The following is a 57,671-nucleotide window of genomic DNA, read 5'->3' on the forward strand; positions in this document are numbered from 1 at the left end:
CAAACCGTACGGCTGGGCTGTGATGGGGAGGGAAAATTATAGTACCGAAGGTCATGATCTCCGGCTGCCAAGAAAAGCCTCTAGCCAGGCGAAGGTGCCCGTACCGCAAACCGACACAGGTAGGCGAGCAGAGCATGCTAAGGCGCGCGGAGTAACTCTCGTTAAGGAACTCGGCAACATGACCCCGTAACTTCGGGAGAAGGGGTGCCTCGGTAGGGTGAATAGCCCGAGGGGGCCGCAGTGAAAAGGCCCAAGCGACTGTTTAGCAAAAACACAGGTCTGTGCGAAGCCGTAAGGCGAAGTATACGGGCTGACGCCTGCCCGGTGCTGGAAGGTTAAGGGGAGCGGTTAGGGGCAACCCGAAGCTGTGAACCGAAGCCCCAGTAAACGGCGGCCGTAACTATAACGGTCCTAAGGTAGCGAAATTCCTTGTCAGGTAAATTCTGACCCGCACGAATGGCGTAACGACTTGGGCGCTGTCTCAACGAGAGATCCGGTGAAATTTTACTACCTGTGAAGATGCAGGTTACCCGCGACAAGACGGAAAGACCCCATGGAGCTTTACTGCAGCTTGATATTGGACTTTGGTACGATCTGTACAGGATAGGTGGGAGCCTAGGAATCCGGAGCGCCAGCTTCGGAGGAGGCGCCGTTGGGATACCACCCTGATCGTATCGGAGTTCTAACCTGGCACCGTGAAACCGGTGCAGGGACCGTGTCAGGCGGGCAGTTTGACTGGGGCGGTCGCCTCCTAAAATGTAACGGAGGCGCCCAAAGGTTCCCTCAGAATGGTTGGAAATCATTCGCAGCGTGCAAAGGCATAAGGGAGCTTGACTGCGAGACCTACAAGTCGAGCAGGGACGAAAGTCGGGCTTAGTGATCCGGTGGTACCGAATGGAAGGGCCATCGCTCAACGGATAAAAGCTACCCTGGGGATAACAGGCTTATCTCCCCCAAGAGTCCACATCGACGGGGAGGTTTGGCACCTCGATGTCGGCTCATCGCATCCTGGGGCTGAAGTAGGTCCCAAGGGTTGGGCTGTTCGCCCATTAAAGCGGTACGCGAGCTGGGTTCAGAACGTCGTGAGACAGTTCGGTCCCTATCTGTCGTGGGCGCAGGAAATTTGAGAGGAGCTGTCCTTAGTACGAGAGGACCGGGATGGACGTACCGCTGGTGTACCAGTTGTTCCGCCAGGAGCACCGCTGGGTAGCTACGTACGGACGGGATAAGCGCTGAAAGCATCTAAGCGCGAAGCCCCCCTCAAGATGAGATTTCCCAGTATGTAAGACCCCTGGTAGACGACCAGGTTGATAGGCTCGAGGTGGAAGCGCGGCAACGTGTGCAGCTGACGAGTACTAATCGGTCGAGGGCTTATCCTATTCAAGCAAGACACAGCCGGTCAGCACGGCATTTCGTTCGATCCAGTTTTCAGGGCGCAAGCCTACGCCTTGAGCACGCATGACGTTTGGTGGCGATGGCGGAAGGGAACCACGCGTACCCATCCCGAACACGACCGTTAAGCCTTCCAGCGCCGATGGTACTTGGACCGCAGGGTCCTGGGAGAGTAGGACGTCGCCAAGCATGTGCATAGGAGCCGCCGCATCTTTGGATGCGGCGGCTTTTTGCTTTGCTCGGCTTCATCGGCTCCTCTTCAGGTTATATAAAGAAAGACCAGGCTCTTGACCTGGTCTAGCGATGATAATAAGAGAAGAACGGCTCCTCGAAGGGGAGCTTGATGACGCCGTCACGCTTTTCCTTATGAAGGCGGAGGATGGCATAAAGGAGCGGTGCGAGCAGCCACAGGTGCAGCAGCAAGTAGGCGGCGAGCAGCCACTGCGGCAGCCAGGGATAGAAAGCGCCGATGACGCAGGCTCCGATCCATAGCTTGTGGAGCTGAAGCCGCTGAAATACGGATAGCTCCATCGGCAGCGCGGGCATATAGCCGGGAAAGGGGAACTTCCATCTCCACTGCCAGCGACGGGAAGTCGATTCGAGCGAGCGTCTCCGAAGGAGAGCCATGCGGATAATGACGGCATGCAAGAAGGGGACCAGGATGGAGCCTGTCGCGAGGCCGACCAATGCGGGCCAAAGATCGACAAGCAGTAGCGCCAGCGCGAGAGTCGCGCCAGACACGATATAGAACCTTTGGAAGCCCGGCTCAAAGGCTAGCTTGCGGACAAGCTTATATTGATAGATGGTCGCTTCCTTTTGCTCGGATAGAGGCTGGAACATGGAATCCTCCTTGATAGGCAGCGCTTCTTCTCCATCTGCGCAGCCGTGACCGGGTGCTTCAATCACCCCTGGCGAGTTGCGGCATATCCTGTATAGACGCGATTGGGCTATGGCAGCTCTTGATTATTATATCGGAGCCCAGGTATGAATTGCTAGAATGGTGGGCATAATGCTACTATCATTGCATGGAAGAGAAAGGCGGATGGGTGATGCATGAGGAAGCCCTGTGCACCTGCATCGTATGCGGCGAGCTGAAACCCCATGACCAAGGACTGCGAATCGTGACTGAATTCATATGCGGCAGCTGCGAGAAAGAAATGGTGCAAACGGATGTACTGGATGAAAAATATCCATTCTATGTCCATCAGATGAGACAGATATGGATCCATAAAAATGCCTGAGCTTCCGCCTTGAACGGCGGGAGCTTTTTTTTGGACGGGCAGACCGCTACAATGAAGGAAAAGGACGTTGGAGCGGGAAAGGAAGCCGTTTTCTTTGACAAATCACGTAGGGCCAATCGTAGACATACTGCAGCGTCATGCCGCTGCACGGCCAAGGTCTTTTCATGTGCCGGGCCACAAGGGAATCGAGCCGCCTCAGGCGGCAGGAGCGGCTTCAAAGAGGGGGAGCGTCGACGGAGCACCGTCATTCGTATCGGCTCTGGGCGGATTGCTGCCGATGGATGTGACGGAATTGAGCGATACGGATGATCTTCATGATCCATCCGGCGCCATCCAGCAGGCTCAGCAGCTCGCCGCCTGCCGATTCGGAGCGGATGAAACGGCATTTCTTGTTGGAGGAAGCACGGCTGGCAATCTGGCGCTGCTTCTCGGATGCCTGCAGCCAGGGGACATCGCGCTGATTCAGCGCAATGTCCATAAATCCGTCTTGAACGGGCTCCGGCTGAGCGGCGCGAAAGCCGTCTTCCTGGAACCGCGAATCGAGCCGTCGAGCGGCCTATCGGAATTGCCTGCGCTCGAGGCCGTCGAGCAGGCGCTTCGCAGCTGGCCTCAGGCCAAAGCTCTCGTATTGAGCAACCCAAGCTACTACGGCTGGTCTCGCGATCTTCAGCCGTATGCCGAGCTCGTTCATCGGACGGAATGCCTCCTTCTTGTCGATGAGGCGCATGGTGCTCATTACGGCCTGCATCCGGATTTGCCGTCAGGAGCGCTTCAGGCTGGAGCGGATGCCGTCGTGCAGTCGACCCACAAGACGCTCCATGCGATGACGATGGGGGCCATGCTCCATATGCAGGGTGAAAGGCTGGATCGGCAAAAGGTGAAGGCGATGCTTGCCGCGCTGCAAAGCTCTTCGCCATCCTATCCGATCATGGCTTCGCTCGATTTGGCACGCGGGCTGCTTGACGAGCATGGACCGGATTGGTTCGGCCCGGGCCTGCATGCGGCCGCATCGATCCGCAGCCGACTCCGCCTGAGCGAGCGTTGGGGGCTGGCGGAAGACCTTGTGCAGGATGAGGGCATACGCACCGATCCGCTGCGCATCGTCCTCTATGACCGGCTGGGCGATTGGAAAGGCTTCGACCTGCTCCGTCAGCTCGAACGGCGGGGCATCTGGGCCGAGATGGCAGATGAGACCTACGTCGTGCTGCTGGTAGGAGCACGGACCGGCATGGAGGAGGCGGCGGAGTTGTTGGCCGCACTCGCAGAGCTGGAACAACTCGGACGGGAGTTGGCATCGGAGGAGGGCTCGGCAACCGAAGCCGGGAAGCGCATCGCAGCTTGTCCGGAGATCATCCCTGCGCGCGGTGCGGAGACGCGTACGGACAAGGCAAAGGCGCGCGGTGTTGAGACGCGTACGGACAAGGCAAAGACGCGCGTTGCTGAAGCGGCTTCCGGAGATCAAGCCGGCGGCGCTTCGCGCGAGCCTGCTTTCCTTTTCTCCGAGCCGACCCGGTTGGAGCGTTTCCCGCCCAGCGAGCGGGAAACCGAGCTCGTACCGCTGATGGAAGCGGCGGGCCGCGTCAGCGCCGAAGCGATCATCCCATATCCGCCGGGAATTCCGCTTGTGCTGGAGGGAGAGGCCATTACGGCAAGGCTGATTGACTCGATGCAGCGGCTGGATGGAGCGAGATTTCAGGGCAAGAGCGTGTCTGAACGAGGCTCGATTCGGGTAAGACGACGATAAGCCGATTGGATCGGCCGGCGCGGCATCGCTGCCGATGTATGCTATGATAGAAGGAAACCAGATGCAGGGAGCATGAACGTGCCGAAAGGACTATTCATTACCATAGAGGGCGGGGAGGGAGCAGGCAAGACGACGCTGATCCGCTCTCTCGCGAAGGAGCTGCAAGCAAGAGGACGCTCCGTCTTGACGACCCGGGAGCCGGGTGGAATCCCGATCGCCGAGAAGATCCGGTCGGTCATTCTCGACAAGACCCATACGAGCATGGATGCTCGGACGGAAGCGCTGCTGTACGCGGCCGCGCGCCGACAGCATCTCGTGGAGAAGGTCGTGCCCGCGCTCGAAGCCGGGCAGTGGGTCATCTGCGATCGCTTCATCGACAGCAGCCTCGCTTATCAGGGCTATGCCCGAGGACTGGGCATCGAGGACGTGTGGAGCATCAACCGGTATGCGATCGGCGAGTGGATGCCTGACGCGACGCTATGGCTCGACGTGCCGCCCGAGCTCGGACTGGCGCGGATCGCCGCTTCGAGCGAGCGGGAGGTCAACCGGCTCGATCTGGAGACGGAGGCGTTTCACCGCCGCGTCCAAGAGGGGTATCGGTTGCTGCACGAGCAAGAGCCCCGGCGCATATTCCGGCTGGACGCTTCCTTAGCGCCTGACTCCATCCAGGAACAGGCCATGCGGGTCCTCTGGCCCCTGCAGCAGGAATCGATCTGAAGCATGTCGAATTTCAATGGAAACGATACAGGAGGGATGAGGATGAAGCTCGTCATCGCCGTTGTACAGGACAAAGACAGCAACCGCCTTTCCAATGCTTTGGTTAGCGCAGGCTTCCGAGCGACCAAGCTCGCCAGCACAGGAGGCTTTCTCAAGGCCGGCAACACGACGTTCATGATCGGGATCGAGGATGAACGGGTGCATGAGGTGCTTCACTGCATCCGCTCCAACTGCAAGGTTCGCGATCAGCTCGTGACGCCGGTGTCGCCGATGGGCGGCACGACGGATTCCTATATTCCTTTTCCCGTGGAGGTCCAAGTGGGAGGCGCGGCAGTATTCGTGCTTCCGGTCGAGCGCTTCGAACATTTCTGACAGGAGAGGGTTGGCATGAAAATCGATCCAGGATACCGGCCGCTCGGCCAGGACCGCGTATCGGGCAGCGGAAGCGGCCGGGCGGTGCAGCCCAAATCGTTCGCCGACGTCATGCAGCAGCAGAACGGCAGCCGCACGCGGGAAGAGCTGCAGCAAAAGCTGCAGGACATTCAGGCGCAGGGCGACCGGCTCGCCCGCTCCATGACGGTGCGCGAGCTGCAGACGTACAAGGCGATGGTCAAGCAGTTCCTCGAGCTGACCGTGCGCCGAGGCGTCGGCATCAAGGACGTGCGCAGCATGGACCGCAGAGGGCGCATCAAGCGGCACAAGCTGCTCGATGAGGTCGACGAGAGCCTGCTCGCGATGGCGGAGGAGCTGCTCCAGACGGAGCAGGGGCGCATGCAGCTGCTGCAAAGCGTAGGCGACATCCGCGGCCTGCTCATCAATCTGCTTTTTTAATAGAAAGGATTCGATCCGTGAAACTTTCCGATATCCCTGGCCAGGGCAAGGCCAAGCAGATCCTCCAGCATGCGCTGCGCACCGGCAAGGTGTCCCATGCCTACTTGTTTGCCGGACCGAGCGGAACCGGCAAGCTGCAGACGGCGCTTGCGTTCGCGCAGGCGCTTTTTTGCCGTTCGGGGGACGATGACGCTTGCGGAGAATGCCTCGAATGCCGCAAGTTCGAGCATGGCAATCAGCCGGATCTGCATCGCATCGCGCCGGACGGACAGTCGGTCAAGCTCGGCCAGATTCAGGAGCTCCAGCGGGACATGGCCTATCGGACGGCCGATGCCGGCAGCCGCAAGGTCTACCTCATCGAAAAGGCCGATGCCATGACGCCGCAGGCCGCCAACAGCCTGCTGAAGGTTCTGGAAGAGCCGGTCTCGCCGACGGTGGCGATCCTGCTCGCGACGCATCAAGGCGCGGTGCTTCCGACGATCGCTTCGCGCAGCCAGCCGGTGCCGTTCCTCCCCTACTCGGCAGAGGAGATGCTGGAGCAGCTCGTCGCGGAAGGAGAGCCTCCGCTGCTGGCCCGAGCAGCGGTTCATCTAGCCTCCGGCAAGGAGGCTTCAAAGGCTTTGACGGCGCAAGTTGGGTTTGCAGAAATCCGAAATGTAGTGATACAATTAGGCAAGGAGAGCTTGTCTCGATTCACTGCGGCTCTGGTCACCGTCCAGCAGCGCCTGTCCAAGACAGAGCTGGGTGCCGATCCGCAGCTGCTTTTGTCCTTATTGGTGTTATGGTACAGAGACATGATTCATTTTCAGGCCGGTCGGTCTGACAAGATGGTTTTCATAGATCAGTTGGATTGGATAAGCGCTCATGCCTTCACGAAGCCTGCAGCTTACTGGGTGTCGTGCATGGAGCATACGATGGGGGCAGCGGGGAGGATCAAGGCAAACGTCGCTCCCCAGCTTGCCCTCGAGCAATTAATGGTACGTCTACAGGAGGGTTAATCCTTGTATAATGTCGTCGGGGTCCGCTTCAAAAAAGCGGGCAAGATCTATTACTTTGATCCCGTCGATCATCCCGTAGGCACGGACCATCATGTCATTGTGGAAACGGCCCGGGGTGTGGAGTACGGCAAAGTCGTAGTCGGACAGAAACAAGTAGACGAATCAGACGTAGTTCTCCCGCTTAAAAAAGTCATTCGCATCGCCAGCGAGCAGGACGCCAAAGTCGTCGAGGAGAACCGGAGCGCAGCCCAGAACGCCTTTGCGACTTGCTTGGACAAGATCCGCGCGCACGGCCTCAAGATGAAGCTGGTCGATGTCGAGTTTACGTTCGATCGCAACAAGATCATTTTTTACTTTACGGCCGAAGGCCGGATCGACTTCCGCGAGCTCGTCAAGGACCTGGCCAGCGTGTTCCGTACTCGGATCGAGCTGAGGCAGATCGGGGTGCGCGACGAAGCCAAGATGCTGGGAGGCATCGGTCCTTGCGGCCGCGTGCTCTGCTGCTCGTCCTGGCTGGGCGACTTCGATCCGGTGTCCATCAAGATGGCCAAGGATCAGAGCCTATCGCTCAATCCGACCAAGATCTCCGGATTGTGCGGCAGGCTGATGTGCTGCTTGAAATTTGAGCATGATAACTACGAGAGCATCCGGGAAGAAATGCCTTCTGTCGGCAAGACGGTCGTCACTTCGCACGGGGAGGGACGCGTCACCGGCATCAATGCCTCGTCCAAGAAGGTGTTCGTCCAGCTCTTCGATCAAGGCGGACGGCCGAAGGAAATGCCGATCGACGAGGTTGTAGTCAAGTAAGGCCGGCACCAGCCGGGCTTGAATGATTTGCAGCAAAGCTCTGGGGTGTGAGTTCTTGGACAATAAGGATCTTTTTCTGCATGTGGAGGAGCTTGAAGCAAAGGCCGACGCCTTCCATCGCGAGCTGGGGGAGCTGAAGCTCAGCGTCAAGCAGTTGCTTGAAGCGAATCAGCAGCTGACGATCGAGAATCGCCAGCTGCGCAAGGTGCTCAAAATAGAGACGAATCCGCACGGCGAGCGGCGCAAGGCCGGATCAGCCGGAGCGGGGCAAGCTACTTCGGCAGCGGCTGTCCTGACGGACGACGCGGACAGAGAGGATGCGCCGGCAGTCGGGGAAGGGCATGACAACTTAGCCCGCCTCTATCATGAGGGATTCCACATCTGCAACGTGAACTACGGTCATCTGCGCACGGAAGGAGATTGCTTGTTCTGCCTCTCCTTCCTGAACAAATAACCTTCTCAGGACCCGCATGCGGGTCCTGTTTGTCGTCATGGGACGGTCATTCAACTCAACGAGGAAGGAGAAGCTATGCATCATGGAGCTTGATTTGCAGCCCAGCGAGAGGCTGGATGATCTTCTGACGCACCAGCTTCGCATCATTCAAAGTCGAGAGGTGTTCAGCTTCTCGATGGATGCGGTGCTGCTGGCCCGCTTCGCCGGCGTGCCGAAGCGCGGCCGCATCGTCGATTTATGCACCGGCAACGGCGTCGTGCCGCTGCTGCTTTCGACCCGCTCCGAGGCCGGCATCGACGCGGTCGAAATCCAGCCGCGTCTGGCGGACATGGCCCGGCGCAGCGTCGCCCTCAATGGGCTCGAAGGACGAATCCGGATTATGGAAGGCGATCTGCGTCTGCTGGCCAAGCAGCTCGGCTATGGCAGCTACGATGCGGTGACCGTCAATCCGCCCTACTTGCCTCCTGCGAGCGGCGATCGGAACGAGAACCCGCATGTGGCGGCGGCCCGCCATGAGATGAACGGCACGCTGGAAGAGATCGTCGAGCAATGCGCGCGGCTGCTCCGCACCGGAGGCCGCTTGTCGATGGTTCATCGTCCGGGAAGGCTGATCGAGATCGTCTCGGCCATGAGCCGCCACAACCTGGAGCCGAAGCGGATCCGTTTCGTCCATCCCTATGTCGGCGCTGAAGCCAACATGGTGCTCATCGAGGCGGTCCGCGGCGGACGCCCGTCCGTTCGCCTGCTTCCGCCGCTGATCGTGTACCAGGAGGACGGGCAGTACAGCGACGAGATCATGGACATTTATTTTCACCAAGGAAGGGGGAAGCCGGATGCAGCTGCAGAAGAGCTTCGAACCGACGGATAAAGGAACGCTGTACCTGGTGGCGACGCCGATCGGCAATCTGGAGGACATGACGATGCGGGCGATCCGCATCCTGAAGGAAGTCTCCATGATCGCAGCGGAGGATACGCGGCAGACGCGCAAGCTGCTCAGCCGCTTCGAGATCGATAACCGGCTGGTCAGCTATCACGAGCACAACAAGGCGAGCAGCGGTCCGGAGCTGCTGCGGCTGCTGGAGGAAGGCAGCAGCATCGCGCTCGTAAGCGATGCCGGCATGCCGGCGATTTCCGATCCGGGAGCGGATCTGGCGCGCGATGCGGCCGCACGAGGCATTCCGGTCGTGCCGGTGCCGGGGGCGAACGCCGCTTTGTCGGCGCTCGTCATGTCGGGATTGCCGACGGAGCGCTTTACCTTTGCCGGATTTCCGCCGCGGGACAAAAAGGCGCTGGACAAATGGCTCGAGCCGCTGAAGGCGCTGCCCGGCACGCTGCTGCTGTACGAGTCTCCGCATCGCATCCGCAAGACGCTGCCTGCGCTACTCGAGCGTCTGGGCGATCGGGAGGCGGCGATGGTCCGCGAGCTGACCAAGCGCCATGAGGAAGCGGCGCGGGGAAGGCTGTCCGAGCTGATCGCGCATCTGGAGGAGCATGAGCCGCTGGGCGAGTATTGCCTCGTCATCGCGGAAGGGGAAGCGGAGGCGGCGCAGACCGGAGCGGAGTGGTGGCAGTCTCTGGAGCTGGAGCAACATGTGGAGCACTACGAGCGTCTGGGCCGGGATCGCAAGGATGCGGTCAAGCTGGCGGCCGCCGATCGCGGCCTGTCCAAGCGAGATGTCTATAATGAAGTCATGCGTAAATAAAAAAAGACCTTCCTGAACCGCGGACGGTTCAGGAAGGCAAGTAAGGAGTATAAAAAGGTTAGAAATACCTTGGGTTAAGTTGCTAAAACCTAGTATACCTGATTTATTCTATTTTGTCACAGGGGAAGGCATTTCGGAAAGACAGGAATTGCAGACGATCTTTCCTTTGAAGTAGGCGACGTTTTCCGCATTTCCGCAGAAGATGCAGGCAGGCTCATACTTCTTGAGCATGATGCGTTCTCCGTCCACATAAATTTCCAGGGCGTCCTTCTCTCCGATGCCGAGGGTGCGGCGCAGCTCGATCGGGATGACGACGCGTCCGAGCTCATCGACTTTACGTACAATTCCAGTAGATTTCATCATAGGGCAACTTAACCCCTTTCATAGGTTCATGTATCGTCATGATTCGACAAAAAGCTACTTTTTATGATCCTTATCATACCAACCATTCCCAAATCAGTCAACCAGACATTTCATGCGCATTTCGCGTAAAAATACGGATTAACAGGCTTTGTAAGGGATTGGAACCTAGATTATCTTACACTATGCTTCATTCAATTGGAAATAAAAATACGACAGTATTCGACATCAGTCTATGGTTTTTGTCGAAAATATGAACGGAAAGCTAGGTGGATGGCGTGACGAGGCTGGAGGAAGAGAAAGTATTCAAGGATCCTGTCCACAAGTATATCTACGTGCAAGATCAACTGATCTGGGATCTGATCGATACGCCGGAATTCCAGCGGCTGCGGAGAATCCGCCAGCTCGGCACGACCTATCTGGTCTTTCACGGGGCGGAGCATAGCCGGTTCAGCCATTCTCTGGGCGTATATGAGATCACTCGCCGCATCATATCGCAATTCGAGCGGAGCGAGTATCCGGACTGGCCGAGGGAGGAGAAGCTGCTCTGCCTATGCGCGGCTCTGCTTCACGACCTGGGGCATGGTCCGTTCTCCCACTCCATCGAGGAAGTCATGGAGTTCGACCATGAGGAATGGAGCTGCCATATAATAGAGGGAAAGACGGAAGTGAACCGGCTTCTGCGGACGGTGGATCCCGATTTTCCGCGCAAGGTGGCATCGGTAATCCGCAAGAACTACGAGAAGCCGATCGTCGTCAATCTCGTCTCGAGCCAGATGGATGCGGATCGGATGGATTATCTGCTGCGGGACGCCTATTTTACGGGCGCGAACTACGGCACGTTCGATCTCGACCGGATCCTGCGCGTGCTGCGGCCCCATCAGGGGCGGATCGTCGTCAAAGGAAGCGGGATGCATGCGGTGGAGGATTATCTCATGAGCCGCTACCAGATGTACTGGCAGGTGTACTTCCATCCGGTCACCCGCAGCTCGGAGATCATCCTTCGCAAGATTCTGCTCCGTGCGCAAGAGCTGTGCCGGTCGGGGTATGCCTTCGCGTGGATACCGGACCCGATCCTCAAGCTGTTCCGCGGCGAGCTTGACGTCGCCTCGTACCTCAAGCTCGACGAGGCGCTCGTACAGACGGCCTTCGCGGCATGGACGGAGGAGGAGGACAAGCTGCTGTCCCAGCTGTGCGGCAGGTTCCTACATCGCCGATTGTACAAGTATATAACCTTCGAAAAAGAGCACGAATCAGAAGCGCAGCTATGCTTCGAGGAATTGGCAGCCGCCGGGATGGACCCGGGCTATGAGCTTGAAATTGATTTCCCGTACGATCTTCCTTATCATGTGTATCGTTCGGCCGCCGAGGGCTTGACCGAGGGCGGGAGAGGCAAGCCGCCGATCCTGCTCCTCGAGCCGAGCGGAGCGGTGACTGAAATCTCGCGGCGCTCCGATGTCGTTCCCTCGATTACAGGCATGCACCGAGGCCAATACCGCCTTTACTATGATGAAGAAGCGGCCGGACGGATCCGGCGGAAGCTGAAGCCGCGCACTCTGGCCCGGCTGGGCTTGGAGCCGAGCGGCGACGCATGAAAGGAGTCGAACCATGAAAGGAATCATCGACACGCACACCCATATGGACTCGCCTAAATTCGACAACGACCGTGCCGAAGCGATCCAGCGCGCGCGGGAAGCCGGCGTAGAGCTGATGTTCAATGTCGGCTTCAATCGGGAAACGATCCCGACGACGCTGAAGCTTGCCGAAACGCATCCGTTCATCTACGCCATCGTCGGCTGGCATCCGACCGATACGGTGGATCTGCGCGAGGGAGACCTGGCTTGGATCGAATCGCTGATGAGCCATCCGAAGGTCGCCGCGATCGGCGAGATCGGTCTGGATTATTACTGGGATACTTCTCCCAAGGAAGTCCAGCAGCAGGCGTTCCGCGACCAGATCGCCATCGCCAAGCGCTGCCGCAAGCCGATCGTCATCCATAACCGCGACGCCCACGAGGATGTCGTCCGCATCCTCCGGGAGGAGAAGGCGGACGAGGTGGGAGGCATCATGCACTGCTTCTCCGGCAGCTGGGAAACGGCAAAGAAATGCCTCGACATGAACTTCTACATCTCGTTCGGCGGACCGGTCACCTTCAAAAATGCAAGGGTCCCCAAAGAGGTGCTCGCGCAAGTGCCGCTGGACCGACTGCTGCTGGAAACGGACTCCCCTTATCTCGCTCCGCACCCTCATCGGGGCAAGCGGAACGAGTCCTCGTTCGTCACTCTTGTAGCGGAAACAGCGGCGGAAATAAAAGGTAAATCTGTAGAAGAAATCGTTTCCATCACTTCGGCAAATGCAAGAAAATGTTTCCAAATTTCTTAAAATGGCGTGATATCGGTTGAAAAAAGGCTTGTAGACGAGAAAAATTGGCCTTTCCTTAGCCAAATCATCCGCCATCGTCCGAAAACCCTCGATTTTGAATCTCAGAGGATTTTATCGTGTCTTTACAATCGCTTGAAGGAAACGGTATGATTCAACACAGAGCTTTGAGTGATGCAGAATGTTCATCATACGCTTAATCTCCCTGATCGGGGAGAACGGGGGAACCAATGCAGCCGAAAAGGAGCAAGCGGCACATCGCGTTAGGATGTCGCTTGATGCCGGACAAGCTGTACTTTTCCAGGGGTGAATTCGCCGGGACCATGAGCAGGGTCCGGCCGCGATAGGGCAGCTCTCTTGCCCGAACCCGTCAGCTAACCTCGTAAGCGCATATAAGAGAGATCAACCTCGTGCTCCACTTCCACCTGATCGTGACCACCCGGGAAGCCACGAAACAGATCCTCTGTCGACGGCTTCTTTTTGTTTGAATAATGAATTATACGTCGACATAGGGTTAACGGTGGAGGTGAGGCGAGGCTGCCAGCGGCGTGCTGCTCGGCACGTACAAAACCTAATAGTCGCGTCTTGAATTATCATGTGGTACACGAGGCGGCGGGGCTATGTAAGGAGGACCGAAGAAGTGGGCGCTATCCCCTTAAAGGAAACCCATGTACAACGATCATCCAGCAAGTCTTTCCAATGGCGATGGAAGCATGACAACCTGCGTTTGATTATCCTTAGCTTAACGATCTCACTCGCAATGACTTTCATGTTTTTGGTGTTGCTGAAAGGGACGTCGGAAAAAAGCGTCTCTCTGGTGTTGAACGGGCAGGAAAAAATCGTAAGCACGAGCCATTCCTCGCTCCAGCAGCTGCTGGAGGAGCAGGCGATCGCGGTCGGACCGCATGACGAGATGTCGACTCCGCTCGGGGCCGCGCTCCAGGAAGGCGACCGCATCGTGATCGACCAGGCGGTGCCGGTGACGATTCTTGCCGACGGCAAGACCCTGCAGGTAAAGACCACCAAAAAGACCGTGGAAGCGGCGATCGGAGAATCCCATATCGACGTTCGGGAGCAGGATAAAATATTCCCAAGCTCCGAAACCAAGCTGAAAGCCAATATGACGATCCGCGTCATGAGGATCGACAAGCATCAAATGAAGACCACGCACGACATTCCGTTCACCGTCGTCCGCAAGGAGGACGCTACCCTGGAAAAGGGGCAGCTCAAGATGGTGAAGTCCGGCCAGAACGGCCAACTCGTCAAAACCTTCGAAAAGGTGTACCAGGACGGCAAACTGGTCACGAAGACTCTGCTCGCCAAATCCATGGAGAAACAAGCCGTCAGCAAGGTCGTGGCGGTGGGAACCAAGGAAAAGCCTAAACCGAAACCAGCGGTCCTGACCGCGGCATCCTCATCTCCGACTGCAGCTCAGACCAAATCCGGTCTCAATCTCAAAGCGAAGAAAGTTCTTACGAACGTTACCCTGACCGCGTATACCGCCGGATTCGCCTCTACAGGCAAATCCAAGGGCGATCCCGGTTACGGCATCACCGCCTCGGGAGCAAAAGTTTCCGAAGGGCGCACCATTGCAGTCGACCCGGACGTCATCCCGCTGGGATGGTGGGTGTATATAGAAGGAATCGGCTTCCGCCGCGCCGAAGACACGGGCGGAGCGATCAACGGCAAGAAAATCGACGTGTTTTACGAAAGTGAATCCTACGTGAAGAAATTCGGCAAGAAGCGCGGCTTTACGGTCTATGTCCTTGGACCGACCAAGCCGAAGCTGAGCTGATCGTTTGCGAGCGGGCCCGCTGTTTTTCAGCGGCCCGTTTTTGGGCGTTTATAAGGAAAATGCGGGGAGTAAGGGATTGCAAAAGGGTTAAAGCTAGTCGTGATCTTATACCCGGTCGCAAGCAAGCGGAATCAAAGGAGACAAGCCAGTGATCAAGGAAATCATCGTGGTGGAGGGCAAGGACGATACGACGGCGATCAAGCGGGCGGTCGAGGCGGATACGATCGAAACGAACGGCTCGGCCATCGGCGAGGAGGTGCTCCGCCGGATCGAGCTGGCGATGGAGCGGCGCGGCGTCATCATCTTCACGGACCCCGACCACGCCGGCGAACGCATCCGCAAGATCGTCTCGCAGCGCATCCCGGGCTGCAAGCATGCGTTCCTGCCTCAGGAGGATGCCCTCTATCGCGGGGATATCGGCGTCGAGAACGCCTCGCCGGAAGCCGTGCGCCGCGCGCTTGCGACCGTGCGGACGGAAGGCTCGGAGGGCGAGCCGGAACTCACCCATGCTGATCTGATGGAGGCAGGCTTGCTCGTGCATCCCGATGCCGCTCGGCGGAGGCTGCTCATGGGCAACCGGCTGGGCATCGGCTATTGCAACGGCAAGCAGTTCATGAAGCGCTGCACGAGCTTTCGGATCACCCGAAGGGAATTCCGCGAGGCGCTGGAGCAGATGGAAGGGGAAATCGGATCATGAGCGATGTAGCGACACCGAGAAGGACAAAGGAAATCATCGAGCGGCATGGATTTTCCTTCAAAAAGAGCCTGGGCCAGAACTTTCTGATCGATCCGAATATCCTGAACAAGATCGTGTCGGCCGCCGGACTGGACAAGACGAAAGGCGCGCTGGAGATCGGACCCGGCATCGGCGCGCTGACGGAGCAGCTGGCCCGGCAGGCGAAGGCGGTCGCCGCGGTCGAGATCGACCAGCGGCTCATTCCGATCCTGCAGGAGGTGCTCGGAGCGGAGGAGCATGTGTCGGTCGTGCATGCCGACGTGCTGGACCTGGACCTGCACCAGCTGTTCCGCGACAAGTTCGCGGGGACTAGCGCGGTCAGCGTCGTAGCCAATCTCCCGTATTATGTGACCACGCCGATCCTGATGAAGCTGCTTGAGCAGCGGCTGCCGCTGGAGAATATCGTGGTCATGATCCAAAAGGAGGTCGCCGAGCGGATGGCGGCGAAGCCGGGCACCAAAGCTTATGGCAGCCTCAGCGTGGCCGTGCAGTATTATGCGGTGCCGGAGCTGGTCTGCATCGTGCCGCATACGGTGTTCATCCCGCAGCCGAACGTCGATTCGGCGGTCATCAAGCTCGCGATGCGGGACAAGCCTGCGGTGGAGGTCGCCGACGAGGACTTCTTCTTCCGCACCGTGCAAGCCTGCTTCGCGCAGCGGCGCAAGACGATCCACAACAACCTCTCGTCCTGGATCGGCAAGAGCCGCCGCGAGGAGCTGACCCGCGTGCTTCAGGAGACGGGCATCGACCCGGTGCGCCGCGGCGAGACGCTCTCGCTGCAAGAATACGCCGCGCTAGCCGCCGCTCTCGAACGGGAAGGGTTGAAGCAAGCCTGACCGTCGTTATTGAAACCCCCGGTTTCCCATCCGGCTGTCACCATTCTTCCTCCTTGCCCATAGGCTGAGGCTAGAGGTGATGGCACAGTGGAAACTGGGGATTTTGTCGTTCGGCGATCCTATGGAGGAGACGTGCTTTTCCGGGTGGAGGCGATCTATGGGGAAACCGCCATACTTAAAGGGTCGGACTACCGACTGCTCGCCGACGCGCCGATCGGCGACCTGGAGAAGGTGGCCAACCCGGAGGAGCTGGGCGTCACGAAATCACTGAGGAGCAAGGTGAAGGCTTCGAATCAGCGCATGAGCGAGGAGCTCATCGATCATGCCTTCGCCAGCGAGCTCGATTATCGTCCTGAAGAGAAGCACTCGTACTTCGATCTACCGGGCAAGGTGCTGCATCTCGACGGAGATGCGAACTACATGCGCAAGAGCATGCAGCTGTACAACCAGATGAACGTGCCGGCTCAAGGGCTGCATGTGGCGGAGAGCCAGATGGCGGACCTGCTGTACCGGCTGCTGCCGCAGGTCAAGCCGGACATCGTCGTCATCACGGGCCATGACGGCCTGCTCAAAACGCCGGGCCGCAGCGAGCTGTACAGCATCGGCAGCTACAAGAACTCGCAGAACTTCGTGAATGCCGTGCACGTCGCCCGCGAGTACGACAAGAACCGCGACAACCTCGTCGTGGTGGCCGGCGCTTGCCAGTCCTACTACGAGGCGCTGCTGCAGTCGGGCGCGAACTTCGCCAGCTCGCCCGGCCGCATCCTGATCCATGCGCTCGATCCGGTCTACATCGCGATCAAGGCGAGCTACACCTCGATCCGCGAATGCGTGAACCTGCCGGATGTCATTCACGGCACGATCTCGGGCATCGAGGGCGTCGGCGGCATCGAGACGATGGGACGGTATCGGGTCGGCCTGCCGAAGCCGGTCGAGGTCAAGCAAGTCAAGCCAAATCCTTATTATATGGTTTAGAAAAAGCTCTATTCTTCGCTTCCAGAAAGTCGAAAAATATTCATTGACACAAAACTTAATGCAATGATATAATTTTCGTTTATTTGACATTACCACCCTTCCTGGGCTATAATGGACAAGGAAAGAGGTGGTAGTGCCAATGGCTAGAAATGCTTTGTCGGAGATCAAGCGCAGCATGGAAGCTCATATTGGAGCCAAGATCATGCTGCGGGCCAATGGAGGCCGGCGCAAGACGGTTGAACGTTCTGGTGTTTTGGAAGAAACCTACCCATCTGTTTTCATCGTGAAGCTGGACCAGGATCAGCACGCTTTCAAGCGGGTATCCTACAGTTATGCGGATATTTTGACGGACTCGGTCGAGGTCACCGTCTGCAACGACGAAGGTCAGGTGCGGATCAACCCGCTGCACTGACCGAATAGATCAGGTTTCACGGGGAAACCTTCGCGCGCGGCCTCTGCCAGCGCGTTTTTTTTGGCTGTTTTTCCTTCGCATACTCGGCTTGCCGATCCCTCATACTACGAAAGGCGACAGCATCAAGCTCGTCGTCCGTACCCGAGAGCGAAAGGGAGGCATGAAGCATGAGCCGCAGAAGGCGCAGCACGATGTCGGAGCAGCTGAAGGTGGAGCTGGCCAAGGATCTGGGCTTTTACGATACGGTCCAGCAGGAAGGCTGGGGCGGCATCAAGGCGAAGGATGCCGGCAACATGGTGAAGCGGGCCATCCAGATGGCGGAGCAGGCCGCTTCGCGCCAGCAGCGATAGGAGCAACGAGGCGGTTCCGGACGCGTCCAGCGGCGGGCCGCCTTTTCGCTTTTCTCCCGGTCGGATGCTATAATAGAGGCAGTTTATCTAACGAACGGGTGGATCGGACGACATGAAAATCTACGAGAAGGCGCCGGCCAAGATCAATCTGCTGCTGGACGTTCTGCGCAAGCGCGAGGACGGCTTCCATGAGGTAGAGATGATCATGACGATGGTGGACCTATCCGATCGGCTCGAGATGGAAGAGCTGCAGCGGGATGCCATCATCATCTCCAGCCAAGCCGGCTACATACCGCTGGACGAAAAGAACCTGGCCTTTCAGGCGGCTAGGCTGATCAAGGAACGTTACGACGTCAAGAAGGGCGTCTACATCCATCTGGATAAGAAGATTCCGGTCGCGGCCGGCCTGGCCGGGGGAAGCAGCGATGCGGCGGCTGCGCTGCGCGGGCTGAACCGGCTGTGGCAGCTCGGCATTCCGGAGGAGGAGCTGAGCCTGCTGGGCGCGGAGCTCGGCTCGGACGTGCCGTTCTGCGTGACGGGCGGAACGGCGCTGGCGACGGGCCGCGGCGAGAAGCTGGAGCCGATCGAGAACCCGCCGTCATGCTGGGTCGTGCTGGCCAAGCCGCCGATCAATGTCTCGACGGCCGATGTGTACGGCCGCTTCCGGGCCGGCGCCATCGAGCAGCATCCTTCGCTGCCGCGCATGTTGGATGCGATCCGCGCCGGGTCGTTCACAGGCGTCTGCGAGGAGCTCGGCAACGTGCTGGAGGACGTGACGCTGCGCTTGTACCCCGAGGTTCGCATGCTCAAGGAAAGCATGCTGCGGCTCGGAGCGGACGGCGTGCTCATGTCGGGCAGCGGTCCGACCGTATTCGGCCTCGTCTCCAAGGAAGCCAAGCTGGCCCGCATCTACAACGGGCTGCGAGGGTTCTGCAAGGAAGTATACGTGGTAAGAATGCTTACATCTCCTGGAGTCCAATCTTGATTAAATCCGGATAAAGGTGATATATTGGCTTTACAATATTCGGATTTAGCCAGGGGGACCCCAAGGTGAAGAAGCTCAAGCGCAGTGCCCGGTTGGTCGAGATGACCCAATATTTGCTCAATCGTCCCCATACCTTGATCTCTTTGACCGCATTCGCGGACCGTTATCAATCGGCCAAGTCCTCGATCAGCGAGGATCTGGCCATCATCAAGGAAGTATTCGAAGAAGAAGGCATCGGCCAGCTGCAGACGCTCGCCGGAGCGGCGGGAGGCGTCAAGTTCATTCCCCGGATGGCGTCCGAGGCGTCGCTGGCCATCATCCAGCGGGTGTGCCGAGAGCTCGAGCAGCCGGAGCGGGTGCTCCCGGGCGGCTATCTGTACATGACGGACATGCTCGGACAGCCGAATCTGCTGAATGACGTGGGGCGCATTTTTGCGACCGCTTTCGCGGATCGCCAGATCGACGTCATCATGACGGTGGAGACCAAGGGCATCCCGCTCGCCTACGCGACGGCCTCCTGCCTCAACCTGCCGGTCGTCATCGTGCGCCGCGACAACAAGGTGACCGAGGGGTCTGCCGTCAGCATCAACTACGTGTCAGGTTCCAACAAGCGCATCCAGACGATGTCGCTCGCCCGTCGGGCGCTCAAGGAACAGTCGCGCGTGCTCATCATCGACGACTTCATGAAAGCCGGCGGCACCGTGCAGGGCATGATGGACCTGCTGCATGAGTTCAACGCGACCGTCGCGGGCGTCGGCGTCTTCGTCGAGTCCGGCGAGGTCGGCACCGAGGACCGGCTGCTCGAGGATTACGTCTCGCTCGCCAAGCTGACGGCCGTCGACCTCAAGACGAAGCAGACGACGATCGTGCCGGGCAATTATTTCGATACCGAATAGGGGGCTGTTCTCGATGTCCAAGCTTGAACCGATTCTCGCCGCCGGCGCTCCGGCCGCGATCGGACCGTACTCCCATGCCGTGAAGCTCGGCGGCCTGCTGTTCACCTCCGGCCAGATCCCTCTGCTGCCGGACGGCACGCTGATCGAAGGCGGCATCGTGGAGCAGGCGCAGCAGGTGTTCCGCAACCTGGAGGCCGTGCTGGCCGCGGGAGGCTCCTCGCTCCAGCAGGTCGTCAAGGCGACCGTGTTCTTGAAGGATATGAACCAGTTCGCGGCGGTCAACGAAGTGTACGCATCTTTCTTCGGGGACCATAAGCCGGCTCGCTCGGCCGTGGAAGTGGCCCGTCTTCCCAAGGATGTCCTTGTCGAAATCGAGCTGATTGCCTCGACTTCTGTCGAATGACCTCGAAATTGGTTTATTTCCAAAATTTATTTTATAAACTAGCTGTGAATTGGCAGAATAAAGAAGGAATCTGATCTGCTTTGTGGAATAATACACCAAGTCTTCGATAGGCAAAGGTGGTGAACACAAGTGCAGATTACTGATGTCAGACTCCGCCGCGTTAATTCCGAAGGTCGTATGAAGGCTATCGCATCCATCACCATCGATAATGAATTTGTCGTTCATGACATTCGAGTCATCGACGGGAACAACGGGATGTTTGTCGCGATGCCGAGCAAGCGTACGCCTGACGGGGAATTCCGGGATATTGCCCACCCCATCTCTTCCACCACCCGGGAGAAAATTCAAGCCGCTGTGCTCGCCGAATACGAGCGCGCAGCCACGGAAGAGGAAGTTGCAATCGAAGAAGGCGCCTGATGGCATCAGGGCCGGAAAAGTTCAGCATGGTTGGGGAGCCCGAGGGCTCCCTTTCTTTTTTGCCCGGGATGGGATATATATATAGGAATGCGAGTCAAACGAGAACAACGGAAAATCAGGGAGGTCGGTCAGCTGTGAATCGGATGGCGGTCGTGCTTGCCGCAGGACAAGGCAAGCGCATGAAGTCGAAGCTGTACAAGGTGCTGCATCCCGTATGCGGGAAGCCGATGGTAGGGCATGTCGTCGATACGGTGGAAAAGGCGTCGTGCCAGGAGATCGTCGTCGTGACGGGACACGGAGCGGCCCAAGTGCAGAGCTATCTCGAGGGACGGGCCCGATTCGTCCTGCAGGAGCAGCAGCTGGGCACCGGACATGCCGTGCGTCAGGCGGAGACGCTGCTGGCCGGCAAGGAGGGCACGACGATCGTCATCTGCGGCGACACGCCGCTCGTCACGGCGGAGACGATCGAGGCGATGCTGGAGCTGCACGAGGCGAGCGGCGCTGCGTCGACGGTGCTGACGGCGGAATTCGCCGATCCGACCGGCTATGGCCGCGTCATCCGCGGCGACGACGGAGCGGTGACGCGCATCGTGGAGCAAAAGGATTGCTCCCCGGCAGAGGCGGCGGTCAAGGAGATCAATACCGGCACGTACTGCTTCGACAACCGCAAGCTGTTCGAGGCGCTCGCCCGCGTCACCAACGACAACGCCCAGGGCGAATACTACCTGACGGATGTCGTCGGCATCTTCGTCTCCGGAGGAGAGACGGTGCAGGCGTACTGCACCTCCGATCTGGCGGAGGCGATCGGCGTCAATGACCGGATCGCGCTCGGCGAGGCGGAGCGCCTCATGCAGGCGCGGATCGTGCGCCGCCACCAGGTGAACGGCGTGACGTTCATCGACACCGCGGCGGCCTACATCGAGGATGGCGTCGAAATCGGCGCGGATACCGTCATCTATCCGGGCACGGTGCTGCGCGGCCGCACGGTCATCGGCGAGGACTGCGTCGTCGGTCCGCAAGCGGACATCAAGGACTCGGTGCTCGGCAGCGGCGTCACGGTGCGCTACAGCACCGTCGACCAGTCCGAGGCGGGAGAGGGCAGCTCGATCGGTCCGTATGCGAACCTTCGTCCCGGCTCCAAGCTCGGCAAGGGGTGCAAGATCGGCGATTTCGTCGAGCTCAAGAACGCGGTCCTCGGGGACGAGAGCAAGGTGTCCCATCTGAGCTACGTCGGCGACGCGGAGGTCGGCAGCGGCGTGAACATCGGCTGCGGGGCGATCACGGTCAACTACGACGGGTTCAACAAGGCGAAGACGATCATCGGCGACGACGCGTTCATCGGCAGCAACGTCAACCTGATCGCGCCGGTCACGATCGGCGACGGCGCGTACGTCGTCGCCGGCTCCACCGTCACGCATGACGTGCCGGGGGGAGACCTGGCCATCGCGCGCGAGCGCCAGGTCAACAAGCCGGGCTATGCGGACAAGATCCGCGCCCGCGCCAAGGCGAAGAAGGAGCGCGGCGGCAGCTGACCGCCTCCCCCTTGGCGAGCGGCTTTGCGAATCGGACTGTAGAAGCGGAACCTGCCAAAAAGCCGTCCCGGCCGGGACGGCTTTTTGGGGTCGGTCCGAGGAGGCGCAGACTCATGCGCCGTCAGTCCTCAAAATGCAGATTGACGGGACCTGCGGGCAGCTCCGGAGCCGGCGGCTGTCCGGTCGTCGGCACGCTGGCGTCGACCTCCTCGAAGCGCAGGCTGTCGAGCCAGACGCGGCCCGGACCGTACAGGAGGACGCCCAACGAGATCACCGCGCTCTCCTCGGGCACGTCCAGCACGATGGAGTAGTGGTTCCAGTCGAGGTCGCCGGCCAGCGGCCGGTCGTTCATGTTGTCGAACTGCAGGACGTCCTCGGCCGCGTTGTCGACGCGCATCCAGAGGCCGCAGAAGCCGCTCGCTCCGCGCGTCCGGACGAATCCGGAGAGGCGCATGCGCTTGCCGCGGAACGTGTCGGCCCGGAACTGCTGCATGAGCGTCGCGAACCCGCCGGGGTCGGTCTCTCCGAGCGACTCGAGCTGTCCGGAGGAGCTTCCTTGGTGGATGGTCGAGCGGTCAAGCGAGATGCGGTACTGATGCGGATGGCTTCCGCTGAGGAACCACCCTTTCAAGGGACTGCTGGAAAGAGCTTCATTCGTGGACATGGTAGATTCCATCCTTTCGCGAGCGGATTGATGATGAAGGAACAGGCGGCGATACCGTCCCGGAGGCAGCCCGTACAGGCGCTTGAACGCCCGGGTGAACGCCTCCTGGCTCTCGAAGCCGCAGGAGAGGGCGAGGTCGAGGATGCCGCGCTCCTCCTCCAGCAGCCTTCGCGATGCCAGCGCCAAGCGGCGCATGCGCAAGTATTCGCCGACGTTACGGCCGGTGTGCTCGCGGAACAGACGGTGGAAATGATAGGCGGAGAACCCGGCTTCGGCGGCGATCCTCTCGAGAGGGAGCGGCTCGTGGAGCCGGGCTTCCATATAGGCGATCGCCTTTTGAATGCTCTGATGCTGCGTCATCGCGCCGCCTCCTTCAGATTCAGCATACCTAAGATGGGATGGACGATTTTGACCGTTTTTGCGGACTTTCCTCTTTACGGCCGTCTTCGCCGGGGGATGCGGCGAGAGGCTTTCTATAGCTTGGCGGCGTTTAGAAAAGGCTTCGGCGGGGTATAGTTAGGGAAAGCTGGACATCCTGTCCACAGGTGCAAGGACCTATAGAGGAGGAAGACAATCATGGCGATTACCATGCAAGCCGAAGCCCGCAGCAACGGATCGAAAGGCAGCCTTCGCAAGCTCAGGAGCGAGGGCAAGGTGCCCGCCGTCGTCTACGGCAAAAAGCTCGAATCTTCGTCGGTTATCTCCCTGGAGGAGAAGGAAGTGCTCCATCTGCTTCGCTCCCAGCCCAATGCCATCATCGAGCTGAAGATTCCGGATGCCGGCAAGCAGCCGGTCATGATTACGGACGTGCAGCGCGACGCGCTGTCGCGCCGGCTGATCCACGTCGATCTTCACCAGATCAACATGAACGAGGAGATCAAGGCATCGGTCCGCGTCGACCTGACCGGCGACTCGGCAGGCGTCCGCGAAGGCGGCGTGCTGTCGGTGACGCTGCACGAGGTCGAGGTCCAATGTCTCCCGAACGATATTCCCGATTCGCTCGAGGCGGACATCTCCGGCCTCGGCGTCGGCGAGAACCTGTCCGCAGGCGAGCTGAAGCTGCCGGACAAGGTGCAGCTCGTCACCGATCCCGAGCAGATCATCGCCGGGGTGCTGGCTCCGCAGAAGGAAGTTTCCGAGGAGGAAGCCGAGGAGTCGGCGAAGGAAGACGAGAAGGCCGCAGCCCGTTCCGAAGATGCGAACGCGGTCGACGAAGAATAGAGCACGACTGCAGGCGCGCCCGCACAGGGCGCGCTTTTTTGCGGCCGGACAAGCCGGCGGCATCGGCAGGCGGCGCGGGTCCGGCACGCGGCACCCGGCAGAGTGGGCGACGGGCCGCCTTTATGGTACAGTGGTTCGTAGACGAACGAACAGAAAGGTGCAGCGACAAATGAGATGGATCGTAGGGCTCGGCAACCCCGGGCCGCAATATGCGGATACCCGCCACAACATCGGATTCAAGGTGGTCGACGCGCTCGCCGAGCGATGGGACATCAAGGTGACGCAGGCCAAATGCCGCGCGCTGATCGGCGAGGGCCGGGTCGGCGGCGAGAAGGTATGGCTCATCAAGCCGATGACGTTCATGAACCTGTCCGGCGAGTCGATGAAGGCGTTCATGAAGTATTTTGACGCCAAGCTGGAGGACGTCATCGTCGTCTACGACGACATGGATACGGAGACGGGCAAGATCCGGCTCCGCTATCAGGGCGGTCCGGGCGGCCACAACGGCATCAAGTCGATCATCCAGCACATGGGCACGCAGAGCTTCAACCGCATCCGCATGGGCGTGTCGCGTCCGACGAACGGCATGGTCATCGCCGACTACGTGCTGTCGAACTTTCCCAAGAGCGAGCGCGAGGCGGTGCTGGCGATGACCGAGCGGGCCTGCGAAGCCGCGGAGCATGCGCTGACGCATCCGTTCGACGATACGATGGGCAAGTTCAACGGGTAGAGGGGCTGCGTTAAACGAGCCAGAAAGTGGGCATACTGGAGCCAAACCCTTGGACAGGAGGCCCCTTTCATGGCGATTCATTACGAGTGCCGGCATTGCCGGACGCCGCTCGGCACGATCTCCAGCCTGCACGGCATTCCGGAGAATCGGCTCGGCTTGCATTTCTTGACCCTTGAGGAGCGCAGCGATATAATAGCGTATAATCCGCAAGGCGACATGGTCGTCAAGCTCGTCTGCGACTATTGCAGCGAGGCGGCGCTGCGGCATCCGGAGCTGCTTCTCGTATCCAGCCCGTTGCAGTAGCAGGTTCGATTCTTTTCGACAACAAGTACACAAGTACGACAACATAGGCAAGAGCCTTGGCGGGTAGCTGAGGCTTCTTTGCGTGCTGCTGCCCGTTGTCCGTCCAAGGCCCCTCGTTTTTCAGGAGGCCTTTGTTGCCGTCTCCTTCTCCGGACGCTCTCCGGCAGGAGCGGCATCCGGGAGTGCGCGGGGAGCGGGCTCAAGCGAAAGAGAGGTGCTCCACTTGAAAGCGTTAATCGAGGCATTCGCCGCCGACAGGGACTTCCAATCCGTTTCCGCCGGCTTCCGCAACGGCATGAAGGAGCAGATGGTCTCCGGCCTGGCCGGCTCGTCCCGCCAGGTGCTCATGGCTGCGCTCAAACGGGACTTGGACCAGCCGATGCTGGTCGTCACCCATAATATGTTCTCCGCGCAGAAGATCGCGGAGGACCTGCAGGAGCTGAGCGCCGGCGAGGACGTGCTGCTCTACCCGGCCAACGAGCTGGTCGCGGCCGAGTCGGCCGTCTCCAGTCCGGAGATGCTGGCCCAGCGGATGGAGGTGCTGATCCGCCTGTCCCGCGGCTTCCGCGGGATCGTTGTCGCGCCTTTTTCCGGGGTGCGCCGCTTCCTGCCGCTGCGGGACGTGATGGCGGAGGCCAAGGTCGACCTGCAGGTCGGAGCCGAGCTGCCGATGGAGGCGTTCCTGCAGCGGATGAACGCGCTCGGCTACGTGCGCGCGGACCGCGTGGAGAACAGGGGCGAGCTCAGCGTGCGCGGCGGCATCGTCGACTTCTATCCGCTGACCGCCGAGTCGGCGGTGCGCGTCGAGTGGTTCGACGACGAGATCGATTCGATCCGCACGTTCGATCCCGAGGGACAGCGCTCCATCGCCAAGCTGGAAGCGTATACGGTGACGCCGTGCCAGGAGCTGATCGCCGACGAGCGGCGCTTCGGCGCGGCCGCGCAGCATGCCTCCGAGCTGCTGGAGCAGCAGCTGGACAAGATGACCGACCGCACCGCCAAGGACCGGCTGCGCTCCGAGCTCGGCGCGGAGCTGGAGCGGCTGCGGCAGCATATTTATTTCCCTGAACTTTATAAATACATCGCCCTGCTCTATCCCGAGCGCCAGACGCTGTACGACTACATGCCCAAGGACACGCTGCTCGTCCTCGACGAGCCGACGCGGCTCATCGAGACGGCCCGCCAGCTGGAGCGCGACGAGGCGGAGTGGCAGGCGCATCTGCTCGGCACGGGCAAGTCGCTGCCGGCGTTCAAGCTCGCCCGAGAGAGCGACGACGTGCTGCATCACCGCCCGTTCCCGACGCTGCTGCTGTCGCTGTTCCTGCGCCAGGTGCCGCATTCGCAACCGCAGAACATCCTGAACTTCATGTGCCGCAGCATGCAGAACTTCCACGGGCAGATGAACGTGCTGGGCGCCGAGATGGAGCGCTGGAAGAAGGCGGGCGCCCAGGTGCTCATGCTGGCTGGCAGCGGCGAGCGGATGGACCGGCTGCGCCGCGTGCTCGGCGACTACGACATCGAGCCGCCGCAGCTGCTGGAGGGCAGCCTCGGCAGCGGCTTCGAGCTGCCCGGCTCGCATCTGGTCGTCGTCACCGAGGGCGAGCTGTTCACGCAGAAGCAGCGCAAGACGCGCCGCGTCGACAAGAACATGGACAACGCCGAGCGCATCAAGAGCTACACCGAGCTCAAGGTCGGCGACTACGTCGTCCACCAGAACCACGGCATCGGCAAGTACATGGGCATCGGCACGCTGGAGATCGGCGGTATCCACAAGGACTACATGCACATCCTGTACGCCGGCGGCGACAAGCTGTCCGTGCCGATCGACCAGATCGACCTCATCCAGAAGTACGTCGGGTCGGAGGAGAAGGAGCCCAAGGTCTACAAGCTCGGCGGCAACGAGTGGACGCGGGTCAAGAACAAGGTGCGCAGCTCCGTCAAGGACATCGCCGACGATCTCGTCAAGCTGTACGCCCAACGCCAGGAGGCCAAGGGCTTCGGCTTCGGCCCGGACACCGCCTATCAGAACGAGTTCGAGGCGATGTTCCCGTACGACGAGACGCCGGACCAGCTGCGGGCGATCCGCGAGATCAAGAAGGACATGGAGATCCAGCGTCCGATGGATCGGCTGCTCTGCGGCGACGTCGGCTACGGCAAGACGGAGGTCGCCGTGCGCGCGGCGTTCAAGGCGGCGATCGAGGGCAAGCAGGTTGCCATCCTCGTGCCGACGACGATCCTGGCGCAGCAGCACTACGAGACGTTCCGCGAGCGCTTCGCGGACTTCCCGTTCAAGGTGCAGGTGCTGAGCCGCTTCCGCTCGCGCAAGGAGCAGACCGAGACGATGAAGGGGCTCAAGAGCGGCGCCGTCGACGTCGTCATCGGCACGCACCGGCTGCTGAGCCAGGACATCGTGTTCAAGGACCTCGGCCTGCTCATCGTCGACGAGGAGCAGCGCTTCGGCGTCTCCCACAAGGAGAAGCTCAAGCGGCTCAAGACCAATGTCGACGTGCTGACGCTGACGGCGACGCCGATCCCGCGCACGCTGCACATGTCGATGCTCGGCGTGCGCGACCTGTCGGTCATCGAGACGCCGCCGGAGAACCGGTTCCCCGTGCAGACGTACGTCGTGGAGTACAATACGGCGCTCGTGCGCGAGGCGATCGAGCGGGAGCTGGCGCGCGGCGGCCAGGTGTACTACCTCTACAACCGCGTGCAGGGCATCTACCAGATGGCGGAGCTGCTCGGCTCGCTCGTGCCGGAGGCCAAGGTCGCGGTCGGCCACGGCCAGATGTCGGAGCAGGAGCTGGAGAAGACGATCCTCGACTTCCTCGACGGCGAGTCCGACGTGCTCGTGAGCACGAGCATCATCGAGACGGGGGTGGACATCCCCAACGTCAACACGCTCATCGTGCACGACGCGGACAAGATGGGCCTCTCCCAGCTGTACCAGCTGCGGGGCCGCGTCGGCCGGTCCAACCGGATCGCCTACGCCTACTTCACGTACCAGCGGGACAAGGTGCTGACCGAGGTGGCGGAGAAGCGGCTGCAGTCGATCAAGGAGTTCACCGAGCTCGGCTCCGGCTTCAAGATCGCCATGCGGGACCTGGCGATCCGCGGAGCGGGCAATCTGCTCGGCGCGGAGCAGCACGGCTTCATCGCCTCGGTCGGGTTCGACCTGTACTCGCAGATGCTGGCCGACGAGATCGCGCGGCGCAAGAAGGAGATGTACGGCGAGGAGGTGGCGGAGGAGAAGCCCGTCCACACGGTCATCGATCTCAGCCTCGACGCTTACTTGCCGTCGGACTACATCTACGACAGCATCCAGAAGATCGAGATTTACAAAAAGGTGGCGGCGCTCTCCTCGCTGGAGGAGACCGACGATCTGTTCGACGAGCTGACCGACCGCTTCGGCGACCTGCCGGACGCGGTGGCGGCGCTGCTCGATGTCGGACGCCTCAAGGTGTACGGCGCGAGCTACGGCATCGAGGCGATCAGCGCGAACAAAAACGACGAGTGGACGCTGAAGTTCAGCGAGGCCGCGTCGAAGGGAGCCGATACGCGCGCCATCGACGGGCTTTGCCTCGAGTTCGAGAACCGCTTCCGCCGCATCGGCGGAGGCGGCAAGGGCGAGCCGATGGAGCTGACGCTGCGCGGCAAGGGCCTCGGCAGCGCCGAGCGGCTCGAGCTGACGCTGCGCCTGCTGCGCCGCTGGGGCGAGGCCGTGCGCCCGGCCAGCGCCGCGCAGGCCGCCGGAAGCTAAGCGACTTGGCCGCCTGCGAGGGCGCACGCTCAGAAGCATCGCGCCGCGCAAGAAAGAGCCGGAGCCGGGTAGAACGCCCGGCTCCGGCTTTTTTTGCATGATGCCGCTCCAGCGGCGGCGAGCAGCCGGAGCGGCCTAGGAGCTCCCTCGCTCGCTTTTCTTCCGCCTGCCCCATCCGGCCTTTAAGGCGCCGTTAATGCGCCGCATGTCCACTTCTGGTAAACTAAACCCATGCCTGAACGAACCGAGAGGAGACACTTATGAACATTTCCATCAAGCGTCCGGCCGCGAGCCGCCTGCTTCTGCTTGCGCTGACAGCGGTGCTGGCGCTTACTCTGGCCGCCTGCGGCAAAAAAGCCGAGAACGGCGAGGGCGGGGACGACAGCAAGACGATCGCCGAGTACAAGGGCGGAACGGTCAGCGAGAAGGACTTCACGACCTTCGCGAACGTGCTGCGCGTCGTGAACCCGAATGTAGCGCCCTATCTGGACATGGCCGCTTACAAGAACATGATTCTCGACCAGTATATCGGCTACCAGCTCGTGTACAAGGACGCTTCGCAGGAAGTGAAGGACAAGGCCGCCAAGGAAGCGGACGAGCAGTACAAACAGATCGAGGAAGCCTACACGAAAGAAACGCTCGAAACGAACATGAAGGAGAACAACATCGGCGCGCAGGACATCAAGGACTTCATCACGCTGTCGCTCGGCGTATCCGATACGATGGCCGCCAAGGTGACCGACGCCGACGCGCAAAAATATTATGACGAGAACAAGGAAGGGCTGACCAAGGTCACGCTCCGCCATGTGCTCGTCGGCTTCACCGATCCGGAAGGCAAGGAGCGCAAGAAGGAGGACGCCCTCGCCCGAGCCAAGGAAGCGAAGGCGAAGCTGGAGGCGGACGGCGCGGACTGGAACGCCCTCGCCAAGGAATATTCCGAGGATCCAGGATCGGCCGAAAACGGCGGCCAGTACGCCGAGCAGGCGGCCGGCGGCTGGGTCGAGAACTTCAAAAAGGCGGCCGTCACCCAGGAGATCGGGGTCGTCGGCGAGCCGGTCGAGACCGAGTACGGCTATCATGTCATCCAGGTCGAGAAGCGCGACTTGCCGACATTCGACGCGGCCAAGGAAGAGGTCAAGCAGACGCTCGCCCAATCGCAGCTGAACGACTATATGCAGAACGAGGTCCCGGGACTCATCACCAAAAAGGAAGAGTTCAAGGATCCGGAGACGAGCCCGGCTCCAAGCGGCAGCGCCGGAGAAAATGCCGGAACGCCGTCTGGCGGCGACGCCGGAGCGGAGAATGCCGCTCCCGATGCGGCAAGCAATGCCGGAAACTGACGGAGGTCCGTCCAGCAGGGCGCTGATGCGCTCGAACCGGGCGGAGATCCGGGATGCAGCTCTTCGCGCCAGCTGAGAAGCCCTGCATCCCGGCTATAGAATTGCACCAGCGCCTTTTCGCGCGGCCACCGGCCCCGAGGAGGCGCTTTTCGCGCGCTCAGATGGAGGGGAACGGATCGCGCGGCCATGAAGGAAGCGGCTAACGGATGAACGAGCAGAATCGAGCGATTGCGATGATGGATTCGCCCATTTTGTTGAGGGTCTTAATCAAACGCATGCTTTGCCAGAAACTTAATGTTAGAAAATATAACATAAATAAAGATTGAAATCACAATTCGTAATCGTGATATGGATTTAAAGGGAGGTTTCTTCCGAAACTGTCTTTGAGATCAAGCTAAAGTGTCGAAACCAAGGGCTAAAGACCCCTTTTTGCGAATTTTATGTTAGATATGTTGACATTAAATTTGTCCCCCGCCTATACTACAATCACGAACGATGGAACGAACCTGCTACATAACGTTCGGATTCGTAAAGGGGAGTGGAGAGAGATGAATCAAGCGAAGACGAAGACCAGGAAGCGGCACATCGGAAAGAGCCTGCTGGCGGCGGTATCGCTGGCGCTCGTGCTGGCTGGATGCGGCCAAAACGAACCCGGCGCGGGCGGGGCTTCTCCAGCGGCTTCTCCGGCTGCGGGCGCTTCATCGGGGGAAAGCGGCGATGGAATCAAGGTCGGCATCCTCCACTCGCTCAGCGGCACGATGGCGATCAGCGAGGTGTCGGTCAAGGACGCCGAGATGATGGCGATCGACGAGATCAACGCCAAGGGCGGCGTGCTCGGCAAGCAGCTCGTCCCCGTCGTCGAGGACGGAGCCTCCGACTGGCCGACCTTCGCGGAGAAGGCGCGCAAGCTGCTGTCCGAGGACAAGGTCGCGACCGTCTTCGGCGGCTGGACGTCGGCGAGCCGCAAGGCGATGCTGCCGGTGTTCGAGGAGCTGAACGGCCTGCTCTGGTATCCGGTCCAGTACGAAGGGCTGGAGTCCTCGCCGAACATCTTCTACACCGGAGCGACGACGAACCAGCAGATCGTGCCGGCCGTCAGCTGGCTGCTGGAGAACCGCGGCAAGAAGATGTACCTGCTCGGCTCGGACTACGTCTTCCCGCGCACGGCCAACAAGATCATCAAGGCGCAGCTCGCGGCGGAAGGCGGAGAGCTGGCCGGCGAGGAATACACGCCGCTCGGCCACACCGACTACACGACGATCATCAGCAAGATCAAGGCCGCCAAGCCGGACATCGTGTTCAACACGCTGAACGGCGACAGCAACGTCGCGTTCTTCAAGCAGCTCAAGGACGCCGGCATCAGCGCCGCCGACCTGACGACGCTGTCGGTGTCGGTCGCCGAAGAGGAGATTCGCGGCATCGGCGCGGATGTGCTGGAGGGACATCTGGCCGCTTGGAACTACTATCAGACGACGGATACGCCCGCCAACAAGACGTTCGTCGAAGCCTACAAGGCCAAGTACGGCGCGGACCGCGTGACGGCCGACCCGATCGAGGCGGGCTATGATGCGGTGTACCTGTGGGCGGCAGCCGTCGAGAAGGCCGGCTCCACCGACGTGGCGGCCGTCAAGGAAGCGGCCAAGGAGCTGGAGTGGGATGCTCCGGAGGGCAAGGTCAAGATCGACGGCGAGACGCAGCATCTGTACAAGACCGTCCGCATCGGCGAGGTGCAGGCGGACGGCCAGTTCAAGGAAGTGTGGAGCTCCGGCGAGCCGGTCCAGCCGGATCCGTACCTCAAGACATACGCCTGGGCATCGAGCTTGAGCTCCGGCGGCTAAACGCCGCCGGGTTGGCGGCTAAGCGCCGCCGGGTTGGCGGCTAAGCGAACGAATCCACCCTATACCCAAGTGCCGGGGCCAGCCGCGCCGCTGCCGTCCCAAAAGAGCGGCCGGCCCGGCTGGCCCCGGCGCAAGAGAGGAGAGCCGCGCATGGACGTAGTTTGGCTCCAACTGTTCAACGGCATCAGCGTCAGCTCCATCCTGCTGCTGATCGCGCTCGGCCTCGCGGTCACGTTCGGCCAGATGAACGTCATCAACATGGCCCACGGAGAGCTCATCATGGTCGGCGCGTACGCGACCTACATGACCCAGAAGCTGTTCCAGGCCTACCTGCCCGCATCCTGGTTCGACCAGTACTTCCTGCTGTCGATCTTGGCGAGCTTCGCGGCCGCCTTCCTGATCGGCCTGCTGCTGGAGAAGACGCTCATCCGCTTCCTGTACGGCCGTCCGCTCGACAGCCTGCTGGCGACATGGGGCGTCGGACTCGTGCTGCAGCAGCTCGCCCGCTCCATCTTCGGCGCGCCGAACGTCGGCGTCAAAAGCCCGTCCTGGCTGGAGGGCGGCCTGTCCGTCACGCAAGGGCTCGTGCTGCCGTACAAGCGGCTGCTCATCCTCGCGCTCGTCGCCGCCTGCCTGCTGGCGATGTTCGTGTACATCTACCGCACGACGGCCGGCAGGCGCATGCGGGCGGTCATGCAGAACCGCGACATGGCGGCCTGCCTCGGCATCTCGACGCGGCGCGTCGACAGCCTGACGTTCGCGATCGGCTCCGGCCTCGCGGGCATCGCCGGCTGCGCGCTGACGCTGATCGGCCCGATCGGGCCGACGATCGGCACGTACTACATCGTCGACGCCTTCATGGTCGTCGTGCTCGGAGGGGTCGGCAAGCTGGTCGGCACGGTCTTCGGCGCGCTCGGCATCGGCATGACGAACACGCTGTTCGAATACTGGACGACCGCATCGCTGGGCAAGGTGCTCGTATTCCTATGCATCGTGGCTTTCCTGCAATGGAAGCCGAAGGGATTCGTCGCCATGCGCACCCGGTCGCTGGACTAAGGAGGCGAAAAACATGACGCAGTGGATGATGAAAGCAGGCGCCTCCCGCTACGGGCTGGCGATGGGGTACTTCCTGGCCGCCGCGCTGCTGCTGGCCGCACCGCTGTTCACGAGCGATTTCCGCTTGAACCTGCTGGCCAAGTTCCTGGCGTTCGCGATCGCCGCGGTCGGCCTCGACCTGCTGTGGGGCTACACCGGCATCCTGAGCCTCGGGCATGGCGTATTTTTCGGCCTCGGCGGCTACGCGATGGCGATGCACCTCAAGCTGCAGGCGAGCGGCGGACGGCTGCCGGACTTCATGGACTGGAGCGGCCTGACCAAGCTGCCGTGGTTCTGGACCCCGTTCCAAAGCTTCGGTGGAGCGGTGTTGCTCGGTATGGCCATGCCGGCGGCGGTGGCGCTGTTCCTCGGCTTCTTCACGTTCCGCAACCGCATCCGAGGGGTCTACTTCACGATCCTGACGCAGGCGCTCGTCATCATCAGCGTCACGCTCATCACCGGCCAGCAGGCGTTCACAGGCGGCACCAACGGCATTACCGGGTATGGCCAGATTCTCGGCTACTCGCTGGCCGCGCCGGAGACGAAGCTTGCGCTCTACTACGTGACGGCCGGCGTCCTGCTCGCGACGTTCCTGGCGGCGCGTGTCGTCGTCAAGAGCCGCTTCGGCAAAGTGCTGCGCGCCATCCGCGACGGCGAGAACCGCGTGCGCTTCCTCGGCTACGATCCGGCCCGCTACCAGATGGGCGTCTTCGTCCTGTCGGCGGCGCTGTCCGGGATCGCGGGCATGCTGTTCGTGCTGCATGTCGGCATCATCTCGCCGTCGATGATGGGCATCGTGCCTTCGATCGAGATGGTGCTGTGGGTCGCCATCGGCGGACGCGGGACGCTGATCGGCGCGGCTCTCGGCGCGCTGCTGCTGAACGGGGCCAAAAGCACGTTCAGCGAGTCGTACCCCGACATCTGGCTGTTCTTCATGGGCGCGCTGTTCATCGTCACGACCGTGTTCCTGCCGCGCGGCATCGCCGGGCTGGCGGCGGACGGCTGGCGCCGGGCGAGGAAGCTCGTCCAGAAGCGGAAGGAGGTGCCCGAGCATGAGCGGAAAGGCTATTCTGCGGTGTGAGGACGTGACGGTGTCGTTCGACGGCTTCAAGGCGGTGCAGGGCATGAACCTCACGCTCGAGGCGAGCGGCCTGCGGTTCCTCATCGGACCGAACGGCGCGGGCAAGACGACGCTGCTCGACGCCATCTGCGGCAAGGTGAGGCCGTCGGGCGGCCGCATCGTGTACGAGGACGGGATCGATCTCGCCCGGCGCAAGGAGCATCAGATCGCCGAGCTCGGCATCGGCCGCAAGTTCCAGGCGCCGTCGATCTTTCCGACGCTGACGGTCGAGGAGAACCTGGAGCTGGCGATGAAGCAGAAGCGCGGCATCCTCGCGACGCTGCGGGCCAAGCTCGCGGCGGAAGAGCGGGATCGGCTCGGTCGGCAGCTGGAGATCGTCGGGCTGGCCGACCGCCAGCAGGCCCGCGCCGGCAGCCTGTCGCACGGCGAGAAGCAATGGCTCGAGATCGGCATGCTGCTGCTGCAGGAGCCGTCGCTGCTGCTGCTCGACGAGCCGGCGGCCGGCATGACCGACCGGGAGACGGAGAAGACGGGCGAGCTGCTGCAGGAGATCGCGCGCGAGCGGGCTGTCGTCGTCGTGGAGCATGACATGGAGTTCGTGCGGAATTTCGCCAGCCTGGTGACCGTGATGCACGAGGGGCGGCTGCTCCTGGAGGGCACGATGGACCAGGTGCAGGCGGACGATCGGGTGGCCGAGGTGTACTTGGGCAAGAGGAGGGAAGCCGCATGCTGACCGTGGAGAAGCTGGAATCGGGCTATGGCGAGAGCGCCGTGCTGCGGGGCGTGACGCTGCAGGTGCGGCCGGGCCAGGTTGTCTGCCTGCTCGGCCGCAACGGCACGGGCAAGTCGACGTTCGTCAAGAGCGTCATGGGCGTGCTCAAGGCGCGCGGCGGCACGGTGAGCTACGGCGGCCGCGACCTGACGCGCCAGGCTCCCGGCGAGCGCGCGCGGAGCGGCATCGGCTACGTGCCGCAGGGGCGCGAGATTTTCGGACAGCTGTCCGTGCGCGAGAACATCCTGATCGGCCTGGAGGCCGCGCGCGGCAAGCGCCGCGGCGACGACATCCCGCCGGCGGCGGTGGAGCGCTTCCCGGTGCTGCCGACGATGTACGGCCGCCGCGGAGGGGACCTGAGCGGCGGGCAGCAGCAGCAGCTGGCGTTCGCCCGCGTGCTGGCGGCCGAGCCGGAGCTGCTGCTGCTCGACGAGCCGTGCGAGGGCATCCAGCCGTCGATCGTGGACGACATCCGCGACGTCATCCGCTCGATCAAGTCCGACGGACGGACGGCGATCCTGCTCGTCGAGCAGAGCCTGGAGTTCGTGCGGAGCGTGGCCGACTACGTCTATATCCTGGAGAAGGGCTCGATCGCCTGGCAAGGGGAGCTCGAAGCGCTGGACGACGAGACGGTGCGCCGATATTTGACGGTATAGGGGTCGGACCTGCGCTGACGGACAGGCGCTCCCCTGCTTGTCCGTTCCAGGAAAGCCGCTGAGAAGCGGCTTTTTCGTCGTTGGCTGCGAAGGGAGTATGCTCGCCTGCGGCAAGGGCGGCGGGGCCGCGTCCGTCGGGCCGGAGCCGCTTGCTTCCGCCGGCATGGCAAGGAGGTATGTGGGTGCATTTCCCAGACGGGGTCAGGGGGCGGAAATCCGCGCCGCAAAAGGCGAAAATCGCCTCTGCGGCCTCATCCGGCGCGGCCTGGCGCGGTGCATAAGAAACTGGGAGCGGATGAATACTATGGTCAGATTGAAAGGTGAACGCCTGAACGATCCAATCCCAACTCACGAAATAAATCAGTCGGAGCCAGGCATCCAGTGGACTTACAACTCTTCGAGGAAAGTGGGGCAACATGACAATGAAAGCAACTGGAATTGTGCGCCGAATCGATGATCTCGGACGCGTCGTCATCCCGAAAGAAATCCGCCGTACGCTTCGCATCCGCGAGGGGGACCCGCTTGAAATCTTCGTCGACCGCGACGGCGAGGTCATCCTCAAGAAGTATTCCCCTATCGGCGAGCTCGGAGACTTCGCGAAGGAATATGCCGAATCGTTGAGCGAAAGCACCGGCCACATCACGCTCATCTCCGACCGCGATACGGTCATCGCCGTCGCCGGCGCTTCCAAGAAGGACTACATGGACAAGCCGGTCGGGGATCTGCTGGAGCAGGCGATGGAGAGCCGCAAGACCGCCACGGAAACCGCCCCCGGCGAGCATGAGATCATCAAGAACGCCTCGGAGACCTACACCTCCTTCGTCGCGGCGCCGATCATCGCCGGCGGCGACCCGATCGGCACGGTCGTGCTCGCGAGCAAGGACGAGGCGGCCAAGATGGCGCAGATGGAGATCAAGATGGCCGAGACGGCCGCAGGCTTCCTCGCCAAGCAGATGGAGCAGTAGGCGGGCGTCCGCCATCAAGCAAGCTTCCCTTTCGGAGAATCCCGAGCGGAAGCTTGTTTGCCGTAGGGCTCGCGGGTCTCGGGCCGCTGGGGACAGCCCGGTGCGCCAAGCCGGGCGCCAACCCGGGCAGTTCAGCCGGGCGGCAAACCGGGCAGGTCAGCCGAGCGCCAAGCCGGGCGGCAAACCGGGCAGGTCAGCCGTCCTCGAACGCCGTCAGCTCCGGAGGCTCGCCGGCGAGCAGCAGCGTGAGCGCCTTTGCACCGGACAGCGGCAGCGGCGTCGGGGCATGGAGCAGGCGCAGTGAGCCCGCCTCGGTCAGCTCGAGCTCGGGCTCGGACGGAGCGAGCGTGATGTAGGACGAAGCGCTGCCCGGCGCGATTTTGCGGAACAGCGTGCCGCCGTCTTGGACCATCAGGTCGACGGGACCGGTGCGGGCGAGATGCAGCAGGCGCAGCTTGGCGCAGTCCTCGCGGAGCTCCTTTTCATCCGGAAAGACGATCAGCCGCAGTCCGTCTCCCTGAGGATCCGGGCAAGCGGCCGCCGTATAGGCGCGGCCGGCTTCGAGCCGCAGCTCGAAAGCCTCGCCGTCGTCTGCCTGCTGCGGCTGCGATGTCGGCTGCGGCGAGGAAGCGGGGGCGAGACGGACGCGAAGCGGTCCGGCAGGAACGTCTGCATAGGGCGAGGCCGTGAGATAGCCTGCGTGCGCAGCGGCTTCGCCGGCTTGCAGCGTCAGCGGCTGCCGTCCGGGGACGGCGTGGACCAGCCGTAGCCGCGCGGTCTCTACGCTCGGCCGGGGCGAAGCCGCCGCAGAGTCGGCAGCGGGCGCGGGCGGGCGGATGCCCGGACCGGCAAATTCCGCGAGCGCGCCGGAATCGGCGGAGGCGCCGTCTCCAGCGGCCGAGCTCGGCGGATCGGCAGCGGGCGAAGCCGCCGGGGCGGCGTTCGGCGCGTGCGCGGCGGCCGCGCCGGTCGAGGGCGCGGCGGACCCGTCCGTTGGCGGCGGGGCATAGCCTGGGACGGCGGGCAGCATCCAGGCGGACCAGCCGGGATAGCCGTTTTTGGCGGCGGGGCTCGGCGCCGAGTTCCAGCCGAAAGGAGCCGGGGAGGCCGGCTGCTGGGCGGCGGATGCGCCGTAGTCCCCCGGCAGCGACGGCGCGAGGCCGGGGAGGCCGACTCCATGCAGAGGCGGCCAGGCCGGCGCATGCGCGGATGGGCCATAGCCCGGCCAGGGCGACGGAGCGCCGGAGGCGTAAGCCGGCCACGCGGATGCCGCCATGGCGTCCGGCGGGTAGGCGGCGGCCGGAGCGGCATAGGCCGGGTAGTCCGACGGCGAGGCGTAGACGCCCGGCGGGAGAGCCGTCGCCTGCGTCGAAGCCGAGTAGCCGCCTGCCATGCCCGTCATGCCGGAAAATGCCGCCTCCTGCGGCCAGAGGGGCGCGGCGGGCTCGAGGCCGGGCAGCGATTCTCCAAACGGATTGCCGTACAGCCGGATGAGCCCGGCGAGCCGCTGCACGGCCTCCCGGTATCGTTCCTCGTAGGAGCCCGCCTCGAAGGGCTGGGCTTCGCGGTAATAATCGGCCAGCATGCGGTAAAGGCTGGCTTTTTGCCATTCCGTCCAAACCGGATGTCGATTCATTTCCATAGGCTGCTGCCTCCTTGCGGAATCATGCCGAAAAACGTCCTTTCCCAGCCTATGCGTCCGAAGCATGGCTCATACGGACTCCCGCCGCTATAATGAGGAGAACGAACGAGTCGAAAGGAACGGAACGATGGACGAAAAGGAGCAAACGGCGGGGAAGGGCGGCGCGGCGCTCGGAGGCGCGGCGCTGCTGGCCGGCGCGGCCCTGCTCTCCAAGCTGATCGGGACGCTGCAGAAGATTCCGCTGCAGAATGTCGCCGGAGACCGCGTGTTCGGCATCTATAACGCGGTCTATCCGCTCTACCAGCTCATTCTCGTGCTGGCGACCGCCGGCTTGCCGGTGGCGGTAGCGATCCGCACGGCGGCGCTGCTCGAGCAGGGCGACCGCCTCGGCGCCCGGCGAGCCGCTGCCGCCGGCGTGACGCTGCTCTCGCTGCTCGGAGCGGCCGGATTCGTCGCGCTCTGGATGCTCGCGGACCGCATCGCCGGGCTCGTCGGCGATCCGGCGGCGGCGCTGTCGATCCGCGCGGTAGCTTCGGCGCTCTGGTTCGTTCCGGCGCTGGCCGCTCTGCGCGGCTATACGCAAGGGCTCGGCGACATGCGGCCGACCGCCTGGTCGCAGCTGGCGGAGCAGGTCGTGCGCGTCGCCGCCATGCTGCTGCTGCTGCGCATCGGCTGGTCGGCCGGCTGGGGAGATGACCGGCTTGCAGCCGGAGCGATGGGAGGGTCGTTCTTCGGCGCGGCGGCGGGACTTGCGCTGCTGGCGGCGTTTTTGCGGCGGGGAGCGGCGCGGCCCAAGGGACGGAAGGGAGCCCCGCTACACGAATTCGCGGAGGACGCGGTCTGCCAAGAGGACATCAGCCGGACGCCGGGCCTGGAACCGGCCGTTTCGGGCGAGGCGGGAGCGGTCCGCCGCAAAGGCCACGGCGAGGTGGCGAAGCCCGATCCGACCGCTGCTGCGCTTGAGGCGGGAGACGGCAATCTCAAGGGAATGGCCGTTCCGAGGGCGCGGGCGCTCTTCCACGAGATGCGCGCGCTCGGAGCGATCGCCCTGCCGGCGGCGCTCGGAGCCATCGTCGCTCCCGTGCTCGGGGCGATCGACGCGTTCACCGTGCCGCGGCTGCTGCGCGGGGATATGGATGCGGCCGGAGCGATGACGGCTTTTGGCCTGTACAGCCGGGGCCAGCCGCTCATCCAGCTCGTGGCGATGGTGGCCGGCGCCGCCGCCGGAGCGCTTGTGCCGCAGCTCGTACGGCATCGCCGCTCCGATCCGGCGCAGGCGGCGGTGATCGCGCGGCTGTCGCTGCGCGCGTCGGGACTCGTCGGCGCGGCGTCCGCGCTGGGGCTTGTCCTGCTCGCGCGCCCGCTCAACATCCTATTCTACGCCGACGCGCAGGCGACCGGCACGCTCGCGCTCGTCGGCAGCACGGCGCTTGCCGCGGCTGTCAGCGCGGTCGCCGCGCCGCTGCTGCAGGGCCTCGGCGCGCTGCGCTTGCCGGCCGCGCTGCTAGGGCTGGCCGCGCTCGCCAAGGCCGCGCTCAATGCCGCGCTCGTGCCGTCGCTCGGCATCGCCGGCGCGGCTGCCGCCGGCCTGGCCGCCACGGCGCTGGCGGCCGGCCTCGGCGCGCTGGCCGCGGCGCGCTCTGCGGCCGCGCTCTCGCCCGCGCCGCGCGCCGGGCGCAGCCGCGCCGCTGCTGCCGCGCGGCGGCGCAGGCTCGCCGCAGCCGCGCTGGCGCTCGCGGCGCTCGCTGGCGCCGCCCTGGCCGGCGCGCGCCTCGGCGAGCTCGCGGCTGCTGCGGCCGCGCTGGCGCCGCGCGCCTCCGCCGCCATGCAGACGCTCGGCGGCGTGCTGCTCGGCGCCGGCGTCTACGGCGCCGCGCTGCTGCGGCTCGGCGCCGTAGACGCCGGCGAGCTGGGCCTGCTGCCGGGCGGCGAGCGGCTGGCCGCCCGCCTGCGCCGTTGGCGGCTGCTGCCGTAGAGCCTGGCTCGGCCGCCGGCAGCCCTCCAGTGATCGACCCTATACCTTACATTTATTCCATATTTATCCTTAATGAGAACGGTGCCGCTTGATTCCTGGCTTCAAGCCAAGTAAAGTCTTAAAGGAGGCGGCCCCGGAAGGCTTTCCGGGGCTTTTGCCGTAGGGCGCGAGCTAGGATCGCGCCTGCCCCAGGGAGGAGCCCCGCCATGACATCCGATTCGAGCATCACCCGCGCCGTCGGAGACGCGCCGTCGATCGCGGTAGCCGGCCTCGGCACCGGCGATCCGGATCAGCTGACGCTGGGCATCTGGCGGCGGCTGCAGGCCGCGGAAGCCATCTATGTCCGCACCGAGAAGCATCCCATGATGGACATGCTGCGCGGAACGGGCGTGCCGATCCGTTCCTTCGACCGGCTGTACGAGCAGTCGGCCTCGTTCCCGGAGGTGTACGACGCCATCGCGGACGAGCTGATCCGGCTCGCCAAGGGTTCGACGCCGCCGCATGCTGCCGCTCCTCCTCGTGTGACGGCCGACGCTGCGCATGCTGCCGCTCCTCCATCGACGGCCCAAGCTCCGGCGGCTGCGGACGGCTCCGGCCGTGCCGTGCTCTACGCGGTGCCCGGCCATCCGATGGTGGCGGAGCGCACCGTGCAGCTGCTGCTGGAGCGCTGCCCCGGCGAAGGCATCGAGCTGACGGTGCTCGGAGGCGAGAGCTTCCTCGACATCGCCTTTACGCGGCTCGGCTTCGACCCGATCGAGGGCTTCCAGCTGCTCGACGCGGGGGAGCTGAAGCCCCATCTGCTGCAGCCGCAGCTTCATACGCTGGTCGGCCAGGTGTACGACGCCTTCACCGCCTCGGACGTCAAGCTGACGCTCATGGAGCGCTACCCGGAGGATCATCCGGTGACGATCGGTCACGCGCTCGGCGTCGCCGGCGAGGAGCGCATCGTCACGGTGCCGCTCTATGAGCTCGATCGGGGACAGGACTACGGCAACCTCAGCCTCGTCTATGTGCCCGCCAGCGCGGACGAGCGGCTGCGCAGCCGCAGCTTCGACCGGCTGCACGAGATCGTCTCCATCCTCCGCAGTCCGGACGGCTGCCCGTGGGACCGCGAGCAGACGCATCAGTCGATCCGCAAGAACTTCATCGAGGAGCTGTACGAGGCGCTCGAGGCGATCGACGCGGACGATCCGGACGGCATGCGCGAGGAGTTCGGCGACGTCATCCTGCAGGTGATGCTGCACAGCCAGATGGAGGAGGAGACGGGCGCGTTCACCGTCTACGACGTCATCCAGGAGCTGAACGAGAAGCTGATCTTCCGCCATCCGCATGTATTCGGCGCGGACGGCGCGTCCGACGCGGGCGAGGCGCTCGCCAGCTGGGAGCGGATGAAGGCGGAGGAGAAGCGCATCAAGGGCCGCGACGCGGACCGCGTCTCCGTGCTCGACGGCGTGCCGAAGGATCTGCCGGCGCTGCTGACCGCCTACAAGCTCCAGAAGAAGGCGTCCAAGGTCGGCTTCGACTGGGACGAGCTGGAGCCGGTGCTGGCCAAGATCGAGGAGGAGCTGGGCGAGGTGCGGGAGGCCGCGCAGCTCGGCGACGCCGAGGCGAGCGCCGGAGAGCTCGGCGACCTGCTGTTCGCCGTCGTCAACGCCGCCCGTTTCCTGGACGCCGATCCGGAGGAGGCGCTCGCGCGGACGAACGCCAAGTTCAAGAGGCGCTTTCTCTATGTCGAGGAGCAGCTTCGTATAAACGGCACCTCTTTTGACCAGACTGATCTACTAGAGATGGACCGCTGGTGGGAGGAAGCCAAAAAGAGAGGGTTATAGATTCGCCCGCTCGGCTTCGGCCTTCCTTTCGCCATCGTTCGCCCGTTCTCGACGGAATTCTGCAAAAAAAATTCCGATAGCAGCAGGATTTTTTCCTCGGGGGCACGAATTACGTATCCCTCGAAAAAAAGCGGCGCCGCCGGCTCTCGTCCGGGAAGCTTCCCGCGCGCTGCGGCCGAGCCTTCTTGTTTCGACCCCAGTGCTGCCGGCAGGCAGCGCAATTGCACTTCAACCGAATCCATTACTTATTCCGGGAGGAAACAACCATGAACAAGAACGACCTCATCAACAGCATCGCAACGAAAAGCGGCCTCACCAAGCGCGACGTCGAGTCCGTCCTGAACGGCTTCCTCGGCGAAGTGACCGAAGCGCTCGCTTCCGGCGACAAAGTCCAGCTGATCGGCTTCGGCACGTTCGAGACCCGCACCCGCTCCGGCCGCACGGGCCGCAATCCGCAGACGGGCCAAGAGATCACGATTCCGGAATCCAAGGTTCCTGCATTCAAAGCCGGCAACAAGCTGAAAGAAGCCATCAAGTAATTGAGGCTCGATAAATTCCTCAAGGTCTCCCGGCTCATCAAGCGGCGCACCGTCGCCAAGGATGTGTCGGAGCAGGGCCGCGTATGGATCAATGGCCGCGAGGCCAAGCCGAGCAGCACCGTCAAAGCCGGCGACGAGCTGCGCATCCAATACGGGCAAAAGTACATCACCGTTCGCGTCGAGCGCACGGCGGAGACGACCCGCAAGGATGAAGCGGCGACGCTCTATACGCTGCTCAAGGAAGAAGCGCGCGAGCGCGAGGACGACGGCCTCGGCTTCTAGTCCGGCGCCGCTCCTCAGCAGCACCCCCCAAAAAAAGACCCCTCGCGAGGGGTCTTTTTTTATTCCTTATCCCGCTGGAGCAGAGTCCCGCTTGTGACAAAATCGTGAACAAAAACGGAAATATCCCCCAGAAGGTTGACCCTATCGTCCGACTGGCTTATAGTAAGCGGCGGGGGTAATGAAAATGATTCTCATTCTCGAACGATTACATTCATTCCGGCCAGAGCCGGTCCGCAGGAGCGGGCCTCGATGAGGCTGTCGATCCTGCTGCCGCTGCTGGCGGCGCTGTCCTTCCTCTCCTTGTTCGTCGGCGTCTCGCCGCTATCCCCGGCCGACCTGCTCTCGCTGACGCCCGACCAGCAGGAGCTGCTGCGGATCAGCCGCCTGCCGAGGCTGGCCAGCCTCATCATCGCCGGCATGAGCCTCAGCATCGCCGGGCTCATCATGCAGCAGCTGAGCCGCAACAAGTTCGTCTCGCCGTCGACGGCGGGCACGATGGAGGCGGCGGGGCTCGGGCTGCTTGTCTCGCTGCTCCTCTTCGACAGCGCCGGCATGCTGGTCAAGATGGCCATCAGCTTCGGCTTCGCGTTAGCCGGCACGCTCGTCTTCATGCGGATGCTCGATCGGATCAAGTTCAAGGACGCGGTCTTCATTCCGCTGGTCGGGCTCATGTTCGGCGGCGTGCTGGCCAGCCTCACGACGTTTTTCGCCTACCGCTACGATCTGATCCAGAGCATCGGCTCCTGGATGCAGGGCAGCTTCACCGGCGTCATGCAAGGGCGCTATGAGCTGCTGTACATCAGCGTCCCGGCGACGCTGCTCGCCTATGCGTTCGCAAGCCGCTTCACGATCGCCGGCATGGGGGAGGACTTCGCGCTGAACCTCGGCCTCAGCTACCGCAAGATCGTGAACCTCGGGCTCGTGCTGGTGGCGCTCATCAGCAGCTCGATCATCCTGACAGTCGGCGTCATTCCGTTCCTCGGCCTGATCGTTCCGAACCTGGTCTCGATCTTCCGCGGCGACAACCTCAAGAAGAACCTGCCGGTGACGGCCGTATTCGGAGCGGTGTTCGTGCTCGCCTGCGACATCCTGGGACGGGTGCTGATCCATCCGTACGAGCTGCCGATCAGCCTGATCGTCGGCGTGCTGGGAAGCGTCATCTTCCTCTATCTCCTCTTGAGGAGGGATGCTTATGCCGGCTGACGCGCTCAAAAGGTCCGCCGCCCCCAAGCTGCTGCTGCTCGGCGGGCTGGCGGCCGCGATGGTCCTGCTCTTCCTGACCGTCGGCGTCGACGACTGGTCGTACGCGCTGCCGCGCCGGCTGAAGAAGGTCGCGGCCATCGTCCTCACGGGCTTCGCGATCGCGCTGTCGACCGTCCTTTTCCAGACGATCACGAACAACCGCATCCTGACGCCGAGCATCATCGGCATGGATGCCCTGTACAACCTGCTGCAGACGCTGCTCGTGTTCGCCTTCGGCAGCGTCGGCTTCCTGGTCATCGACAAGCAGGCCAACTACCTGCTGTCCGTGGGGCTGATGATGGTATTCTCGGCGCTGCTCTACCGGGTCCTGTTCCGGCGGGAGAACAGCAGCATCTACCTGCTGCTGCTCACGGGCCTCATCTTCGGCACGCTGTTCCAGAGCGGCGCGTCGTTCATGCAGGCGCTCATCGATCCCGACGACTTCCTCGTCGTGCAGAGCAAGATGTTCGCGAGCTTCAACAATATCGAGTACGACCTGCTCGTGCTCAGCTCCATCCTGATCGGAGCGGTGCTGCTGGCTTACTGGCGGCTGTCGCCGTACATGGACGCGCTCTCGCTCGGGCGGGACCATGCGGTCAATCTCGGGATTCCATACGAGAAGGTCACGCGCCGGCTGCTCATCCTCATCGCCGTGCTCGTCGCCGTATCGACCGCGCTGGTCGGACCGATCACGTTTCTCGGGCTGCTCGTCGCCAACACGGCATACCAGTTCCTCGGGACGTACCGGCATTCGACGCTCATCACGGGCGCGGCCCTCGTCAGCGTCATCGCCCTGGTCGGCGGACAGTTCCTCGTCGAGCATGTGTTCACCTTCTCGACGACGATCAGCGTCATCATCAACTTCGTGGGCGGAGTCTACTTCCTCTACCTGCTGCTAAAGGAGAATCGGTCGTGATCGAAGCCAGAGCGGTATCCAAAAGCTATGCCGGCAAAAAAGTCATCGACGCCGTCTCGACCCGGATCCAGCCCGGCAGCATCACCTCGTTCATCGGACCGAACGGCGCGGGCAAGAGCACGCTGCTGTCGATGATGACCCGGCTGATGGCGGTCGACGAGGGCGAGGTGCTCGTCGAGGGCAAGCCCGTCTCGGCCTGGGACAGCAAGGAGCTGGCCAAGAAGCTGTCGATCCTCAAGCAGGCGAACCACATCAACGTGCGCCTGACGGTGCGGGAGCTCGTCAGCTTCGGCCGCTTCCCGTACAGCCAGGGGCGCCTGCGCAAGGAGGACTGGGCCCGCGTAGACGAGGCGATCGCCTACATGGAGCTCGGGCCGATGCAGCACAAGTATCTCGACGAGCTGAGCGGCGGCCAGAAGCAGCGCGCGTTCATCGCGATGGTCGTCGCCCAGGACACGGAGTACATTTTCCTGGACGAGCCGCTCAACAACCTCGACATGAAGCATGCGGTCGGCATCATGCGGGTGCTTCGCCGGCTCGTGGACGAGAGAGGCAAGACGGTCGTGCTCGTCATCCATGACGTCAACTTCGCCAGCTTCCACTCCGACCGGATCGTCGCGCTCAAGGACGGGCGCGTCATCGCCGAGGGCGCGACCGACGAGATTCTGACGCAGGAAGTGCTGCTGGAGCTGTACGGCATGGACGTCCCGATCGAGATCGTGGACGGCAAGCGGGTATGCGTCTATTTCGGCTGAACACGCTAGATAAATTCCACCTTGGAGGTAGAAACGAACATGAACAAGGCAAAATGGCTGTCCCTATCCCTGATCCTGATGCTCACGCTGGCGCTCTCCGCTTGCGGAGCGTCGAACAACGGCAATGCCGGCGCCAACGAAGGAGGCGCAGCCGCCTCGAACGCGGCGGTCAACGCAGCGGCCAATGCCGGCAGCGAAGCGGCTCCGAGCGGCGAAGTGACGCTCAAGCACAAGCTGGGCGAAGCAACCGTCACGGCGAACCCGCAAAAGGTCGTCGTCTTCGACTTCGGCGCCCTCGATACGCTCGACGCCCTCGGCCTTGAGGCCAACGTCGCCGGCGTGCCGGCCAAAAACCTGCCGCCGTACTTGGAGAAGTACAGCTCCAAGGAGAACGTCGGCGGACTGAAGGAGCCGGACTTCGAGAAAGTGAACTCCATCAAGCCGGATCTCATCATCATCAGCGGCCGTCAGCAGGATTCCTACGAGGAGTTCGCGAAAATCGCTCCGACGCTGTTCGTCGAGCTCGATCAGTCGAACTACTTCGAGTCTTTCTCCTCCAACGTGAACACGCTGGCCGGCTTGTTCGGCAAGGAAGCCGACGCGCAGGCCAAGCTGGACGACATTCAGGCAGCGGTCGGCTCCGCCAGCGCCAAAGCCGGCGAATCCGGCAAGAAGGGCCTGATCGTCCTGACGGCCGGCGGCAAGATGAGCGCCTACGGCGTCGGCTCGCGCTTCGGCATCATCCATGACGCGCTCGGCGTGGAGGCGGTCGATCCGTCGCTGAAGGTGGAGACGCATGGCCAGTCCGTCACGAGCGAGTTCATCGCCGAAAAGAATCCGGGATACCTGTTCGTCATCGACCGCGACGCGGCGCTCGGCGAAGGCGACAATGCCAAGGGCGTCATCGACAACGAGCTCGTGAACAAGACCGACGCGGCCAAGGACGGCAAGATCGTCTACCTGAGCCCGCAATACTGGTACCTGTCGGGCGGCGGACTGATTTCCGTAGCCGAGATGGTCAAGGAAGTCGAAGCCGCGCTGTAAGAGAAAGGAAGAAAAAGAATCGCTTCCGCGCTGTTTCGGCTCCGGCAGCCGAGGGTAATGATGCTTACCCCCCACTCCTATAGGTTCTAAACCTCGTCCCCTCCTAATAAGCATAGGCTTATAAGGAGGGGACGAGGCATGAGTGAACCCATGAAAGGGCAGAAGCGGCAGGAAGTGAAGATGCTGAACCGCAAGCTGCTGGAGATAACGGGCGTGCTGAACGTCGAGAGCTTCGACAACGAGGAGTTTCTGTTGGAGACCGAGCTCGGATATCTGGCCATTCGCGGCCAGAATTTGCATATGAAGCATCTCAGCCTGGAGCAGGGACTGGTCGCCATCGAAGGCCTGATCCATACGCTCGTCTATTTGGACGGCACGCAGCAGGCCAAGTCCAAGAGCCTGTTCGGGAAGATATTCAAGTGACGCTGGAGACCCAAGGCCTGACGATGGCGCTGATGCTGCTGTCGGGCGTGCTCATGGGCACGGCCTTCGACGGCTACCGCGTCGTGTCGCGGGAGCTGCGCTTTCCCCGCTGGATGCTGCCGCCGCTCGACGTGGCGTATTGGATGATCGCGGCGCTGGCCATATTCCGGGTGCTGTACGCCAGCAACGACGGCGAGGTGCGGGCGTACGTGTACCTCGGGCTCGGAATCGGCCTTTGCCTGCATTATCTGCTGTTCAGCGGACTGGTGATCGGAGTCACCCGCTGGCTGATCGGGGCGGCGAGAGCGGTCATCGGCTGGCTTGTCCGTCTTTCGGACATGCTGGTTATTCGTCCTTTGATAGGACTCTACCGCCTTGTTCGCGTTTTGACAGGTTTTTTGCTCGCCTTTTCTATGTTCCTTTTCCGCATTGTGCTACAATTGGTTCGTCCTGCAGGAATCTTGATCCTCTGGATGCTGGGTCCGCTGCTGCGTCCGATCGGCAGACAGCTGGGCCGGCTCGCGATCCGCTGGCAAGTGAAGGAAAAGGCGGCTCGCGTGTCGAATGGATTCAAGCAGGCTTGGAAGCGGCTTTTCCGCAAGTGATTGGATTCGCTCCGGTCCTACAAGCCGAACCTTGGAAGAGACGGGAGGATTCACGTGATGGAAAGTCCGAAGACGACGGGTGCGCGCAGACGATACAAGCTGTGGCTGGTGGCGATGACGGTTATTCTAGCGTGGGCAGGGTACGCTCTGTTCTCTCAAATGCAGCGCCAGGCCGAGACCGAGGAGCGGTTGTCGCTCGCCAAGGAACGATTGGAGCAAGTGCAACAGCAATCCGATGAGCTGCAGGCCAAGATCAAGCAGCTGAACGATCCCGAATATATTTCCCAGCTCGCGAGCAAGCAGCAGGGTTGGGTCAAGCCTGGCGAGGAGCTGCTGACAGCCCCGTAACGACGGGCTTTCGGCGGGACAGACCGGGACATCCGTCTGTTGACCTTGCTTTTGGCCTTACGGTATAATTGAGACCAAGCGTGCCCTGACATGCAGGGAATGGCATGGTAGCGGCAGTTAACATGCTTCGCACAACTTTTAGGGAGGAACATTTTATTTTATGGCAATAGAAGTGGGCGCCAAACTACAGGGAAAAGTGACAGGCATTACACATTTTGGGGCATTCGTCGATCTGTCGGGGGGTGTCACCGGCCTCGTGCACATTTCCGAGATTGCCGACAATTATGTGAAGGACGTCAAGGATCATCTCAAGCTGGAGGATGTCGTGACCGTCAAGGTCATCAACATCGATCCGAGCGGCAAGATCGGTCTGTCCATCAAGCAGGCGATCGACCGTCCAGAAGGGAGCGCGCCTCCCGCTCGCGAGCGCTTCAACCGTGAAGGCGGCGGTGGCGGCTTCGGCGGCGGACGCGGTCCTGGCGGTCCCGGCGGCGGCGCTCCTCGCGGCCCCGGCGGCTTTGGCGGCGGACGCCCTGGCGGCGGCGGCGGCTTCGGCGGCGGACGCCCTGGCGGCGGCGGTGGCGGTGGCCGACCGTTCAACAAGGGCGGCGGCGGTCGTCCTGCGTTCGGCAAGCCCTCTTTCGAGGATAAGGTGTCCCGCTTCCTAAAAGACAGCGAAGAACGGATTTCGTCCCTGAAGAAGAACACCGAAGGCAAGCGCGGCGGCCGTGGAGCCAAGCGCGTGTAGTTCTTTTCCTAGACGGCAAGAGAGCAGCATCCCAATGGATGCTGCTCTTTTTGTTATGTTCTCCCCTTATCATCAAGGAGATAAAAAAAGGTCTTAGGGCCTTGGAGGAGGGGTGATTCCTAAGACCTTTGGCCTAATGATTAGGCTCGTCATGGTCGATATTCAAGGCATAAGGAGAACCGGGAGGTACGGCCATGCGTCGGCGAGTGAACGATGAGCAGGGGTTCACCCTGCTGGAAATTATGGCCTCGATCGTCATCCTGTCGGTCGTGGCGCTGACGCTCAGCGGCTTTTTCATCCAGGCCATGAGCTACAGCAAGCAAAATCAGAGCAAGACGATCGCCGTCCATCTCGCCCGCAACGCGCTGGCTTCCATCCAGAAGGAGCCCTTCGCTCCGCTGCGCGCCTATCTGGCCGTGCCGGACGCCGGGGGCGGCTACTCCGTGCTGGATGGGTCCCGCTGCGAGGCGGAATGCGCCGGCTATGCGGGGCTGGTTCGAGACCCGTCCGTGCTGAGCCATGTGCTGCGCCCGGAAGTGAATGGCGTCGCCTATGTCGTGCGCGTCTCCTATCAGCCGGATCTGGCGCCGTACCTCGATATCGGCCCCGATGCGGAGGACGAAGGGCGGATCGCGGCGGCCGGCGCCGGCGAAGAGGCTTTGTCCGCCTATCTGCTGCCGATCCAGGTGGAGGTCGCCGCCGAGACGGGCGGACGCAGCGATCCGGTGCGAGTGGAGGGGTATTTGACCGATGAAACGATTCGTTGAACGGCTGCGGCGCAGCGAGGACGGCTACACGCTCATCGAGCTCATCGCCGCCCTGAGCCTGCTGTCGCTCGTGCTGGGCATCATCTACGCCACGATTTCCTTCGGCATGGACGCCTACGGGCGCGTGCAGGCGCAGAACGGACTGCGCGAGGATGCGGACTCGGCGATGAGCGCCGTCATGGCGCGGCTGTACGCATTCGGCGCCGATGAGATCGGACAAGCCGAGGAGGAGACGGGCAGCGGCATCGTCATGAAGGCGGACGCGGACGGGGGCGGCCAGGCGAGGAGCGAGCGGGTGGCGATCCGCCGGGATGCCGCAGGCAAGGGCCGGCTGTATATCGGGGACTTGCCCGTGGAGCTGGGCTCGGAGCTGGCGACGGAGGGCGAGGAGCGCTCCGCCATCGAGCTGCGCTGTCCGGACGGGGGCGGAGCCTGCTCGAGCGGCCTGCTGGAGATCCGGCTGCGCCTGCTGCGGGAGGCGGACGGGCGGGTGTATTCGCTCGATCTGGCAAGCAAATTCGGCTTTTAGGAGGCTTCGGCCATGAAGGAGGACAAGGGATCCTCGCTGCTGCTCGTCGTATTCCTGATCCTGCTGCTCTCGCTGCTCGGCGTCGCCGTGCTTGGAGCGAGCCTCGGCGGGGCGATGCGGACCGAGCGCAGCGAGGAGAACGTGCAAAGCGTGCATCTGGCCCAGAAAGGGCTGGATGAGGCGATTGCCGCGATCTATGACCGGTTCAACGGCCGTCTCATCGAGCCGGAATCGCTCGGCGCGCAGCTGGCCGGCTTTACGGAGGCCTTCAACGCGCAGCTGGCGGATGCGGGCAAAGGGGGCAGCGAGATCGATGCGGCGCGGCCGTTCTATCAGGTCGTCAGCGTCCGTTGCGCGGACGACGGCAAATGCCTGTCGCGGGGCAGCTCGGGCAGCGCGGCCTACCAGTATTCGCTCGTCGTGACGGCGGAAGCGGAGGTCGACGGGGCGAAGCGCCGGCTGCAGCAGGAGGTCATGCTCGACACCTATCCGGATTTCCTCAAGTATGCCTTCGGCTCCGAAGGCGTCGTGACGATCGGGGGAGCTCCGTATTTCCGGGGCAGCCTGTATGCCGGAGAAGCGCTGCAGCTGAGCGACACGGCCGAATATGTCTACCTCGGGGCGCGACGGACGCAGGTTTCTCAGTTTCCCTATCTCGACCCGATGCTTGGCGAGGACGGCCAGCCGCAGGACGACAGCGGCTGGATCATCGCCGGCGACGGCGGGCGGCTGCATTACGGCTACGGCATCTCGTACCCCGACGGTGTCGACCGCTACATGGCGGTATATGACCGAAGCCTGGCAGCGGCGGACGGCGTGGACCGGGACAAGACGCACGGCCTCGGCCAGCGCATCCGCGTCGAGCCGCCGCAGAAGTTCGTCTCCATCGATGTCAGGTCGAGCTTTCTGGACAAGGTACGGGATTCGCTCGGCGACGGGGCGGGCAGACAGGATCGCAGCGTCATCGAGAGCGTCTATGCGTCGGGCGGTCCGACAGCGTTGATCGGGCTGCTGGAGTCCAGCTACCCCTCCCGGTATGCTTGGCTCGGCGCGCAGCCGGTCTTGACGGCGGAGGAGCCGCCGGTGCCGGACATCCTGCTCGGACCGGAGCCGTCCGATCCCGGCGAGAGCCCGCCGGAGCCTTCGGCTCCGAACGCTGGACCGGATCCGGCGGCGTACGAGCAGGCTCGGCTCGAGTACGAGGAGGCCGTCGCCGTGTACGAGCAAGCCGTCGCCGATTACGAAGAGGAGCTGGGCGAGTTCCGCGCGGGACTGGCCTCGATCGGCGCTTCCGGCCAGGCCGGATCGGCCGTCGTGACGGGACCGCTTGTGCTGGACGGCAGCGTGCCGGCGATCGACTTCGCTTCCAAGGGCAAGCATAACTGGCTGATCGTGCACGGCGACCTGGAGCTGCGCGGCCCGGCGATCGGCGCAACGAGCGGAGATGGAGCTGCCGGCGAAGAAGCTGGGCCAGGCGCGGGCGGCGTTGGCGGTGGAGAAGGCGACGCGGATGCGAGCGGGCCGAACGGCAGCGCTGGCAGCGATTCGAGCCCGCTGCGGCTGCGCGGCAACGTGCTCGTCACCGGCAGCATGACGCTGACCGGCCAGGTCGACGTGGACGCGACCGTCTACGTGCTCGGACGGACGGACATCCGCGACGGCGCGATACGCGGGCTGCAGCCGGGCGGCACGGCCCCGCGCAAGGAGCTCGTGCTGATCGGCGGCGGGCCGATCGATCTGTACCGGGTGAGCTCGTTCCAGCCGGTCGGCGCCGGATACGGCAGCGGGACGGAAGCGGACGGGCAGGTGCTGGACGCGTTCCTTTATACGGAGAGCTCGGCCGGCCTGTATGGCGTCGGCAGCGCCTTCTGGATGCGCGGCGGCTTCTTCGCCAAGGGCGACCTGACGCTGAACGCCACGCTCGGCTCGACGGCCGAGGACGAGGCCCGGCAGCGGCTGAGCTTCCCGGAGCAGAGCAGTCTCGGGAAGGAGAAAGCCCGCTTCATCATCGATTACAACAGCTCGGTGTTCGCCAGCCAGGAAGCGGCGCTGCCGCGGGTGAACAAGGTCCGGCTCACGACAGGCCCGCTGCGGCTGCTGCCGCAGGGCGACGGAGCGAACGGATAGCATCGGATCGGCAAGAAAAAAGAGGGACGAAACGGAGAAGCCTCCGTTTTGTCCCTCTTTGCGTTTCCTGCAGGATCAGTACCGATCGCCCGAACGCTCTCCGGACGGCGCGTTCACCGTCACGCGGATCGTCCGCTGCAGCGAGCCGCCCGGCAGGCTGTTCGCCCGCCAGACAGCGCTGATGACGGCGGAGCCCGGCTTTTTGGCGGTCAGGCGGCCGCTGGCATCGACCGAGACGACAGCGGGCGCGCTGCTGCCCCAGCGGAGGGCGCTCACGATCTCGCTGGCGAGCGAGGACGGCTGCGCCTGCAGGCCGCTCGTCTTCAGCGGCAGCTGCGCGCCTTGCTCCAGCGTCAGCGAGGCGGGCAAGGTGAAGTCGCCGATCCAGGCGGTTGTGGAAGCGGAGGAGCGATAGCCGGAATCCAGCTCGATCGAGCTGGACACGGTCGCGCTGCCGGCGCCGACCGCAGCCAGCAGCGCCTTGGCCGGCTGGCCGGATTTGGGCGTCAGCGTCGCCCGTTCGGCAGGCGCGCCGCCGAGGCTCCAGGCCAGAGCGGACAGGCTGCCGCTGTAGGCCGGGCTCCAGCTGGCGGACACGGTCAGCTGCTGGCCTGCGGCGAGCCGCTGCGGCAGCTCGGACAGCGCCAGCTCCGGCGCGATCACGTCCAGCTCCCGCTCCACCGTGAAGGAGTAGCCCGTCGACATCGTCACGACGGCGGCAGCCGTCGCTTTGCCGCTGCTTCCGGCAGGCTTCGTTGCCGTCAGCGTGCGGCTGCCGGCGGCATCGCCTTGCAGCGTGCCGGCGCCTTGCGCGGTCCAGCGGACCGTATGCTCAGGCACGTCGGCCGCAGCGACGCCGTCCCAGCGGAGCGACAGCTGCGTCTGCTCGCCCGGCAGCAGCTCGTTCTTGCCTGCGGCAAGCGTCGGCTTGGCGATGATGCGCACCGCCTGAGCGGCCTTGGCCAGCTCGATCGGCGGCTCGCCGGCGCGGAGCGGCTGGGTCGCCTTGAGCGCGACTCGTCCGCTGCCGGGCGCAGAGGAAGCGACGCCAGCCGTCTGGCCGCTGCTGTCCGCAGAGAGGGCCGGCCGGGCGCCGGCATCCGATTCCCAGCTCCACGCGTAGGCTGGCGCTCGTCCGGCCGCATCGGTGCCGACGGGATGGCGGTCGCCCCAGGAGCGGGTCCATATCGCCTTGCCGTCGCCGGCGACGATGACGGACGGTCCGCTCAGCTGCAGGTCTGGGGCGACGATGTTCAGTGTAAGTCCAAGAGACTTGTACGAATCGGTTTTCAGTTCACTGTTGAGAACATTGATGCTGGCGTTGAGGGTATACGTTTCAGAACTAGACGGGTAGAAGGTCGATGTCCATTCCAAGAGGCCTGGCTTCCGCTGCTTCTCCCGGATGCTTTCCTCGCCGGCCTGCTGAGGGCCGACCGACCACTCGACCTGCGCGCCGCTCGGCACCGTGTCGCTCGTCACCTTGGTGAGCAGCGATTTCAGCGGAATCCGGCTGCCCAGCGTGTATTCCTTGCCTCCATCGGCGGTGGTCAGCGACAAGCCCGGCTGGATGACATGGACCACCGTGCTGGCGCTGAGGCCGGTGAGCTCGTCGAAGACCGTAACGATAGAGTCGCCCTTCGTAAGTCCGCTTACCATGACGCCGCCGATGACGTTCTCCGCCACCGACACATTGGTCTGCTGGCTCGTCGTCCATTTCAGACCGATGACCGACGCTTCCGCCGGCTCCATCGCCAGCAGCAGCTTGTAGTTCTGGCCGATCGCGATGTCGACCTCGGCGGGGAGCGAAAGCTTCGTCGGCTTGACGATCGCCTCGAGCGTCAGGGCGTTGAAGCGGAGCGACGTGCCCGCGCTCTGACCCAGGTTGCGGTACGTCAGCGTCGCCTGGTCAAGCGGCAGCTTGCCGATCGCGGCGGCCTTGGCCGTAATCGAGAACGGAATCGGCGCCGCCGTGTAGCGCGTGCCGTCGCCGGCCGGATCGGCGGCGTAGCGGATGTCGGGCAGCGTGCCCGTCACCGTGTAGCCGCCGGCGAGCGAGCCGCTCTTCTGGAAGCCGGCGGGGAGCGAGACCGGCTCCAGATTCGGAGGCAGCTTCTCCTGGAACACCGGAGCCGCGATGACGAGATCGTTCTGGCCTCTGGCCGCCGTCACCGGTTGCGGGCGCACGACGTAGCTCAGCGTGAAGTCCTTGCCTTTCTCAACATAGGCGTCCTTGAACGTGCCGGATGCGGAGCGGTCGACCTGCAGGCCGGCCGTCACGGGCCGGACGACGACACGCACCGACTCGGTCGAAAAAGCGCCTTGCCGGTCGGTCGCCGTGATGCGGACGGTCAGGTCTCCGCCCTTGGGCAGCGGATTCGGATACGACTCGGAGACGAGCGTCCCCGACAGCAGCGAGGCGTTGTCGGACATCGTCCGGACGACCGGCCTGCCATCCTCGCCCGTGTACAGGAACTCCACCTTGGCGCTGATCCGGCGGTCCTTGTAGTCGGGGTCCTCGGCGGTGAAGCTGACGGGAATCTGCTGGTAATGCGGAATGAAGTTGCCGGCCTGGTCCGAATAAGCGGCAGGAGCGTGGACGGACAGCTCCGGCTTATGGTTGGAGCCCATGTACGCGCGGTACATCGTGTTGACGAACAGGCGCTGCTCCCAATCGGGGAACGTGCCGTTGTCGCCCTGATGGCCGGTGCCCGAGTAGGTGACGTTGCCTTTGGAATACGTGTAGTAATGGTTCCAGCTGTCGCTGTTGTCCCGCGTGCCGCCGGTGATGTTGTACCACGTCACGAGCGTCGGGTCCTCCAGATCGAGCATATAGTACTGGTCATGCGTCGTCGCGACCCTGGGCGTGCCGGCGTCGAGGTTGAACGGATAGCGGGTGAGCAGGCCGTCGTTGACCTTGGCGACGGTCGTCGACGTCTGCGGCGCGCCGAGTCCGATGTTCGTCTGGATGCCGGTCTGACCGGTCGCTTCTTTGAAATTCCGCGTCCAGACGTTGTCGGTCGTGCCGCTGGCGATGTACACCGTGTCATGGGTGAACATGACGCTCTGTCCGGTCTGGATGAAGTCCTTGACGGCTTTGGCCGCCGTCTCGCTGATCGGGGCGCTGCCGTTGTAGGAGTCCTTGAAGCCGAAGATCAGCATGTCGTACTTGCCGCCGATGGAGTCGTACCCGAACGGGCCGCCCTTGGTGTTGAACGCCTGAATCGTGGCTGTCTTCAGCGTGATCCGGTAGTCGTCGGTGCTCAGATAGCTCTGCTTCAGCACGGTATCGTTCGTGAGGGCGCTTTTGTCGTTTCCAGGCAGCACCTGAAGCACGCCGATCTCCGTCTGCCGGTCGCGGAAGCGGATGGCGCCGGAGGCGTAGCTTTTCAGCCCGGTCTCGATCTCGACCAGCTCCAGCTTCCAATAGTACAGCCCGGAGTAGCCGCGCGGCATGCGGTAGCGCAGCTCCCCGGATGGTCCGGCGGCGTCGGACGTGGCGACGACCTGCTCCGCCTGGAAGCGCAGCGAGGAATCCAGGTTGAGGTACAGATTGGCGCGCAGGCGGGACGACTCCGGCTGCGAATAGCGGAAGACGAGCGTGTCTCCGGCGCGATACATGGAGGACGGATCGGTCAAGTAGTCGGTCGGAGCCGCAGTCACTTGAAGCTGCGGCCGCAGCGCGAGCAGGCGCGCGTACCGGTCCTGCTTCAAGGTGGAGGCGATCGCCTTCAGCCCTTGCTGGTCGAGGAACAGCACGTTGTCCCGCTGATTCCCGCTCTCCTGATAAGGGGAGAACTTCGACTTGAGGATGCCGGACTTGCCGTCAGGAGTCGCAGGCTGATACAGCAGGCCGTCGGCCGTCGCCCTGTCGCTGTACAGCATCACGAGCAGGCCGCGGTTGACGTAGCCGTCGATCAGCTCCTGGGCCTTGAGGTTCGTGATGTCGTTGAGCTTCTTGGACGTGTCATGCGCCGCATTGCGGGCTTCGGGCGTGGCCAGAAGGGTCATCGACTCGGGATTGTACTTGCCCTTGCCGATGTAGACGGCGTCGTACAGGCCGTCGATATCGGTGCGGGAGGCGACGAACGTCTTCATCTTCATCGTCGTGATGTCGTAGCTCGTGGTGCCGAGCAGGGCTTTCAGGTCCGACGTGCCGTTGTCCGTGATCTCGAGCACGCGGATCTTGGCGGCGGATGCCGCCGCAGCCGAAGGGACAGCCGGCGGCCAGAGAGACAGCAGCGATGCCAGCAGCAGCAGAATCGCCATAGGGGCGCAGAGCGCGGAGCGGAGACGGGCGGCCATAGGGTGCATCTACCTCCAGAATAGAATGGAAAAATGAGATGAAGGACATAGTTCATATAGACTAATTTTAGATAGTCCGATTATAATCGATTCGACACAAGAAAAACACATTTTGGAAGTTAAAGCTTTTATTTTATTCTCATATTGAAATAAAAAGACGATAATTATTGAATATACGATAGGAAACAGTTGATTTATGAGAAATCATTCATTTCTTTTTAAGATTGAGACTAAAGGCCTAAACTTATCGATATTTCCTTTCGATAATAGGAGGACAAGCCGCAAGGACGGGCAGAGAGAGAGGCGGGGAAGCGAGATGAACGGGGCAAGGAAAAGGCTCGGCGACCTGCTGGTCGAGAGCGGCGTCATTACGGAGACGGAGCTGCAGGAGGCGTTGCGGGAGCAGGGCCGGACGAAGCAGAAGCTGGGCGACCTGCTCATCGCCCAAGGCTACATGACGGAGCAGCAGCTGATCGAGGTGCTGGAATTCCAGCTGGGGATACCGCATGTGAGCCTGTTCAAGTACCAGATCGATCCTTCCATCGCCCAGATCATCCCGGAGAGCCTCGCGCGCCGCTATCAGGTCATCCCGCTTCACAAAGAGGGCGGCAAGCTGATGGTGGCGATGGCCGATCCGCTCGACTACTTCGCGATCGAGGAGCTGCGGATGAGCACCGGCTTCCGGATCGAGCCGGCGATCTCCACCAAGGAGGAGCTGCAGCGCGCCATCGCTCGCTTCTACGGCCTGCAGGACTCGATGAGCCAGATCATGGGCGAGCTGCCGACGCAGGACGAGATCGGCGAGATGGAGATCACCGACGAGGACTCCCCGGTCGTGCGCCTCGTCAACGGCATGATCCAGCAGGCGGTGCAGCTGCAGGTGTCGGACATCCATGTCGATCCCGGCGAGACGCAGGTGCTCATCCGCTACCGGCTCGACGGCGAGCTGCGCACGGAGCGCGTCATTCCCAAGGCGATGCAGGGCTACATCACGGCGCGGCTCAAGATCATGGCCAAGCTCAACATCGCCGAGCGGCGGCTGCCGCAGGACGGCCGCATCAAGATGCAGGTCGACTACCGCACGGTCGACATCCGGATCTCCTCGCTGCCGACGATCCACGGCGAGAAGCTCGTGCTGCGGATCCTCGATCTGAGCGTCGGGGTCAAAGGCATCGAGCAGCTCGGCTTCAGCGCGGACAACTACCGGCTG

At 62.7% G+C, this 57,671-nt stretch carries 55 protein-coding genes, 2 rRNA genes and 1 riboswitch (2 of these 58 only partly in view); of the genes, 52 read left to right on the forward strand and 5 right to left on the reverse strand.

Translation table 11 applies throughout. From position 1 onward, the window contains the following. Positions 1-1,379: ribosomal RNA gene (locus tag HGI30_RS00060) — 23S ribosomal RNA — on the forward strand; it begins 1,551 nt to the left of the window's first position. Between the two features lie 85 nt (positions 1,380-1,464). Then, a 5S ribosomal RNA gene (gene rrf, locus HGI30_RS00065) occupies positions 1,465-1,581 on the forward strand. Positions 1,582-1,689: 108 nt separating this feature from the next. On the opposite strand, the gene HGI30_RS00070 is transcribed toward rrf, so the two are convergent. Continuing rightward, entirely contained in the window at positions 1,690-2,232 is a 543-nt protein-coding gene (locus HGI30_RS00070; RefSeq protein WP_168905853.1) for a hypothetical protein, read from the reverse strand. Between the two features lie 209 nt (positions 2,233-2,441). Here HGI30_RS00070 and HGI30_RS00075 point away from each other — a divergent pair, with 209 nt between their 5' ends. The 10 genes from HGI30_RS00075 to rsmI all read left to right on the forward strand — a co-directional run bounded on the left by HGI30_RS00075 (position 2,442) and on the right by rsmI (position 9,887). Continuing rightward, a complete protein-coding gene (locus HGI30_RS00075; RefSeq protein WP_168905854.1) occupies positions 2,442-2,633 on the forward strand; it encodes a sigma factor G inhibitor Gin in 192 nt (63 codons plus the stop codon). Between the two features lie 67 nt (positions 2,634-2,700). Then, positions 2,701-4,377, forward strand: a complete 1,677-nt coding sequence (locus tag HGI30_RS00080; protein ID WP_168905855.1) for an aminotransferase class I/II-fold pyridoxal phosphate-dependent enzyme — start codon at positions 2,701-2,703, stop codon at positions 4,375-4,377. A gap of 72 nt (positions 4,378-4,449) precedes the next feature. Next, on the forward strand, positions 4,450-5,094 hold the full coding sequence (tmk, locus tag HGI30_RS00085) for a dTMP kinase (protein ID WP_168905856.1): 645 nt from the start codon (positions 4,450-4,452) through the stop codon (positions 5,092-5,094). 42 nt (positions 5,095-5,136) lie between these two features. Continuing rightward, the gene (locus tag HGI30_RS00090; RefSeq protein ID WP_028598280.1) at positions 5,137-5,466 is read left to right on the forward strand and encodes a cyclic di-AMP receptor DarA; all 330 of its coding nucleotides are present in this window, start codon (positions 5,137-5,139) and stop codon (positions 5,464-5,466) included. A 15-nt stretch (positions 5,467-5,481) separates the two neighbouring features. After that, positions 5,482-5,925 (forward strand): YaaR family protein, encoded by a 444-nt coding sequence (locus HGI30_RS00095; RefSeq protein WP_168905857.1) that lies wholly within the window; start codon positions 5,482-5,484, stop codon positions 5,923-5,925. A 17-nt stretch (positions 5,926-5,942) separates the two neighbouring features. Further along, complete coding sequence (holB, locus tag HGI30_RS00100) at positions 5,943-6,923, forward strand: DNA polymerase III subunit delta' (protein ID WP_168905858.1); 981 nt, start codon at positions 5,943-5,945, stop codon at positions 6,921-6,923. Between the two features lie 3 nt (positions 6,924-6,926). Further along, positions 6,927-7,730, forward strand: coding sequence for a PSP1 domain-containing protein (locus HGI30_RS00105; RefSeq protein WP_168905859.1), 804 nt, complete (start codon positions 6,927-6,929; stop codon positions 7,728-7,730). Between the two features lie 55 nt (positions 7,731-7,785). Then, positions 7,786-8,184, forward strand: coding sequence for an initiation-control protein YabA (locus HGI30_RS00110; protein WP_168905860.1), 399 nt, complete (start codon positions 7,786-7,788; stop codon positions 8,182-8,184). An 82-nt stretch (positions 8,185-8,266) separates the two neighbouring features. Next, a complete protein-coding gene (locus HGI30_RS00115) occupies positions 8,267-9,052 on the forward strand; it encodes a tRNA1(Val) (adenine(37)-N6)-methyltransferase (RefSeq protein WP_168905861.1) in 786 nt (261 codons plus the stop codon). Then, the gene (rsmI, locus tag HGI30_RS00120) at positions 9,018-9,887 is read left to right on the forward strand and encodes a 16S rRNA (cytidine(1402)-2'-O)-methyltransferase (RefSeq protein WP_168905862.1); all 870 of its coding nucleotides are present in this window, start codon (positions 9,018-9,020) and stop codon (positions 9,885-9,887) included. The genes HGI30_RS00115 and rsmI overlap by 35 nt, the downstream gene beginning before the upstream one ends. A gap of 108 nt (positions 9,888-9,995) precedes the next feature. On the opposite strand, the gene HGI30_RS00125 is transcribed toward rsmI, so the two are convergent. Then, positions 9,996-10,250, reverse strand: a complete 255-nt coding sequence (locus HGI30_RS00125) for an AbrB/MazE/SpoVT family DNA-binding domain-containing protein (RefSeq protein WP_028598273.1) — start codon at positions 10,248-10,250, stop codon at positions 9,996-9,998. 266 nt (positions 10,251-10,516) lie between these two features. Here HGI30_RS00125 and HGI30_RS00130 point away from each other — a divergent pair, with 266 nt between their 5' ends. The 13 genes from HGI30_RS00130 (at position 10,517) to glmU (ending at position 21,963) form a co-directional block, all read left to right on the forward strand. Further along, positions 10,517-11,842, forward strand: a complete 1,326-nt coding sequence (locus tag HGI30_RS00130) for an HD domain-containing protein (protein ID WP_407945002.1) — start codon at positions 10,517-10,519, stop codon at positions 11,840-11,842. Positions 11,843-11,855: 13 nt separating this feature from the next. Next, entirely contained in the window at positions 11,856-12,629 is a 774-nt protein-coding gene (locus HGI30_RS00135; protein WP_168905863.1) for a TatD family hydrolase, read from the forward strand. 180 nt (positions 12,630-12,809) lie between these two features. Then, positions 12,810-13,030: riboswitch (cyclic di-AMP (ydaO/yuaA leader) on the forward strand. Positions 13,031-13,266: 236 nt separating this feature from the next. Then, positions 13,267-14,421 (forward strand): resuscitation-promoting factor, encoded by a 1,155-nt coding sequence (locus tag HGI30_RS00140; RefSeq protein WP_206109983.1) that lies wholly within the window; start codon positions 13,267-13,269, stop codon positions 14,419-14,421. 148 nt (positions 14,422-14,569) lie between these two features. Next, entirely contained in the window at positions 14,570-15,118 is a 549-nt protein-coding gene (gene rnmV, locus HGI30_RS00145) for a ribonuclease M5 (protein ID WP_168905865.1), read from the forward strand. Beyond that, a complete protein-coding gene (rsmA, locus tag HGI30_RS00150) occupies positions 15,115-15,993 on the forward strand; it encodes a 16S rRNA (adenine(1518)-N(6)/adenine(1519)-N(6))-dimethyltransferase RsmA (protein ID WP_168905866.1) in 879 nt (292 codons plus the stop codon). Before rnmV ends, rsmA begins: the two co-directional genes overlap by 4 nt. 87 nt (positions 15,994-16,080) lie before the next feature. Continuing rightward, complete coding sequence (gene yabG, locus HGI30_RS00155) at positions 16,081-16,968, forward strand: sporulation peptidase YabG (protein WP_168905867.1); 888 nt, start codon at positions 16,081-16,083, stop codon at positions 16,966-16,968. 139 nt (positions 16,969-17,107) lie between these two features. Further along, positions 17,108-17,380, forward strand: coding sequence for a biofilm formation stimulator Veg (gene veg / locus HGI30_RS00160; RefSeq protein WP_028598266.1), 273 nt, complete (start codon positions 17,108-17,110; stop codon positions 17,378-17,380). A 167-nt stretch (positions 17,381-17,547) separates the two neighbouring features. After that, a complete protein-coding gene (locus HGI30_RS00165) occupies positions 17,548-17,730 on the forward strand; it encodes a small, acid-soluble spore protein, alpha/beta type (RefSeq protein WP_028598265.1) in 183 nt (60 codons plus the stop codon). 112 nt (positions 17,731-17,842) lie between these two features. Next, a complete protein-coding gene (gene ispE, locus HGI30_RS00170) occupies positions 17,843-18,715 on the forward strand; it encodes a 4-(cytidine 5'-diphospho)-2-C-methyl-D-erythritol kinase (protein ID WP_168905868.1) in 873 nt (290 codons plus the stop codon). 65 nt (positions 18,716-18,780) lie between these two features. After that, on the forward strand, positions 18,781-19,611 hold the full coding sequence (purR, locus tag HGI30_RS00175) for a pur operon repressor (protein WP_168905869.1): 831 nt from the start codon (positions 18,781-18,783) through the stop codon (positions 19,609-19,611). 13 nt (positions 19,612-19,624) lie between these two features. Further along, the gene (locus HGI30_RS00180) at positions 19,625-20,014 is read left to right on the forward strand and encodes a Rid family detoxifying hydrolase (protein WP_168905870.1); all 390 of its coding nucleotides are present in this window, start codon (positions 19,625-19,627) and stop codon (positions 20,012-20,014) included. Between the two features lie 129 nt (positions 20,015-20,143). Beyond that, a complete protein-coding gene (gene spoVG / locus HGI30_RS00185) occupies positions 20,144-20,431 on the forward strand; it encodes a septation regulator SpoVG (RefSeq protein ID WP_020620824.1) in 288 nt (95 codons plus the stop codon). A 134-nt stretch (positions 20,432-20,565) separates the two neighbouring features. Continuing rightward, entirely contained in the window at positions 20,566-21,963 is a 1,398-nt protein-coding gene (gene glmU, locus HGI30_RS00190; RefSeq protein ID WP_328805204.1) for a bifunctional UDP-N-acetylglucosamine diphosphorylase/glucosamine-1-phosphate N-acetyltransferase GlmU, read from the forward strand. A gap of 121 nt (positions 21,964-22,084) precedes the next feature. Here the strand turns inward: glmU and HGI30_RS00195 are convergent, their stop codons facing one another. Next, entirely contained in the window at positions 22,085-22,987 is a 903-nt protein-coding gene (locus HGI30_RS00195) for a helix-turn-helix domain-containing protein (protein WP_168905871.1), read from the reverse strand. 216 nt (positions 22,988-23,203) lie between these two features. Between HGI30_RS00195 and HGI30_RS00200 the strand changes: the two genes are divergently transcribed. The 11 genes from HGI30_RS00200 to spoVT all read left to right on the forward strand — a co-directional run bounded on the left by HGI30_RS00200 (position 23,204) and on the right by spoVT (position 36,388). Then, positions 23,204-23,848, forward strand: coding sequence for a 50S ribosomal protein L25 (locus HGI30_RS00200; RefSeq protein WP_168905872.1), 645 nt, complete (start codon positions 23,204-23,206; stop codon positions 23,846-23,848). Positions 23,849-24,017: 169 nt separating this feature from the next. Then, positions 24,018-24,578, forward strand: a complete 561-nt coding sequence (gene pth, locus HGI30_RS00205) for an aminoacyl-tRNA hydrolase (protein WP_168905873.1) — start codon at positions 24,018-24,020, stop codon at positions 24,576-24,578. A 69-nt stretch (positions 24,579-24,647) separates the two neighbouring features. Beyond that, a complete protein-coding gene (locus tag HGI30_RS00210) occupies positions 24,648-24,881 on the forward strand; it encodes an anti-sigma-F factor Fin family protein (protein ID WP_028598257.1) in 234 nt (77 codons plus the stop codon). A 223-nt stretch (positions 24,882-25,104) separates the two neighbouring features. Continuing rightward, complete coding sequence (mfd, locus tag HGI30_RS00215; RefSeq protein WP_235680263.1) at positions 25,105-28,641, forward strand: transcription-repair coupling factor; 3,537 nt, start codon at positions 25,105-25,107, stop codon at positions 28,639-28,641. 260 nt (positions 28,642-28,901) lie between these two features. Further along, positions 28,902-29,981 (forward strand): peptidylprolyl isomerase, encoded by a 1,080-nt coding sequence (locus HGI30_RS00220; protein ID WP_168905874.1) that lies wholly within the window; start codon positions 28,902-28,904, stop codon positions 29,979-29,981. Positions 29,982-30,529: 548 nt separating this feature from the next. Further along, positions 30,530-31,819 carry an urea ABC transporter substrate-binding protein gene (urtA, locus tag HGI30_RS00225; RefSeq protein WP_168905875.1) on the forward strand — a complete coding sequence of 430 codons (1,290 nt, stop codon included), beginning with the start codon at positions 30,530-30,532 and terminating at the stop codon, positions 31,817-31,819. 150 nt (positions 31,820-31,969) lie between these two features. Further along, positions 31,970-32,875 carry an urea ABC transporter permease subunit UrtB gene (gene urtB / locus HGI30_RS00230; protein WP_168905876.1) on the forward strand — a complete coding sequence of 302 codons (906 nt, stop codon included), beginning with the start codon at positions 31,970-31,972 and terminating at the stop codon, positions 32,873-32,875. 13 nt (positions 32,876-32,888) lie between these two features. After that, entirely contained in the window at positions 32,889-33,995 is a 1,107-nt protein-coding gene (gene urtC / locus HGI30_RS00235) for an urea ABC transporter permease subunit UrtC (protein WP_407945003.1), read from the forward strand. Continuing rightward, positions 33,967-34,728 (forward strand): urea ABC transporter ATP-binding protein UrtD, encoded by a 762-nt coding sequence (gene urtD / locus HGI30_RS00240; protein WP_168905877.1) that lies wholly within the window; start codon positions 33,967-33,969, stop codon positions 34,726-34,728. Before urtC ends, urtD begins: the two co-directional genes overlap by 29 nt. After that, positions 34,722-35,423, forward strand: coding sequence for an urea ABC transporter ATP-binding subunit UrtE (gene urtE / locus HGI30_RS00245; protein WP_168905878.1), 702 nt, complete (start codon positions 34,722-34,724; stop codon positions 35,421-35,423). Before urtD ends, urtE begins: the two co-directional genes overlap by 7 nt. Positions 35,424-35,845: 422 nt before the next feature. Beyond that, a complete protein-coding gene (spoVT, locus tag HGI30_RS00250) occupies positions 35,846-36,388 on the forward strand; it encodes a stage V sporulation protein T (RefSeq protein WP_168909635.1) in 543 nt (180 codons plus the stop codon). A 193-nt stretch (positions 36,389-36,581) separates the two neighbouring features. Here spoVT and HGI30_RS00255 read toward each other — a convergent pair whose 3' ends face one another. Beyond that, complete coding sequence (locus HGI30_RS00255) at positions 36,582-38,030, reverse strand: DUF4397 domain-containing protein (RefSeq protein ID WP_168905879.1); 1,449 nt, start codon at positions 38,028-38,030, stop codon at positions 36,582-36,584. Positions 38,031-38,157: 127 nt separating this feature from the next. On the opposite strand from HGI30_RS00255, the gene HGI30_RS00260 reads away from it, so the two are divergent. From HGI30_RS00260 to HGI30_RS00330, 15 genes are all read left to right on the forward strand, one after another. Beyond that, positions 38,158-40,005 (forward strand): oligosaccharide flippase family protein, encoded by a 1,848-nt coding sequence (locus HGI30_RS00260; protein WP_168905880.1) that lies wholly within the window; start codon positions 38,158-38,160, stop codon positions 40,003-40,005. Between the two features lie 206 nt (positions 40,006-40,211). Then, positions 40,212-41,834 (forward strand): bifunctional methyltransferase/pyrophosphohydrolase YabN, encoded by a 1,623-nt coding sequence (gene yabN, locus HGI30_RS00265; RefSeq protein ID WP_168905881.1) that lies wholly within the window; start codon positions 40,212-40,214, stop codon positions 41,832-41,834. 236 nt (positions 41,835-42,070) lie between these two features. Continuing rightward, the gene (locus HGI30_RS00270) at positions 42,071-42,373 is read left to right on the forward strand and encodes an HU family DNA-binding protein (RefSeq protein ID WP_407945026.1); all 303 of its coding nucleotides are present in this window, start codon (positions 42,071-42,073) and stop codon (positions 42,371-42,373) included. Next, positions 42,374-42,655, forward strand: a complete 282-nt coding sequence (locus tag HGI30_RS00275) for an RNA-binding S4 domain-containing protein (RefSeq protein WP_168905882.1) — start codon at positions 42,374-42,376, stop codon at positions 42,653-42,655. A gap of 249 nt (positions 42,656-42,904) precedes the next feature. Then, on the forward strand, positions 42,905-43,858 hold the full coding sequence (locus HGI30_RS00280; RefSeq protein WP_168905883.1) for an ABC transporter permease: 954 nt from the start codon (positions 42,905-42,907) through the stop codon (positions 43,856-43,858). After that, positions 43,848-44,813 (forward strand): iron chelate uptake ABC transporter family permease subunit, encoded by a 966-nt coding sequence (locus HGI30_RS00285; RefSeq protein ID WP_168905884.1) that lies wholly within the window; start codon positions 43,848-43,850, stop codon positions 44,811-44,813. Before HGI30_RS00280 ends, HGI30_RS00285 begins: the two co-directional genes overlap by 11 nt. After that, positions 44,810-45,568, forward strand: a complete 759-nt coding sequence (locus HGI30_RS00290; protein WP_168905885.1) for an iron ABC transporter ATP-binding protein — start codon at positions 44,810-44,812, stop codon at positions 45,566-45,568. Before HGI30_RS00285 ends, HGI30_RS00290 begins: the two co-directional genes overlap by 4 nt. A gap of 39 nt (positions 45,569-45,607) precedes the next feature. Then, entirely contained in the window at positions 45,608-46,612 is a 1,005-nt protein-coding gene (locus tag HGI30_RS00295) for a siderophore ABC transporter substrate-binding protein (RefSeq protein WP_168905886.1), read from the forward strand. 138 nt (positions 46,613-46,750) lie between these two features. Next, entirely contained in the window at positions 46,751-47,035 is a 285-nt protein-coding gene (gene yabP, locus HGI30_RS00300) for a sporulation protein YabP (protein ID WP_168905887.1), read from the forward strand. Next, positions 47,032-47,640, forward strand: a complete 609-nt coding sequence (gene yabQ / locus HGI30_RS00305) for a spore cortex biosynthesis protein YabQ (protein ID WP_328805205.1) — start codon at positions 47,032-47,034, stop codon at positions 47,638-47,640. Before yabP ends, yabQ begins: the two co-directional genes overlap by 4 nt. A 57-nt stretch (positions 47,641-47,697) precedes the next feature. Then, entirely contained in the window at positions 47,698-47,988 is a 291-nt protein-coding gene (locus tag HGI30_RS00310) for an FtsB family cell division protein (protein ID WP_168905888.1), read from the forward strand. Between the two features lie 160 nt (positions 47,989-48,148). After that, positions 48,149-48,736 (forward strand): S1 domain-containing RNA-binding protein, encoded by a 588-nt coding sequence (locus HGI30_RS00315; RefSeq protein WP_168905889.1) that lies wholly within the window; start codon positions 48,149-48,151, stop codon positions 48,734-48,736. Between the two features lie 194 nt (positions 48,737-48,930). Beyond that, the gene (locus tag HGI30_RS00320) at positions 48,931-49,503 is read left to right on the forward strand and encodes a type IV pilus modification PilV family protein (protein WP_168905890.1); all 573 of its coding nucleotides are present in this window, start codon (positions 48,931-48,933) and stop codon (positions 49,501-49,503) included. Beyond that, complete coding sequence (locus tag HGI30_RS00325) at positions 49,487-50,032, forward strand: prepilin-type N-terminal cleavage/methylation domain-containing protein (RefSeq protein ID WP_168905891.1); 546 nt, start codon at positions 49,487-49,489, stop codon at positions 50,030-50,032. The genes HGI30_RS00320 and HGI30_RS00325 overlap by 17 nt, the downstream gene beginning before the upstream one ends. 12 nt (positions 50,033-50,044) lie before the next feature. Continuing rightward, positions 50,045-52,159 (forward strand): hypothetical protein, encoded by a 2,115-nt coding sequence (locus tag HGI30_RS00330; protein ID WP_168905892.1) that lies wholly within the window; start codon positions 50,045-50,047, stop codon positions 52,157-52,159. A 75-nt stretch (positions 52,160-52,234) separates the two neighbouring features. On the opposite strand, the gene HGI30_RS00335 is transcribed toward HGI30_RS00330, so the two are convergent. Then, positions 52,235-56,461, reverse strand: coding sequence for an Ig-like domain-containing protein (locus HGI30_RS00335; RefSeq protein WP_168905893.1), 4,227 nt, complete (start codon positions 56,459-56,461; stop codon positions 52,235-52,237). 316 nt (positions 56,462-56,777) lie between these two features. Here HGI30_RS00335 and HGI30_RS00340 point away from each other — a divergent pair, with 316 nt between their 5' ends. After that, positions 56,778-57,671: the 5' portion of a GspE/PulE family protein gene (locus HGI30_RS00340; RefSeq protein WP_168905894.1), read on the forward strand. Its footprint extends 771 nt past the window's final position; 894 of the gene's 1,665 nt are visible here — the first part of the coding sequence; the start codon lies at positions 56,778-56,780; its stop codon lies off the right edge, out of view.

Origin of the sequence: Paenibacillus albicereus, assembly GCF_012676905.1 — a bacterium.
Classification (GTDB): domain Bacteria; phylum Bacillota; class Bacilli; order Paenibacillales; family Paenibacillaceae; genus Paenibacillus_O; species Paenibacillus_O albicereus.

Coding starts and splice junctions, on each gene's coding strand:
- HGI30_RS00070 (WP_168905853.1), bottom strand. CDS start 2,232: ATGTTCCAGCCTCTATCCGAGCAAAAGGAAGCGACCATCTATCAATAT.
- HGI30_RS00075 (WP_168905854.1), top strand. CDS start 2,442: ATGCATGAGGAAGCCCTGTGCACCTGCATCGTATGCGGCGAGCTGAAA.
- tmk (WP_168905856.1), top strand. CDS start 4,450: ATGAACGTGCCGAAAGGACTATTCATTACCATAGAGGGCGGGGAGGGA.
- HGI30_RS00090 (WP_028598280.1), top strand. CDS start 5,137: ATGAAGCTCGTCATCGCCGTTGTACAGGACAAAGACAGCAACCGCCTT.
- HGI30_RS00095 (WP_168905857.1), top strand. CDS start 5,482: ATGAAAATCGATCCAGGATACCGGCCGCTCGGCCAGGACCGCGTATCG.
- HGI30_RS00115 (WP_168905861.1), top strand. CDS start 8,267: ATGGAGCTTGATTTGCAGCCCAGCGAGAGGCTGGATGATCTTCTGACG.
- rsmI (WP_168905862.1), top strand. CDS start 9,018: ATGCAGCTGCAGAAGAGCTTCGAACCGACGGATAAAGGAACGCTGTAC.
- HGI30_RS00125 (WP_028598273.1), bottom strand. CDS start 10,250: ATGATGAAATCTACTGGAATTGTACGTAAAGTCGATGAGCTCGGACGC.
- HGI30_RS00135 (WP_168905863.1), top strand. CDS start 11,856: ATGAAAGGAATCATCGACACGCACACCCATATGGACTCGCCTAAATTC.
- rsmA (WP_168905866.1), top strand. CDS start 15,115: ATGAGCGATGTAGCGACACCGAGAAGGACAAAGGAAATCATCGAGCGG.
- veg (WP_028598266.1), top strand. CDS start 17,108: ATGGCTAGAAATGCTTTGTCGGAGATCAAGCGCAGCATGGAAGCTCAT.
- HGI30_RS00165 (WP_028598265.1), top strand. CDS start 17,548: ATGAGCCGCAGAAGGCGCAGCACGATGTCGGAGCAGCTGAAGGTGGAG.
- ispE (WP_168905868.1), top strand. CDS start 17,843: ATGAAAATCTACGAGAAGGCGCCGGCCAAGATCAATCTGCTGCTGGAC.
- HGI30_RS00180 (WP_168905870.1), top strand. CDS start 19,625: ATGTCCAAGCTTGAACCGATTCTCGCCGCCGGCGCTCCGGCCGCGATC.
- HGI30_RS00195 (WP_168905871.1), bottom strand. CDS start 22,987: ATGACGCAGCATCAGAGCATTCAAAAGGCGATCGCCTATATGGAAGCC.
- HGI30_RS00200 (WP_168905872.1), top strand. CDS start 23,204: ATGGCGATTACCATGCAAGCCGAAGCCCGCAGCAACGGATCGAAAGGC.
- pth (WP_168905873.1), top strand. CDS start 24,018: ATGAGATGGATCGTAGGGCTCGGCAACCCCGGGCCGCAATATGCGGAT.
- HGI30_RS00210 (WP_028598257.1), top strand. CDS start 24,648: ATGGCGATTCATTACGAGTGCCGGCATTGCCGGACGCCGCTCGGCACG.
- HGI30_RS00220 (WP_168905874.1), top strand. CDS start 28,902: ATGAACATTTCCATCAAGCGTCCGGCCGCGAGCCGCCTGCTTCTGCTT.
- urtA (WP_168905875.1), top strand. CDS start 30,530: ATGAATCAAGCGAAGACGAAGACCAGGAAGCGGCACATCGGAAAGAGC.
- urtB (WP_168905876.1), top strand. CDS start 31,970: ATGGACGTAGTTTGGCTCCAACTGTTCAACGGCATCAGCGTCAGCTCC.
- urtC (WP_407945003.1), top strand. CDS start 32,889: ATGACGCAGTGGATGATGAAAGCAGGCGCCTCCCGCTACGGGCTGGCG.
- urtD (WP_168905877.1), top strand. CDS start 33,967: ATGAGCGGAAAGGCTATTCTGCGGTGTGAGGACGTGACGGTGTCGTTC.
- urtE (WP_168905878.1), top strand. CDS start 34,722: ATGCTGACCGTGGAGAAGCTGGAATCGGGCTATGGCGAGAGCGCCGTG.
- spoVT (WP_168909635.1), top strand. CDS start 35,846: ATGAAAGCAACTGGAATTGTGCGCCGAATCGATGATCTCGGACGCGTC.
- HGI30_RS00255 (WP_168905879.1), bottom strand. CDS start 38,030: ATGGAAATGAATCGACATCCGGTTTGGACGGAATGGCAAAAAGCCAGC.
- HGI30_RS00260 (WP_168905880.1), top strand. CDS start 38,158: ATGGACGAAAAGGAGCAAACGGCGGGGAAGGGCGGCGCGGCGCTCGGA.
- yabN (WP_168905881.1), top strand. CDS start 40,212: ATGACATCCGATTCGAGCATCACCCGCGCCGTCGGAGACGCGCCGTCG.
- HGI30_RS00280 (WP_168905883.1), top strand. CDS start 42,905: ATGAGGCTGTCGATCCTGCTGCCGCTGCTGGCGGCGCTGTCCTTCCTC.
- HGI30_RS00285 (WP_168905884.1), top strand. CDS start 43,848: ATGCCGGCTGACGCGCTCAAAAGGTCCGCCGCCCCCAAGCTGCTGCTG.
- HGI30_RS00295 (WP_168905886.1), top strand. CDS start 45,608: ATGAACAAGGCAAAATGGCTGTCCCTATCCCTGATCCTGATGCTCACG.
- yabP (WP_168905887.1), top strand. CDS start 46,751: ATGAGTGAACCCATGAAAGGGCAGAAGCGGCAGGAAGTGAAGATGCTG.
- HGI30_RS00310 (WP_168905888.1), top strand. CDS start 47,698: ATGGAAAGTCCGAAGACGACGGGTGCGCGCAGACGATACAAGCTGTGG.
- HGI30_RS00315 (WP_168905889.1), top strand. CDS start 48,149: ATGGCAATAGAAGTGGGCGCCAAACTACAGGGAAAAGTGACAGGCATT.
- HGI30_RS00320 (WP_168905890.1), top strand. CDS start 48,931: ATGCGTCGGCGAGTGAACGATGAGCAGGGGTTCACCCTGCTGGAAATT.
- HGI30_RS00325 (WP_168905891.1), top strand. CDS start 49,487: ATGAAACGATTCGTTGAACGGCTGCGGCGCAGCGAGGACGGCTACACG.
- HGI30_RS00330 (WP_168905892.1), top strand. CDS start 50,045: ATGAAGGAGGACAAGGGATCCTCGCTGCTGCTCGTCGTATTCCTGATC.
- HGI30_RS00335 (WP_168905893.1), bottom strand. CDS start 56,461: ATGGCCGCCCGTCTCCGCTCCGCGCTCTGCGCCCCTATGGCGATTCTG.